47 protein-coding genes (1 of these 47 cut by a window edge) are annotated in these 57,671 nt (G+C 69.2%); 25 read left to right on the top strand and 22 right to left on the bottom strand.

Annotated elements, in window-relative coordinates:
* Positions 1–128: 128 nt before the first annotated feature.
* Complete coding sequence (locus ACTWPT_RS44990) at positions 129–908, top strand: hypothetical protein (protein WP_443183676.1); 780 nt, start codon at positions 129–131, stop codon at positions 906–908.
* Between the two features lie 338 nt (positions 909–1,246).
* On the opposite strand, the gene ACTWPT_RS44985 is transcribed toward ACTWPT_RS44990, so the two are convergent.
* Together ACTWPT_RS44985 and ACTWPT_RS44980 are read right to left on the bottom strand one after the other, a co-directional pair.
* Positions 1,247–1,867 (bottom strand): DUF6069 family protein, encoded by a 621-nt coding sequence (locus ACTWPT_RS44985; RefSeq protein ID WP_443183675.1) that lies wholly within the window; start codon positions 1,865–1,867, stop codon positions 1,247–1,249.
* A 110-nt stretch (positions 1,868–1,977) separates the two neighbouring features.
* A complete protein-coding gene (locus ACTWPT_RS44980) occupies positions 1,978–2,460 on the bottom strand; it encodes an ATP-binding protein (protein WP_443183674.1) in 483 nt (160 codons plus the stop codon).
* 461 nt (positions 2,461–2,921) lie between these two features.
* Here ACTWPT_RS44980 and ACTWPT_RS44975 point away from each other — a divergent pair, with 461 nt between their 5' ends.
* From ACTWPT_RS44975 to ACTWPT_RS44950, 6 genes are all read left to right on the top strand, one after another.
* Positions 2,922–5,429, top strand: a complete 2,508-nt coding sequence (locus tag ACTWPT_RS44975) for a glycoside hydrolase family 97 catalytic domain-containing protein (RefSeq protein ID WP_443183673.1) — start codon at positions 2,922–2,924, stop codon at positions 5,427–5,429.
* A gap of 96 nt (positions 5,430–5,525) precedes the next feature.
* Positions 5,526–8,120 (top strand): glycoside hydrolase family 97 catalytic domain-containing protein, encoded by a 2,595-nt coding sequence (locus ACTWPT_RS44970; protein ID WP_443183672.1) that lies wholly within the window; start codon positions 5,526–5,528, stop codon positions 8,118–8,120.
* Positions 8,121–8,164: 44 nt separating this feature from the next.
* Positions 8,165–9,421 carry an ABC transporter substrate-binding protein gene (locus ACTWPT_RS44965; RefSeq protein ID WP_443183671.1) on the top strand — a complete coding sequence of 419 codons (1,257 nt, stop codon included), beginning with the start codon at positions 8,165–8,167 and terminating at the stop codon, positions 9,419–9,421.
* Positions 9,418–10,347, top strand: coding sequence for a carbohydrate ABC transporter permease (locus ACTWPT_RS44960; RefSeq protein WP_443183670.1), 930 nt, complete (start codon positions 9,418–9,420; stop codon positions 10,345–10,347). The genes ACTWPT_RS44965 and ACTWPT_RS44960 overlap by 4 nt, the downstream gene beginning before the upstream one ends.
* On the top strand, positions 10,340–11,203 hold the full coding sequence (locus tag ACTWPT_RS44955; protein ID WP_443183669.1) for a carbohydrate ABC transporter permease: 864 nt from the start codon (positions 10,340–10,342) through the stop codon (positions 11,201–11,203). Before ACTWPT_RS44960 ends, ACTWPT_RS44955 begins: the two co-directional genes overlap by 8 nt.
* A gap of 31 nt (positions 11,204–11,234) precedes the next feature.
* Positions 11,235–13,382, top strand: a complete 2,148-nt coding sequence (locus ACTWPT_RS44950; RefSeq protein ID WP_443183668.1) for an alpha-galactosidase — start codon at positions 11,235–11,237, stop codon at positions 13,380–13,382.
* Between the two features lie 5 nt (positions 13,383–13,387).
* Here the strand turns inward: ACTWPT_RS44950 and ACTWPT_RS44945 are convergent, their stop codons facing one another.
* Complete coding sequence (locus ACTWPT_RS44945) at positions 13,388–14,251, bottom strand: helix-turn-helix domain-containing protein (protein WP_443183667.1); 864 nt, start codon at positions 14,249–14,251, stop codon at positions 13,388–13,390.
* A 193-nt stretch (positions 14,252–14,444) separates the two neighbouring features.
* Between ACTWPT_RS44945 and ACTWPT_RS44940 the strand changes: the two genes are divergently transcribed.
* From ACTWPT_RS44940 to ACTWPT_RS44930, 3 genes are read left to right on the top strand one after another with little or no spacing between them, the layout of a single operon-like run.
* The gene (locus tag ACTWPT_RS44940; RefSeq protein WP_443183666.1) at positions 14,445–15,176 is read left to right on the top strand and encodes an SDR family NAD(P)-dependent oxidoreductase; all 732 of its coding nucleotides are present in this window, start codon (positions 14,445–14,447) and stop codon (positions 15,174–15,176) included.
* Positions 15,177–15,204: 28 nt separating this feature from the next.
* A complete protein-coding gene (gene dgoD, locus ACTWPT_RS44935; RefSeq protein ID WP_443183665.1) occupies positions 15,205–16,353 on the top strand; it encodes a galactonate dehydratase in 1,149 nt (382 codons plus the stop codon).
* Positions 16,350–17,174: a hypothetical protein gene (locus ACTWPT_RS44930; protein WP_443183664.1), complete on the top strand. Its 825-nt coding sequence runs from the start codon at positions 16,350–16,352 to the stop codon at positions 17,172–17,174. The genes dgoD and ACTWPT_RS44930 overlap by 4 nt, the downstream gene beginning before the upstream one ends.
* A 296-nt stretch (positions 17,175–17,470) precedes the next feature.
* Here the strand turns inward: ACTWPT_RS44930 and ACTWPT_RS44925 are convergent, their stop codons facing one another.
* A complete protein-coding gene (locus ACTWPT_RS44925; RefSeq protein ID WP_443183663.1) occupies positions 17,471–18,187 on the bottom strand; it encodes a dihydrofolate reductase family protein in 717 nt (238 codons plus the stop codon).
* A gap of 331 nt (positions 18,188–18,518) precedes the next feature.
* On the opposite strand from ACTWPT_RS44925, the gene ACTWPT_RS44920 reads away from it, so the two are divergent.
* Positions 18,519–19,535: a helix-turn-helix transcriptional regulator gene (locus tag ACTWPT_RS44920; protein ID WP_443183662.1), complete on the top strand. Its 1,017-nt coding sequence runs from the start codon at positions 18,519–18,521 to the stop codon at positions 19,533–19,535.
* A 112-nt stretch (positions 19,536–19,647) separates the two neighbouring features.
* Here the strand turns inward: ACTWPT_RS44920 and ACTWPT_RS44915 are convergent, their stop codons facing one another.
* From ACTWPT_RS44915 to ACTWPT_RS44880, 8 genes are all read right to left on the bottom strand, one after another.
* The gene (locus ACTWPT_RS44915; RefSeq protein WP_443183661.1) at positions 19,648–20,574 is read right to left on the bottom strand and encodes an ABC transporter permease; all 927 of its coding nucleotides are present in this window, start codon (positions 20,572–20,574) and stop codon (positions 19,648–19,650) included.
* A complete protein-coding gene (locus ACTWPT_RS44910; RefSeq protein WP_443183660.1) occupies positions 20,567–21,757 on the bottom strand; it encodes a quaternary amine ABC transporter ATP-binding protein in 1,191 nt (396 codons plus the stop codon). The genes ACTWPT_RS44915 and ACTWPT_RS44910 overlap by 8 nt, the downstream gene beginning before the upstream one ends.
* Before the next feature lie 5 nt (positions 21,758–21,762).
* Complete coding sequence (locus ACTWPT_RS44905; RefSeq protein WP_443183659.1) at positions 21,763–22,728, bottom strand: ABC transporter substrate-binding protein; 966 nt, start codon at positions 22,726–22,728, stop codon at positions 21,763–21,765.
* A gap of 2 nt (positions 22,729–22,730) precedes the next feature.
* Complete coding sequence (locus tag ACTWPT_RS44900; protein ID WP_443183658.1) at positions 22,731–25,910, bottom strand: DUF3604 domain-containing protein; 3,180 nt, start codon at positions 25,908–25,910, stop codon at positions 22,731–22,733.
* Between the two features lie 216 nt (positions 25,911–26,126).
* Complete coding sequence (locus tag ACTWPT_RS44895; RefSeq protein ID WP_443183657.1) at positions 26,127–27,038, bottom strand: LysR family transcriptional regulator; 912 nt, start codon at positions 27,036–27,038, stop codon at positions 26,127–26,129.
* Between the two features lie 283 nt (positions 27,039–27,321).
* Positions 27,322–30,735, bottom strand: a complete 3,414-nt coding sequence (locus tag ACTWPT_RS44890; protein ID WP_443183656.1) for a serine/threonine-protein kinase — start codon at positions 30,733–30,735, stop codon at positions 27,322–27,324.
* A 119-nt stretch (positions 30,736–30,854) separates the two neighbouring features.
* Positions 30,855–31,571, bottom strand: a complete 717-nt coding sequence (locus tag ACTWPT_RS44885; protein WP_443183655.1) for a response regulator — start codon at positions 31,569–31,571, stop codon at positions 30,855–30,857.
* Entirely contained in the window at positions 31,556–32,902 is a 1,347-nt protein-coding gene (locus ACTWPT_RS44880; protein ID WP_443183654.1) for a histidine kinase, read from the bottom strand. Before ACTWPT_RS44880 ends, ACTWPT_RS44885 begins: the two co-directional genes overlap by 16 nt.
* Before the next feature lie 234 nt (positions 32,903–33,136).
* Between ACTWPT_RS44880 and ACTWPT_RS44875 the strand changes: the two genes are divergently transcribed.
* Positions 33,137–34,462: an alpha/beta hydrolase family protein gene (locus ACTWPT_RS44875; RefSeq protein WP_443183653.1), complete on the top strand. Its 1,326-nt coding sequence runs from the start codon at positions 33,137–33,139 to the stop codon at positions 34,460–34,462.
* A 122-nt stretch (positions 34,463–34,584) separates the two neighbouring features.
* Here the strand turns inward: ACTWPT_RS44875 and ACTWPT_RS44870 are convergent, their stop codons facing one another.
* Together ACTWPT_RS44870 and ACTWPT_RS44865 are read right to left on the bottom strand one after the other, a co-directional pair.
* Positions 34,585–34,803 (bottom strand): HIT family protein, encoded by a 219-nt coding sequence (locus ACTWPT_RS44870; protein ID WP_443183682.1) that lies wholly within the window; start codon positions 34,801–34,803, stop codon positions 34,585–34,587.
* A 344-nt stretch (positions 34,804–35,147) separates the two neighbouring features.
* On the bottom strand, positions 35,148–35,702 hold the full coding sequence (locus tag ACTWPT_RS44865) for a spondin domain-containing protein (RefSeq protein WP_443183652.1): 555 nt from the start codon (positions 35,700–35,702) through the stop codon (positions 35,148–35,150).
* Positions 35,703–36,006: 304 nt separating this feature from the next.
* Between ACTWPT_RS44865 and ACTWPT_RS44860 the strand changes: the two genes are divergently transcribed.
* The 8 genes from ACTWPT_RS44860 (at position 36,007) to ACTWPT_RS44825 (ending at position 43,070) form a co-directional block, all read left to right on the top strand.
* A complete protein-coding gene (locus tag ACTWPT_RS44860) occupies positions 36,007–36,285 on the top strand; it encodes a type II toxin-antitoxin system RelE family toxin (protein WP_443183651.1) in 279 nt (92 codons plus the stop codon).
* 63 nt (positions 36,286–36,348) lie between these two features.
* Positions 36,349–37,047 (top strand): DUF899 family protein, encoded by a 699-nt coding sequence (locus ACTWPT_RS44855; RefSeq protein WP_443183650.1) that lies wholly within the window; start codon positions 36,349–36,351, stop codon positions 37,045–37,047.
* 174 nt (positions 37,048–37,221) lie between these two features.
* Positions 37,222–38,010 carry a S1C family serine protease gene (locus tag ACTWPT_RS44850; RefSeq protein ID WP_443183649.1) on the top strand — a complete coding sequence of 263 codons (789 nt, stop codon included), beginning with the start codon at positions 37,222–37,224 and terminating at the stop codon, positions 38,008–38,010.
* 26 nt (positions 38,011–38,036) lie between these two features.
* Positions 38,037–39,026, top strand: a complete 990-nt coding sequence (locus ACTWPT_RS44845) for an AAA family ATPase (RefSeq protein WP_443183648.1) — start codon at positions 38,037–38,039, stop codon at positions 39,024–39,026.
* Between the two features lie 3 nt (positions 39,027–39,029).
* Positions 39,030–39,914: a DUF58 domain-containing protein gene (locus ACTWPT_RS44840; protein ID WP_443183647.1), complete on the top strand. Its 885-nt coding sequence runs from the start codon at positions 39,030–39,032 to the stop codon at positions 39,912–39,914.
* Between the two features lie 64 nt (positions 39,915–39,978).
* Complete coding sequence (locus ACTWPT_RS44835; RefSeq protein ID WP_443183646.1) at positions 39,979–40,929, top strand: VWA domain-containing protein; 951 nt, start codon at positions 39,979–39,981, stop codon at positions 40,927–40,929.
* Entirely contained in the window at positions 40,930–41,982 is a 1,053-nt protein-coding gene (locus ACTWPT_RS44830; RefSeq protein ID WP_443183645.1) for a VWA domain-containing protein, read from the top strand.
* Positions 41,983–42,425: 443 nt separating this feature from the next.
* Entirely contained in the window at positions 42,426–43,070 is a 645-nt protein-coding gene (locus tag ACTWPT_RS44825) for a DNA alkylation repair protein (RefSeq protein WP_443183681.1), read from the top strand.
* A 279-nt stretch (positions 43,071–43,349) separates the two neighbouring features.
* Here the strand turns inward: ACTWPT_RS44825 and ACTWPT_RS44820 are convergent, their stop codons facing one another.
* From ACTWPT_RS44820 to ACTWPT_RS44805, 4 genes are all read right to left on the bottom strand, one after another.
* Positions 43,350–43,601, bottom strand: a complete 252-nt coding sequence (locus tag ACTWPT_RS44820; protein ID WP_443183644.1) for a hypothetical protein — start codon at positions 43,599–43,601, stop codon at positions 43,350–43,352.
* Between the two features lie 304 nt (positions 43,602–43,905).
* Positions 43,906–45,102, bottom strand: a complete 1,197-nt coding sequence (locus ACTWPT_RS44815) for a sensor histidine kinase (protein ID WP_443183643.1) — start codon at positions 45,100–45,102, stop codon at positions 43,906–43,908.
* Positions 45,103–45,172: 70 nt separating this feature from the next.
* Entirely contained in the window at positions 45,173–45,847 is a 675-nt protein-coding gene (locus ACTWPT_RS44810) for a response regulator (RefSeq protein WP_443183642.1), read from the bottom strand.
* Between the two features lie 94 nt (positions 45,848–45,941).
* Positions 45,942–47,576, bottom strand: coding sequence for a carboxylesterase/lipase family protein (locus ACTWPT_RS44805; RefSeq protein WP_443183641.1), 1,635 nt, complete (start codon positions 47,574–47,576; stop codon positions 45,942–45,944).
* Positions 47,577–47,889: 313 nt separating this feature from the next.
* On the opposite strand from ACTWPT_RS44805, the gene ACTWPT_RS44800 reads away from it, so the two are divergent.
* Both ACTWPT_RS44800 and ACTWPT_RS44795 read left to right on the top strand, forming a co-directional pair.
* Positions 47,890–48,876 carry a hypothetical protein gene (locus tag ACTWPT_RS44800; RefSeq protein WP_443183640.1) on the top strand — a complete coding sequence of 329 codons (987 nt, stop codon included), beginning with the start codon at positions 47,890–47,892 and terminating at the stop codon, positions 48,874–48,876.
* Positions 48,873–49,799 carry a hypothetical protein gene (locus ACTWPT_RS44795; protein WP_443183639.1) on the top strand — a complete coding sequence of 309 codons (927 nt, stop codon included), beginning with the start codon at positions 48,873–48,875 and terminating at the stop codon, positions 49,797–49,799. The genes ACTWPT_RS44800 and ACTWPT_RS44795 overlap by 4 nt, the downstream gene beginning before the upstream one ends.
* 607 nt (positions 49,800–50,406) lie before the next feature.
* Here ACTWPT_RS44795 and ACTWPT_RS44790 read toward each other — a convergent pair.
* Positions 50,407–51,057, bottom strand: a complete 651-nt coding sequence (locus ACTWPT_RS44790; protein WP_443183638.1) for a TetR/AcrR family transcriptional regulator — start codon at positions 51,055–51,057, stop codon at positions 50,407–50,409.
* A gap of 101 nt (positions 51,058–51,158) precedes the next feature.
* On the opposite strand from ACTWPT_RS44790, the gene ACTWPT_RS44785 reads away from it, so the two are divergent.
* Together ACTWPT_RS44785 and ACTWPT_RS44780 are read left to right on the top strand one after the other, a co-directional pair.
* The gene (locus ACTWPT_RS44785) at positions 51,159–52,178 is read left to right on the top strand and encodes a hypothetical protein (RefSeq protein WP_443183637.1); all 1,020 of its coding nucleotides are present in this window, start codon (positions 51,159–51,161) and stop codon (positions 52,176–52,178) included.
* 30 nt (positions 52,179–52,208) lie between these two features.
* Complete coding sequence (locus tag ACTWPT_RS44780; protein ID WP_443183636.1) at positions 52,209–53,057, top strand: aldo/keto reductase; 849 nt, start codon at positions 52,209–52,211, stop codon at positions 53,055–53,057.
* 557 nt (positions 53,058–53,614) lie between these two features.
* Here the strand turns inward: ACTWPT_RS44780 and ACTWPT_RS44775 are convergent.
* A complete protein-coding gene (locus ACTWPT_RS44775) occupies positions 53,615–53,983 on the bottom strand; it encodes a nuclear transport factor 2 family protein (protein WP_246083276.1) in 369 nt (122 codons plus the stop codon).
* A 408-nt stretch (positions 53,984–54,391) separates the two neighbouring features.
* Positions 54,392–55,378, bottom strand: coding sequence for a GlxA family transcriptional regulator (locus ACTWPT_RS44770; RefSeq protein ID WP_443183635.1), 987 nt, complete (start codon positions 55,376–55,378; stop codon positions 54,392–54,394).
* Between the two features lie 122 nt (positions 55,379–55,500).
* Between ACTWPT_RS44770 and ACTWPT_RS44765 the strand changes: the two genes are divergently transcribed.
* Entirely contained in the window at positions 55,501–56,466 is a 966-nt protein-coding gene (locus ACTWPT_RS44765) for an NADP-dependent oxidoreductase (RefSeq protein WP_443183634.1), read from the top strand.
* Positions 56,467–56,750: 284 nt separating this feature from the next.
* Here ACTWPT_RS44765 and ACTWPT_RS44760 read toward each other — a convergent pair whose 3' ends face one another.
* Positions 56,751–57,671 carry the end of an AbfB domain-containing protein gene (locus tag ACTWPT_RS44760; protein WP_443183633.1) on the bottom strand. 1,020 nt of this gene lie beyond the right edge of the window, so the window shows 921 of its 1,941 coding nt (coding positions 1,021–1,941); its start codon lies beyond the right edge, outside the window; it ends in the stop codon at positions 56,751–56,753.

The following is a 57,671-nucleotide window of genomic DNA, read 5'->3' as shown; positions in this document are numbered from 1 at the left end:
AAAGCACGTCCGATCCGGACCCCGCAGGTCAGCCTGCGGCGACCGCCTGATGGCTGATCGACATGCCCGCGACATACCGCGATTCGGTAGGAATACCTTCAACGACGTGTGCTCGAAAGGCTGACACAATGCGCGACACGCTGCCCCCGTTGCTGGTCACTCCACCGTGGGAGCAGAAGACGCCACTGGTTCCCGGACTCCGGCCACCCACCGAAAGGGTCGTCGACTGGGAACCGGGTGAACGCGAGGAGTGGCAGCAGCGGCTCCCCGGTCGGCCCTATTTCACAGCCGCCCTCAGGGAGATCTATCGGCTGGAGGGGTGGGAGGGTGTCGTGCGGGCGTTCCTGGACGGCCAGATCACCCACGAGCCCGCCCTGTTCTCCCTGTTCGAGCTGGGCCCCGAGGAACTCGTCCGGCCGCTGCTGGCGGACTGGCACCCGACGCTCAGCCGTACGTCCGACTTCTCGATCCTGCGAGCCGTCGCGGTGCGTTTCGGGGCCGACGCCCACCACGTGGTGTTCCCCAATGCCAAGGCCCACCGCTCGGGCTGGGCACTGATGCCCTTCCTCGATGTCGAGGTGGCCCGGTTGATGGCCGCCTGGCTTGGAATGGCCTCGGCGCGCCGGCAGGCGGGTGAGTGGTTCGCCCGGCACGGGCTGGCGGCGGTGCCGTACCTGGTGCCGGACGCTCTCGACACGCGGCGCACGCTCCGTGACAAGGCGGCGGCGGCGCTGCTCCAAATAGCGTCCCGGAACGGCGATGCGGGGGTGGTGGAGACCGCCCGCCGGTACGGCGATCACGCCGCTTGCGCCGTCGCGCAGATCCTGGACAGCGACGCACCCGCGGACAGGCCGCGGAGGGGTCGTTGTGGAGAGCATAGAGATCACCGTCGGTCCACCAGCGGGTGAAGATCGCAGGGCTTGATGACCTGCCATTCTTCGTCGCTCATGTCAGTGGTGTAGCGGGGCGCCCGGATCGGATGATCGGCTCGGCGGCCGTACCGGCAGGCCACGCATGAGCAGGCAGTTTCTTCGTTACGGGAGACATCGATGGGAGGGGTGACGTACAACGGCGGCAGACCTTCCGGTTGGTGACGGGGCTGGGATAACCACCGTTACTACCGGAAGGTCGCTCTATGTCGCAGGAGATTCGCTCTACGTCTCAATTTCGCCCGATATCGGCCTCACGCAGCAAGCACAGGGATCAGTTTGTTCACGGGCACTAAGGGCGGGCCGGGCCGGCGCGCTCAGTCGTACGGGTCGTAGTCTCGGCGCTCGTGTCCGCGCTGCTCGTACCCGCGGGGCTGCTCGTACCCGCGGGGCTGCTCATACCCGCGGGGCTGCTCATACCCGCGGGGCTGCTCATACCCGCGGGGCTGCTCGTACCCGCGGGGCTGCTCATACGGATCCGGCGCCTCCTCAAGGGCCGTGCGCCCGATCGACGCCAGGAGCGAGACGATGGCGATACCGATGACGACATTGATGACGGCCGTGGCGATCTGCTCGATGAGGTCGGCGGGGTACATGAACGGCAGGATCGTGATGAGGACGGTGAAGAGCCCGGCGATCCAGCCGAAGAACTTGGCCGGCTCCGGTGTCGACAGCATGAGGACGTAGAGCAGCAACGTGGCGACAAGCGCGGCAGCGGCGGCCGAGATCGCATATCCCGTGGTCGCCGCACTGCCGTACGCGGAAGCCCCATCGGGGGTGAGGACGCGGATGCCCAGGAGTCTCTTGCTGATCATGACTCCGACCACCACGATCAGGGCGGCCACCACGGCGGCGGCCACGCCGCCTCCCCACACGCGCGCCGGGTTGACCGTCGGCCTGCCCGATCCCGGGCGGCGATCATGGGAGGGATAGGACATGCGAATCACCTCTGTCGCGAATGCTGATCAGGCACTTCGAGAACCTTACACGCACGGTCAAGAGGGTGAAGGGGTTGTGCGCGCCCGCGAGTGACGGGGAAGCACAGGGCTCAGGCGGCCGGCGCCAGAGCCGCCAGGGACTCGACCTCGACCTCGGCGTCGGCGAAGGCCGGAAGCTCGAACCACATGGCCTTGCCCCGAGCCGTGGGAACACCGCCCCAGCGGTTGGAGAGCATGTCGAGCAGGACCAATCCGCGCCCGCTCTCTGCATCCACATCAACGGAACGGATACGCGGCAGCTGCGGGTCCTCATCCTCGACCTCGCACCGCAGCAGCCCGTCCCGGGCGGAGAAGCTGAGCCGGACCTGCCCGTACGCGTGATCAACCGCGTTGCCGACCAGCTCGCTGACGAGCAGCTCCGCGACCTCCACCTGGTCCTCAAAACCCCAGGCGGCCAGCGTCTCACGGGTCAGCCCGCGCGCCGTGCGCACTGAGCTGAGGTCACTCGACAGCCACCACGAAGCCACCCGGCCCGCCGCCGAGTCACGGCCACCGGCCTCGACCAGGGCCCTGCTCCGCGAAGTTCCCGTCATTCTGCTCTTCCCCCGTTACCTTCGCTCCTTGCTCGCTTCCAGGAGCGTGGATTGCTCACAACACGAGAATGCCTCTGTGAGCTGCTGCGAGAACACGTGAGAACTCCCCATATACGTACCTATTCGGAGAACCTACGTACCTACGCGAACGCGTCCCCTCGGGCCGCCCGCCTTACGTCTCGCCGCAGATCCCTCGAGCCGCGGCAGCCCGTCGCCGAAACAGTCGGAATGTCCAGCCGATCCAACGGTTCCACCATTCCGGCCGCGCTCAGCGGGGTCCATAGTTTTGCCTCACCGACGCATATCTGTCTAGTGAAGCCAGCCCATCACGCCCAACCGGAGACGACATGTCACGAAGGACGAGAGAGCGACGCCCGGCCGTCTTGGTCGCCGTCGCTGTGCTCGGAATGTTCGTGTCCCTTCTCACAGCGCCCCCCGCGCTCGCACTCAGCACACGCAGCGTGAGCTCCCCCAACGGACAGATCGCCTTCACCGTCACCGAGCAGACAGCAGGCGCCCTGACGTTCGCGGTGACCGCGGGAACCACACAGGTCTTCGGCGACTCCCCCCTGGGCATCGCCACCTCGACGGTCGATCTTCGGTCCGGACTGAGCTATGTCAGCGAGGCGCGTACCACGATCGACACCTCCTATTCCTTGCCGGCCGGGACCAAGCCGTCATATCGCGATCATGCCAACGAGCTGACCCTGCGGTACGCGAAGAGCGGGCAGACGCTGGAGCTGGTGATTCGGGCCTACGACGACGGCATCGCCTACCGGTACCGGTTGCCGGGAAGCGGCCCGGTGTCGATCACGGACGAGACCAGCGGATTCCGCCTGCCCACGACGACCGGCGGCTGGGCGGCCCCGTGGAACGCGAACTACGAGCAGGACTACACCTATCGGAACGCCTCCCAGCTGAACTCCGGCACCGAGCTCACGATGCCGCTGCTGGCGTCGATCGACAACAACGCCTACTTCACGGTCATCACCGAGGCGCAGGTGGTGAACGCGAACGCCTCCTACGTGCCGTCCCTGCTGAAGGGCAGCGGGGCGAACGACGGGCTGCTGAACCTGAAGAGGACGCCGGATCAGGCCTTCCCGATCTCGGCGACGTATCCGTTCCAGACGCCCTGGCGCGCGGCCATCATCGCGGGGAACCTCGACACGCTCTACAACTCCGATCTGGTGCAGCACCTCAACCCCCCGGCGACGGTGAACACCTCCTGGGTGCGCCCGGGGCGTGCGGCGTGGTCCTGGTACGCGGACGGGGACAGCGCGAGCGATCTCGACAAGCAGAAGGAGTACGTCGACTTCGCCGAGGCCATGGGCTTCGAGTACGTGACCATGGACTGCTGCTACAACCGCACGACGGACCTGCCGGCGATCGCGGCCTACGCCAAGCAGCGCGGCGTGAAGATGTTCGCCTGGGTCAACGCCGAGCCGTTCGCCGACCCGGCCGACGCCGAGGCCCTGATGGCCGAGCACAAGGGCTACGGCATCGACGGGCTCAAGGTGGACTTCTTCCTCAGCGACTCGCAGACGGCGATGGGCTGGTACCAGTCGATCGGCCAGGCGGCGGCGAACCACCAGATGATGCTCAACTTCCACGGCAGCACCAAGCCAGGCGGTGAGAACCGCACCTGGCCGTGGGTGGTGACCTCGGAGGCGGTCGCCGGCACCGAGCATTACCTGTATCCGCCGCCCACGACGGCTCGCCAGGACGTGACGTACCCCTTCATCCGCAACATGCTCGGCGGGATGGACTACACGCCGACGATGATCTCGGAGAACGCGTCCATTCTCACCCAGGGTCACACTCTGGCCCAGGCGATCGTCTTCACCTCCGCGATGGTCAATTACGCCGACTCGGCCGCGGCCTACGAGCAGTGGGCCGGCCGTCACCTGATGCGGGCGATCCCGACGGTGTGGGACGAGACGAAGGTCGTCGAAGGGTTCCCCGGCGACCACATCACGGTCGCGCGCCGGTCCGGCGACGACTGGTTCGTCGCCGGGATGACGTCGCCGGCCAGGACCGCCTCGGTTCCGCTGTCGTTCCTCGGCTCCGGTGACCACACCGCGACGATCTTCTCCGACGACGCCTCGGGCCGGCTCACCACGTCGTCCCAGACCGTCACGAGCGCGACCACGCTCTCACTGCCGATGATCGCCACCGGAGGCGTCTCGGTGCGCATCTCGAAGAAGCCGCTCGCGATGATCGGCACCGGTGACAGCCGGTACGAGGCGGAGAGCGCCTCCAACACCCTGGGCGGCGCCGCCGGCATCCAGGCGTGCAAGGGTTGTTCGGGCGGCCAGAAGGTGGGCAACATCGGGTCCGGCGGCTCGGTGCGGTTCAACGACGTGACGGCCGCGACCGCGGGCACGCACAGGCTGACCTTCACCTACACCTCGGGCGACCCGCGATCGGTCGAGGTCCAGGTCAACGGCACCACCATCGCGACGGAGAACGTCAAGGACTCCGGCGGCTGGGAGCACGTGGGCAAGTGGTCGCTCGACGTGCCGCTCAACGCGGGCGCGAACACCGTCACGTTCCTGAACGCGGGCGCCTACTCGCCGGACATCGACGCGCTGACGATCTCGCGTACGGTCGAGGCCGAGGCGGCAGGCAACACGCGGGCGGGCGGCGCCGCCCTGGACGCATGCTCTGGATGCTCGGGCGGCAACGGGGTGTCCGGCCTGGCGGCCGGCTCCCTCTCGGTGCCGTTCCAGGCCACCTCGGCCGGCAACAAGACGGTGCGGATCCACTATGCGTCGTCCGCCGTCGCGTCGATCAAGGTCGCGGTCAACGGCGGCACGCCGGTCAGGGTCCCGCTGCACGCGACGGGCGGCAACGACGCGCCCGCCACCGCGACCGTCGGGCTCCCCCTGAACGCCGGCGCGAACACCATCCTGATCAAGGGCGCGTCCGGGGCGGGGGTGACGGTCGACTCGCTCGACGTGGTGATGTGAGCTCGGGGGCCGGGGCGGGTGCGCCCCGGCCCTGCTCCTAATCTCTCCCCCGACCCAGAAGTCCCGACAACCCGACCGCATCCGATGGAGAACGTGTTGAGCGACGATGTACGCCCCCGCCGGACGACGAGCGTGGGCACGGTGGACGCCTGGATCCACAGCACGGACGCGGGCGTGCATTTGACCGTGAGCCGCGACGACGAGGTGCTCCTCGACCGAGTTCCGCTCGGCTTCTCGATCGACGGCACCGACCTGGGCACGGGCGCGGAGCTCCTGCACGTCTCGGAGCGCACGGTGCGCGACCGGTTCACTTTGCGCTCCGGCAAATCGGCCGGCGACCACGACCACGAGCACCGCGAGATCGTGCACACGTTCCGCGCGGCCGGCGGAGTCGAGTGGCAGGTCATCCTGCGCGTCGGCCGCGACGGCGTGGCGATCCGCTACGCCCTGCCCGCGCTGGACGGCACCACCCGCGTCACGGATGATCGCACCGCCGTCACGCTTCCTGCCGGGTCCCGAAACTGGGTCCTCGACTACCAGACCTGGTACGAAACACCCCGGTTCGGCGTGGACACCGCCGAGCTGGTGAGCGGCGCGTACGGGCTGCCCTTCCTCACCCGCCTCGACGCGGAGACGCATCTTCTGATCACCGAATCGGGGATCGACGGCCGCTTCGCCGGCGCGCACGTACGAGCGGGCGAGCCGGAGCCGCACGGCGGCCGCACGCTCCGCTTCACGCTCGCCGACGACGCCGTCGAGGTCGCCCGAGGCGTCGTGACACCGTGGCGGGTCTTCCTCGTCGGAACCCTCGCCGAGCTCGTGTCCTCACTGTTCGTCGAGGAACTGGCGCCGGCCGTCGCACCCGAGCTGGCCGAGGCGACCTGGGTACGCCCCGGTCGCGCGGCCTGGTCGTGGTGGTCCGACTTCTACTCGGGCGCGCAATTGGCCAAGCAGCGGCACTTCGTGGACGTCGCCGCCGAGCTCGGCTGGGAGCACCTGCTCATCGACTGCGGCTGGGAGGAGACGTGGGTACCAGAGATCGTCGCCTACGCGAGCCGCCGCGGGATCCAGGTGCACCTGTGGACCATCTGGCGCGATCTCAACAGCCCCGAGGACCTGCGCAAGCTGGCGCTGTGGCGCTCCTGGGGCGTCGCCGGGATCAAGGTCGACTTCATGGAGTCGGAGTCGAAGGACCGTTATCGCTGGTACGACACGATCCTCACCGAATCCGCGCGGCTGGGCCTCATGGTCAACTTCCACGGCTCGGTCATCCCGCGCGGCTGGATGCGCACGTTCCCCCAGGTGATCGGGTACGAGGCGATCCGCGGCGCCGAGTACTACGTGTTCTTCGAGAACCAGGCGCTCACCGCGGCCCACAACGTCATCCAGCCGTTCACCCGCAACGTCGTCGGGGCGATGGACGCCACGCCGGTCGCCTTCGGCGCCGCCGGCCGTACCACCAGTGACGGCCATGAGCTGGGGCTCTCGGTGGCGTTCGAGTGCGGGATCACGCACTTCGCCGACCACGTCGACGCCTATGCGGCGCGGCCGCTCGCGGCCCGGTTCCTCGCGGAGCTGGCGCCGGTGTGGGAAGAGACGGTGCTGCTGGCGGGGGGCCCCGACACGCACGCGGTCATCGGCCGCCGCGCCGGCGACCGGTGGTTCCTGGGCGGCATCGCCACCGGTGACGCGCGCCTGATCCACGTGCCGCTGGACCGGCTCAGAGTGGGGCCGGACGCCCAGGTGTGGATCGTCGGCGACGCCGCACCGGCCCGCGGCGGGGTGACGACTCCCAGCGCGAAGCCTGCCCCCGGGGGAGAGCCGTCGCCCGGCGAGGTGACAGCGACCGGCGGGGTGACGGCGACCGGCCTCGCGGAGACGACCACGACCGCCACCGACGCCATCGAGGTCGCCGTGGCCCGCGACGGAGGTTTCGCCGCCATCGTGGCGCCGGCGGGCGCGGACCTCTTCCGCGCCGCATCCCGGCCGCACCATCCCGCCCCCGCGGTGCACCCGCCCATCGCCGAGACCGGCGCGGACGGGACCGCGACGATCACCACGGACGCCGACGCCCGGTTGCGCCTGCCGGCGGGCTGGACCGCCGACCGTGCCGGCGAGACCGGCTGGGCCGTTCGCCCAGGACCGGGGCTGCGCCCGGGGCGGCTCGGTGTCGTGACGGTCGAACGAGACGGCGGCGACGGCGCGGTTCCCGTCGTCGCGCACGCGCGCGTCGTGCGCCCCCTGACGCCCGGCCAGTACGCGCTGTCGGACCTGCCGATGATCGCGTTCATCAACGAGGACGGCCCCGTCGAGCGCGACCAGTCGAACGGCGGGGGCAACCCCGGCGACGGCGGCCCGATGCGAGTGGCCGGGCAGGAGTTCGAGCGCGGCCTCGGCACCGCGCCGTTCTCCGAGGCCCGCTTCCACCTGGGCGGACGCGCCGAGCTGTTGACCGGGGCCGTCGGCGTCGACGACGAGTCCACCGGCTGTGCCAGGGTCAGCGTCCTCGCCGACGACCGCGAGATCTTCGCCGCCGTCGTCGCGGCGGGCGAGCCCGTCACCTCCTTCGACCTGAAGATCCAGGGGGTCCGTACGCTGTGCCTGCGCAGCGAAGCCGCCGGACCCCACGACCTCGGCGTCCACGTCGACTGGGTCGAGACCACCGTCCACGTCACATCCGTCAGCCGCTAACCCCCCGGTCGACGAGGACCGGCGCACAAGTGCAGAGGAAGATCATGAAGCGCAAATGGACGGCCGCCATGGCCATGGCCATGGCGGCGACGCTCCTCTCCGCCTGCTCCGGCGGATCCGGCAGCACGTCGAACGAGAAGGTCACCCTCACGTACGCGAACTGGAGCGAGGACCAGACTCCCGCGATGGAGCAGATCGCCGCCGAGTTCCAGAAGCAGAACCCGAACATCACCGTCAAGATCCAGACGCTGCCGTGGACCGAGTACTGGTCGACGCTCCAAGTGGGCGTCGCCGGCGGCACCGCGCCGGACGCGTTCTGGATGCTCGCCGACCACTTCCGCGAGTACGCCAAGGGCGGCGCGCTCGTCGACCTGTCCGACACGGTGAAGTCCACGGGGATCGATATGGGCGCCTATCCCAAGGCGGTGTCCGATTCCTACACGTACGAGGGCAAGATCTTCGCGCTGCCGAAGGACTTCGACACCAACGGCGTCTGGTACAACAAGGCCCTCTTCGACGCCGCGGGTGTCAAGTACCCCGATGACACGTGGGGCTGGCAGGAGGTGCAGGACGCGGCCAAGAAGCTGACCGACAAGGGCAAGGGCGTGTGGGGCATCGCCGCGCCGATCGACCCGCAGGGCGGCTACTACAACACGATCCTGCAGGCCGGCGGCACCATCATCAAGCCGGGCGGCACAGCCTCCGACTTCGCGGGACCGGCGGCGGTGGCCGGTCTGAAGTTCTGGACCGACCTCCAGTCGGCCGGTTCGTCGCCGACGCTGAAGCAGTTGTCGGACACCGAGGCGGTCGCGATGTTCGAGAACCAGAAGGTCGCGATGTACTTCTCCGGCGCGTACTGGGCGCTGCGGTTCCACAAGAACGCCGACCTGAAGGGCAAGATCGACGTCGCCCCGCTGCCGAAGGGCGTCAAGCGCGCCACCGTCACCAGCGGCATCGGCAACGCCGGGTACGCCGGCAGCAAGCACCCGGAGGAGCTCAAGAAGTTCCTCGCCTTCCTCGGCGGTACCAAGGCCGCCGAGATCCAGGCGGCCACAGGAACGGTGCTCCCCGCGTACAAGGGGACGCAGGAGCCGTGGCTCAAGTCGATGCCGGAGTTCAACCTCCAGGTCTTCATCGACGCCATCGAGTACAGCGTTCCGCTCCCGGTCGCGGGGAACACGGCCGAATGGCAGGGTCTCTCGGCGCAGTATCTCTCACCGGCCTGGGAGGGTGCCAAGCCCGTTGAGGCCGCGGCGAAGGAGTATCAGGACGCCGTCGACAAGGTGCTCGCCAAGCAATGACGAACATGGCAACCAAGCCCGTGCGGCGGCCGGCCGGCCGCCGCACGGGCGGCAGTCAACCCAGCGGGTGGTGGGCGCTCGTGTTCATCGCCCCGGCCACGATCGGCCTGGTCGCGCTCTATCTGTGGCCGTTCCTGTCCACACTGCTCAAGAGCTTCCAGGACGTCCCGGCGTTCGGACCGGCCAGCTTCGTGGGGGTCGACAACTACGTCACTCTGCTCGGCGACGGCGAGGTCTGGAAGGCGTTCGCGAACTCCGCGCTCTACACCCTGATCGTCCTGCTCGGTATCCCCCTGGCGGTCGTGCTGGCCGCGCTGATCGAGCAGGCCGGCCGGGGACGCACGATCTACCGGGTGCTCTTTTTCCTGCCGGTCGTCACCCTGCCCGTCGCCGTCGGCATGGTCTGGCGGTTCATCTACAACGGCGACTTCGGGCTGCTCAACTACGTGCTGTCGTGGTTCGGCATCGACGGCCAGTACTGGGTGGCCGACCCCCGGTTCACGATCTACGCGTTCGGCGTCGTCGGCATCTGGATGGGCCTCGGCATCAACCTGATCATCCTCGGCGCCGGCCTGCAGGCGATCCCGAAGACCGTCTACGAGGCGTCCGCCCTCGACGGCGCCGGCCGCGTCCGGCAGTTCTTCCACATCACCGTGCCCCTGCTCAGCCCGAGCATCTTCTTCGTCACGATCCTCACCGTGATCGCCGCCCTGCAGATGTTCGACCTGATCTTCATCATGCTGCGCAGCGTGAACAACACCGCCCTCGGCGACTCGAAGACGATCGTCTACCTGTTCTACGAGAAGGCGTTCGTGCAGTTCGACCAGGGCTACGGCGCCGCGATCGCGATCGTGCTGCTCATCGTGATCATGATCGCGACGGCTCTGCAGTTCCGTCTTCAGAAATCCTGGGTCTTCTATGGCTGAGTCCGCCGTCCGCCGCCCGCCACGCAGCCGGCGGCGCGAGAAACCGACCTCCACCTGGCTGATCCACGTGGTGCTGATCATCGCGTCCGTCGTCATGGTGGTGCCGTTCGTCTGGCAGATCCTCACCGTCTTCAAGACGACCACCGAGGTGAGCAAGGTCCCGCCGACGGTGCTGCCGGCCGAGTTCAGCCTGCACTCGTTCGAGACGTTCTTCTCGACCGTGCCGTTCTGGTCGATGTTCGCGGTCTCCACCGGTGCGCTGGTGCTGCGGGTCGCCGGGCAGGTCGCGGTCGCGGCGCTGGCCGGCTACGCCTTCGCACGCATACCGTTTCGCGGCAGTGGCGCGCTGTTCGGCCTGTTCGTCGCCATGCTGATGGTGCCCAGCCAGCTGTTCCTGATCGGCCAGTACGGGCTGATCCGCGACCTGGGGCTGCTGGACACCCTGCCGGCTCTGGCCATCCCCGGCCTGTTCTCGGCGTTCGGCACCTTCCTGATGCGACAGGCGTTCCTCAACATGCCGAAGGACTACGAGGAGGCGGCACGGCTCGACGGCGCCAACCCGTTCCAGGTGTTCTGGCACGTCATGCTGCCCATGGCCAGGCCGATGCTGGCCGCGCTGACCGTGCTGACCGGGCTCTACTCGTGGAACGACCTGCTCTGGCCGCTCATCGTGTCGCCCTCCGGAGAGAACCGGCCGCTTCCGGTGGGCCTTGCCGGGCTGCAAGGACAATTCGGCACGGACTACCCCACCCTGATGGCGGGCGCGCTCGTGTGCTCGATACCTCTCGTGATCGTCTTCCTGCTGCTGCAGCGCCAGTTCTTCGCGGGCATCGCGAACAGCGGGCTCAAGGGATGACGGGACACCCACAACGGGATTGCGACTGACAATGAATGACCTGCACACACCCCTCCACCTGCGCGCCGGAGGCACCAGCCTCGTCATCGCCGTCGACGACGGACGGCTGCCGCGCATCCTGCACTGGGGGCCGGATCTCGGCGAACTCGGTGCCGACGCCCTGGCGGACCTCCAGCGGGCCGCGCTGCCCGCCATCGGCGACAGCACGGTCACCTACCCCCAGCCCGTCCCGGTGCTTGCCCAGCTCACGGAGGGCTGGCTCGGCCGTCCGGGGCTGGTCGGGGACAGTGACGGCCGACGCTGGGCGCCCTACTTCCGCGAGGCGACGCACAAGGCCGGCGACACGGCCGACGGGCCCGTGCTGCGCAGCAGTGCGCGCGACCCCGAGTACGGCCTCGCGATCGACATCGAGATCCAGGTGCTCTCAAGCAGCGGACTCGTCCGCCAGCGGGCCCGGCTCAGGAACGACACGGCGGCGCCGTACCGTGTCACCTCGCTCGAACTGGCTCTGCCCGTGCCGTCGGACGCCACGGAGCTCCTCGACCTGACCGGACGCTGGTCGCTGGAACGGGTGCCCCAGCGGCGCCCGTTCCAGGCGGGCGAGTGGGTGCGGGCCTCGCGTGGCGGCAAGCCGGGACTGGAGCACACGCTGCTGCTGGTCGCCGGTGAGCAGGGGTTCGGGTTCCGGCACGGGACGGTGTGGGCCACCCACCTCGCGTGGAGCGGCAATCAGGTGCTCGCCGCCGAGCAGACTCCGGCGGGCACGCGGCACCTGGCCGCGGGAGAGCTGCTGCTGCCTGGCGAGGTGGTGCTCGAGCGGGGCGATGAGTTCCAGAGCCGCTGGCAGTACGGGTCCTGGGGAGTGGGGCTGGACGAACTCGCCGCGCGATTCCACCGCCACATGAGGTCCCGGCCGCGGCACCCTCGCTCGCCCCGGCCCGTGGTGCTGAACACGTGGGAAGCGGTCTATTTCCAGCACGACCTCGACACCCTGCTCGAGCTCGCCGAACGAGGCGCGGAGATGGGCGCCGAGCGGTTCGTGCTGGACGACGGATGGTTCGTGGGCCGCCGCGACGACACCAGTTCGCTCGGCGACTGGACGGTCGACCCCGCCGTCTGGCCGAAGGGCCTCCGACCGCTCGCCGACCGGGTACGCGAACTCGGGATGGACTTCGGGCTGTGGTTCGAACCGGAGATGGTCAACCTGGACTCCGACCTGGCCCGCCGCCACCCGGAGTGGATCTTCGACGCGGGGCACGGCCCCGGCCTGCCCTCCCGCCACCAGCATGTGCTCGACCTCGGCCATCCCGGCGCGTACGCGTACCTGTTCGACCGGATGGACGAGCTCGTCGGCTCGCTCGGCATCGCCTACATCAAGTGGGACCACAATCGGTACCTGCTCGACGCCGGCCACGTCCCCGACGGCCGGCCGGGGGTGCGTACCCAGGTCCTGCAGGCGTACCGGCTGATGGAGCACCTCAAAGCCGCCCACCCGGGACTGGAGATCGAGTCGTGCGCCAGCGGAGGCGGACGCATCGACCTCGGCGTCCTGGAGTTCACCGACCGGGTGTGGCCGAGTGACTGCAACGACCCGCACGAGCGGCTGGAGATCCAGCGCTGGACGGGGCTGCTGGTCCCGCCGGAGATGCAGGGGACGCACATCGGGGCCGAGGAGTCGCACACCACCCACCGGACCCATCCGCTCGACTATCGGGCGGAGAAGGCGCTGTGGGGGCACCTGGGAGTCGAGACCAATCTGCTCACGGCGGACGACGAGACCCGGGCGGCGCTGGCGCGGTGGGTCGCCTTCCACAAGGAGCACCGGGCCCTGCTGCACTCGGGCCAGGTCGTCCACGCCGATCTCGCCGACGCGGCGTACCGGCTGGAGGGGGTCGTGTCGGGCGACCGCGCCGAGGGGCTGTTCGCGTTCAGCGTCGTCGAGCGTCCGGCGACCTGGCCGCCAGGGCGGATCCGCTTCCCGGGGCTGGACGACACGCGCCACTACTCGGTCGAAGCGGTCTACCCGGGATCCGCGCCCGCGACCGGGGTCGTGCTCCCGCCGTGGCAGCGCGCCGGAGTCACCCTGCCCGGGCGGGCGCTGCGGCTCGTCGGCGTCGAAGCGCCGTCCCTGGACGTGGACCGATCGGTGCTGCTGCGGGTGGTGAGCACTGCGTCATAGCCCGCTCAGCCCTTCGCGCGGTTGCGGTATTCAGTGGGGCTGGCCTCGTGCATCCGCCTGAAGTGACGGGAAAAGTAGAACGGGTCGGGATAGCCGACCTCGCGGGCGATGTCGGCGATGGTCGCGTCCGTGGTGTCGAGGAGGTTGCGCGCCTGCGCCATCCGGAGGGCCGTGTGGTGCGCGAGCACCCCTCCTCCGGTGGCACGGCGGAACAGCGCGCTCAGATGGGAGGGCGAGACACCGACCAGCGCGGCCAGGTCGGCGACGCGTACGGGGCTGTCCAGGCGCTCGGCAAGGTAGGCCATCGCGCGCTGCAACGGGTCGCCCGGCGCCGGCATGGCGCGGTCGACCACGATCTGGGTGAGCAGCTTCCAGGCGGCACCCGCGGCGCCCATCATGCTGGCCGGTGAATGATCCCGTTCCAGGATGGTCACGATCTCGTCCAGCAGGGCGACGGCCCGATCGAGCCGCCGGATGGCGACCACCGGCCTGGACGGGCCCGCGCCCATGGCATCGATCAGCTCTGGCAGGTCGGTGCCGCGTAGGTGGCACCACCAGATCGTCCAGGGGCTGTCCGCGGACGCGCCGTACGCGTGCGGGATGCCACGCGGGATCATCAGGGCCGCGTTCGATCCCACGCGGTACTGGACTCCCCCGATGTTCGCCCATCCCACACCGGCCGCGCACAGGATGAGGATGGCCTCCTCGATGCCGACTGGCCGTCTCATCAGGTGATCCGCGGCAACCGGATAATAACCGGTGTCCGTGACCATGAGCCGCCGGGTCACAGGGCGAGAGTGCGCCTCGGCCACCACCCGGCGCGGCACGACGGTCAGCCGCTGGTTGCGGAACCCCTCCTGGATCGGCATCGGGCAAGTATGCCATATGCATCGGATCGTCCAGGTGATCGCTTGCATCGAACATTCCCAGTGACCCAGGTGCGCGTGTTGACTGGCGACGACGACAACGCTGCCTCTTCTCGTGAAGTGCCGTCACTCAGGCACCCCGCCGATCAGCGGCTAGTCGGAAGCGTGACTCGACGGAGCGACAAGAGTGGAGATCATGGGACGAGGATTGTTGTCGGGCAAGGTCGCCGTGGTGACCGGCGCGGCCTCCGGCATCGGCGCCGCGGTGGTGGAGCGCTTTCTGCACGAGGGCGCCCGCGTGATCGCGGTGGACCTGGCCGACCAGAGCCCCGACCGGCCGGACCTGCTGGCGTTCAGGGGTGACGTCGCCGCCGCCGACACCTGGTCGCAGGTCGCGGACACGGCGCGAGCCGAGTTCGGGCGGCTGGACGTGCTCCACAGCAACGCCAGCACGGTGGTGCGGGCTCCGGCGCACGAGCTGTCGGAGGGCGACTGGGACCGGCAGCTCTCGGTCAACCTGAAGGCCACATACCTGGCGGTCAACGCCTGCGCCGGGCTGCTGAGGGAGAGCCGGGGCTCCATCGTGCTGACCTCCTCGGTGCACGCCCTGGTGGGCATTCCCGGGCACCCCGCGTACGCCGCCGCCAAGGGCGGGCTCGTGTCGCTCGGCCGTCAGCTCGCCGTGGAGTACGGCCCCGAGGTGCGGGTCAACACCGTGGTTCCCGGGCCGATCCTGACTCCCGTCTGGGACGGCATCGGCGAGGAGGACCGTCGGCGCAGCGTGGCGGCCACCGCCGCCGGGCGGTTCGGCCGTCCCGACGAAGTGGCCGCCGCGGTGACCTTCCTGTCCTGCGCCGAGAGCTCGTACATCACCGGCGCGTCCCTCCTGGTCGACGGCGGCTGGACGGCGATGAAGGACTCGGCGTGACGGCACGGGGCATGGGCATTCGGAGGCCATGGTGAAGATCGTCGGGATCGAGACGTTCCTCGTACCGCCGCGGTGGCTGTTCTGCCGGGTGGCGACCGACGAAGGCGTGGTCGGCTGGGGGGAGCCGATCGTGGAGGGTCGCGCCGAGCCCGTGCGCGCCGCCGTCCACGTGCTGGCGGAGTACCTGATCGAGAAGGACCCCCTGCGCATCGAGGATCACTGGCAGGTCATGGCGAACGGCGGGTTCTACCGGGGCGGCCCGGTGCTCTCCAGCGCCTTGGCGGGCCTCGACCAGGCGCTGTGGGACATCGCGGGCAAGACGTACGGTGTCCCGGTGCACGCGCTGCTCGGGGGTCCCGTACGGGACCGGGTCCGGGTGTACTCCTGGGTCGGCGGTGACGAGCCTGCCGAACTCGCCGAAGGCATCGGCGCCAGGATCGAAGCCGGGTTCACCGCGGTCAAGATGAACGCCTCCGGCCGCATGCCCGTCCTCGCCACCGCCGCCGACATCGCGGGCGTGGTGGACCGGGTCGCGCTGGCCAGGGAGATCCTCGGCCCGGCCCGTGACGTGGCGGTGGATTTCCACGGCCGGGTCAGCGCGGCGGACGCCCGGCGGATCCTGCCGCTCATCGCGGAGTTCCACCCCATGTTCGCCGAGGAACCAGTGCTGCCCGACCGCCCGCACCTGCTGCCGGGCGTCGTGGCCGCCAGCAGTGTCCCGGTCGCCACCGGGGAGCGGCTGTACTCGCGCTGGGACTTCCGGCCCGTGCTGGAGGCGGGGGTGGCCGTGGTGCAGCCCGACCTGTCCCACGCGGGCGGCATCTCGGAGACCCGGCGGATCGCCGCGCTCGCCGAGGTGTGGGACGCCAAGCTCGCCCCGCACTGCCCGCTCGGCCCGCTCGCCCTCGCGGCCAGCCTCCAGGTCGCGTTCGCCACGCCGAACTTCCTGATCCAGGAGCAGTCCATCGGCCTGCACTACAACGACGGCGCCGACCTCCTCGACTACGTGGCCGACCCCGCCGTGTTCCGCTTCACCGAGGGGTACGTCGCGCGTCCGGAGGCGCCCGGACTCGGGGTGGAGATCGACGAGGCCGCGGTCAGGCGCGCCGACCAGGCGGGACACGCGTGGCGCAACCCGGTCTGGAGACACGACGACGGCGGAGTGGCCGAGTGGTGACGACGAGGATTCCCCTGTCGGCGCGCTTCGATCTCGCCAGGGGAGGCCGGTGGACGTCGTTGTCCGGAGGCGGCCGCGAATGGTTGTGGTCACGGCACGATGCCGCCAGGTCCGCGGTCGTCCCGGGGGCGGCGTTCGTCGACGCCGGCGGTCTCGAGGAGTGCGTGCCCACGGTCCGCGGGCTGCCCGACCACGGTGACGCGTGGAGCCGCCCGTGGACGGGCGCCCCGGCACGGAGCACGGTGAGCTGTGACGGATTCGAGCTGACCCGCGCGATCGGCGACGAGGCCGGGGCGGTCGTGGCGACCTACCGGCTGTCCGCCGACCCGGGGTTCAGGTTCCTGTGGGCCGCTCACGCCCTGCTCGACCTCAGCGAGAAGGCGCGGCTCGTCGCTGCCGACGAAACCCCGGTGCGGATCTTCCCGGAGGCGGCACCGTTGCTGGATTCCGCCTGGCCGGACGGCGCCGCCCACCTGGACGGGCACTGGCCCGCCCCGCTCGGGCTGGAACTCGACCGGTTCGGCCCCGATGACGGCACGGCCGTGGGCGCCGTGCTGCGGTGCGCCGCCGTACGGGTGGAGGACCAGGCCGACGTCCTCGACCTGCGGCTGGAGGCACCACCAGGAGTTCCCGTCGGTACCGCCCTGTGGCGCAATCTCGGCGGGTTTCCCGAAATAGGGCCGTATCGCAGCGTCGGGGTGGAACCCATGCTCGGCGCCGTGTTCGACCTGGCCGAAGCCGGCCCCGGCGAGGCGGCGGTCGTCCCGCCGTCTGGTGAGCTGACCTGGCGGCTCGTGGTGGCCGCGGAACGGATGCATTGACGACCGGACAGAACTCGTTTCGTAGCCGTGGACCGCTGCTGTTCTCCAGCCGTAACGAGCACGATGGCACAGTTCGCTGGTACACCCCCGGCGGCGGACTCCCCCCTTCGAGAAGCGGAGCATCACCGGCCACCGCTGGTGGACGGCCCAAGAGCTGGCCGAAACCACCGATCTCCTGCGCCCCGCCGGGCTGCCGCGATTGCTCGCCTCCCTTCTCACCGACGGTACGCCCCGCCACCCGGTCCTCGTCGACGGCTGACCGAACAGCCACGGACTGGGGTGTTCCAGCGTGCACGCTACGCGTCGTCCCCACCCACAGGTATCGGCTCACCCGTGCCGCTGCCGCGGTCGTCGAGCACGAGCGCCGCGCGGCCGTTGACGGTGTAACGCAGGTGCGTGACGTTCGGGGTGTCCACAACCCGGGTCGCCGTCAGTTCAATGGCCTCCTTGTCGGCGAGGTGGAGATCGGTGTCGAGCAGCCGCATACCCGTGCCCAGCACGACCGGGACGATGTGGAGTTCCAGCTCGTCCAGCAGTCCGGCTTTGAGCACCTGGCGCACCAGGCTGCCGCCCCCGGCGACGGCGACATTCTTACCGTTCGCCGCCGCGCGGGCCTGCTCGATGGCGCTGGCTATGCCGTCGGTGACGTACGTGAAGCTAGTGCCGCCGCGGCGCATCAGGACCTGGCGAGGGCGGTGCGTCACGACGAAGACCGGCGCGCGGAAGGGCGGTTCCTCCCCCCAGGGGACCTCGCCGCCGTCGGCCATGCGCCGGCCCATGACGTACGCGCCGGCCGCCTCGAACGTCTCGGCGACGATGTCGGAGTTCGTGTCCTGCTCACCGCCGGCAAAGCCCTGCCGCTCGCGCCACGCCCTGGCGTCGATCACCCAGCGGGTGATCCGGAAGAACCCCGCAGCCTCTGCCGAGTCCATCCAGTTGCCGTCGCCGCTGTGCCGCGCACCGGCATAGTAGCCGTCCAATGACACCGACATCTGTGCCGTCACCTTGGTCATCTTGCTTCGCCTCCTCCTCTGGCGGCGCCCCGGAACGGGCCCGCTCACCAGGGGGTCGAAGCTGCCGGCCATTTCTCTACAGCCGCGCGGGCGTCACCTCGGAAGTTCAGATGGGTCACAGCGCTAACGGACATGATCGGCTCCTTGCCTCTCGATTCTGGGCGGTTTCACGCGTCGACGACCACAGGGCCGGTTCGCTGCGACAGCGGGAGCTTGGGATCCCCGCCGCCGATGACGATCACGAGGACCGCCATGCTTGGCCCTGCTCGGTGACCACAGTCGCAGCGGAAGCGGCCAGGAAGTGGCCGCTTCTCAGGGCAACATGGGAATCATGCCGAAGACTTCAGCGCGACTCCTGGCGTTGCTCTCGCTGCTCCAAGCACGCCGTGACTGGCCGGGGATGCTGCTGGCCGAGCGGCTGGACGTCAGCCCGCGCACCGTGCGCCGTGATGTCGACCGCCTGCGCGAGCTCGGCTATCCCATCGTGGCATTCAAGGGGCCCGACGGCGGGTACCGGCTCGAGGCCGGCACGGAGCTGCCCCCGTTGCTGTTCGACGACGAGCAGGCCGTCGCTCTGGCCGTCGCACTCCAGAGCGCCACCACCACTGGTGCCGGCATCGAGGAAGCCGCGGCCCGGGCGCTGACCACCGTCCGGCAGGTCATGCCCGCACGGCTGCGCCACCGCATCGACACCCTCCACGTCACCGCCGTCGAGCAGCCCGCGACCCGGCCCGGTCCACAGGTCGACAGCAGCGTGCTCATGGCACTCAGCGCCGCCGTCCACGCCCGCGAAGTGCTGCGCTTCGACTACACCCCCGCGTCCCCACCAGAGGCGGACGACAACGGCGTGCAGACCCCGCCCCGCCGGGTGCAGCCTCACCACCTCGTCACCTGGGGCGGGCGCTGGTACCTCATCGCCTGGGACCTCGACCGCGAGGACTGGCGCACCTTCCGCGCCGACCGGATCACCCCGCGCACCCCCAACGGGCCTCGCTTCACCCCCCGCGAGCTACCCGGAGGCGACGTGGCCGCCTTCGTGACGAGCAAGTTCCAGGGCTCGGACGGCTCCGGCGACTGGCCCTGCCGCGGCGAGGTGATCCTCGACCTCCCTGCCGCCGCCGTGTCCCGCTACACCCGCGACGGAGTGGTCGAGGAACTCGGCCCGGACCGCTGCCGGCTCGTCCTGGGCTCATGGTCATGGCCTGGCCTGGCCGCCACCATCGGCAGGTTCGACGCCGACATCGAGGTCGTCGGCCCGGCCGAGCTCAAGGACGCCTTCGCGCACCTGGCCCGCCGCTACGCCAAAGCCGCGACAGACGCACCCGCCACGCCGCCCCCGATCCGATGAGCCAAGCGCACCACGATTCGAGGCGTACTCTCCCACCTCCTCCGACAAGCCTGTGGGCTCGCAGTCCGTTTTGCTCAACTCTGTCCAATGCAGGCCGGCAGACCGCACGCCGTTACTCTGGAGCTGGGGTCGCGCTCGAGCGTAGGGGGTTGTTTCTTGCTTCGAGCGTCGCGACGGAGCTACGGAGTGGACGCGTTCGCCGGCGAAGGCCTCTGACCCGTCGGTCACTGAACGCAGCGGACACCCGATCCAGGTAGATCGCGAGGATCACGACGGAGAGCCCGCCTTCGAAACCGCGCCCGATGTCGAGTTGGGTGACCGCCTCGACGACCACCGCGCCAAGACCGCCGCCGCCGACCATGCCGGCGATCACGACCATGGACAGCGCCATCATGATGACCTGGTTGACCCCGGCCATGATCGTGGGCATCGCAAGCGGCAGCTGGACGTCACGGAGGATCTGCCGGGACCGCGATCCGAAGGCGTGCGCGGCCTCGATGACCTCGGCATCCACCTGGCGGATGCCGAGCTCGGTGAGTCGTACCGCGGGCGGGATCGCGAAGACGGTGGTCGCGACGACGCCCGGCACGACGCCGATCCCGAAGAAGAAGACGGCTGGGAGCAGGTAGACGAAGACCGGTAGCGTCTGCATGAAATCGAGGACTGGGCGCACACCGGCGCTCACCCGTGTGCTGCTCGCCGCGGCGACGCCGAGCGGGATGCCGACGGCGACCGCCACCACGGCGGCGACGATGACGACCGCGAGGGTCTGCATGGTCGCGGTCCACATCGCCATCGACTGGATGAGCAGGAAGGCGAGGCACGCGACGAGCGGGGGTTGCCACCGGCGCGTCGCCAGCCACGCGAGCGCGATGAAGAAGCCCAGCAGCACGAGTGGATGCGGGCGGATCAGCAGGAAGTACGTAGCGTCGACGAGCTGCAGGATCAGTGTCGAGGTCACGTCGAATACGCCGGAGAAATTGTCCAGCAGGAATTGGACTCCGCGCTCCACCCACGCGTCCACGGGCAGGTCAGGCATCGGCCGTCACCTTCTTCGGGCTTGCCAGGGACGAGAGGATCGCGGCGCGCGGCACCACGCCGACCAGCCGGCCGTGTACGTCGACCGCGGCGATCGGGACCGTGTGCCGGCCGGCGAGATGACAGAACTCGACCAGCGGCCGGTCCACCGGCACGGCGTCGTACTCCTGCGTCAGGCAGTTCCGCAGATCTCCCTCGCCGTTCCGCAAGGCGTTCGCCAGCAGGTCGTCCCGGGCGACGCCGAGGATGCAGCGCAGCTCGTCGAGGACGAAGACGCCGTTCATCTCGGCTGCTTCCAGGCGCCGCAGTACCTCGCCGGGGCGGTCCGGGAGCCGTGCGGTCAACAACGGCGGACGCAGCACCGCGGCGGCGGTGAGCACGCGTGAGCGGTCGACGTCGGCGACGAAATCGCTGACGTAGTCGTCGGCGGGCGAGGACAGGAGATCCGGCCCGGTGCCGCACTGCACGACGCGGCCGTCCTTCATCACCATGATGCGGTGCCCGATCCGCATCGCCTCGTTGAGGTCGTGCGTGACGAAGACGATCGTCCGCTGATCTTCGGCCTGCAGCGCCAGCAGTAACTCCTGCATCTCCCGCTTGATCAGCGGATCGAGGGCGCTGAACGGTTCGTCCATGAGCAGGATGCCGGCGTCTGTCGCGAGCGCGCGGGCGAGACCGACGCGTTGTTTCATCCCGCCGGACAACGCGTCCGGACGGGTGTCGCCGCGGTCCCCGAGGCCCACGCGCCGCAGCGCCCAGTCGGCTCGCTCAAGCCGCTCCCTGACGGGGACGCCGCGTACCTTCAGACCGTAAGCGGCGTTCTCACGGATCGTGCGGTGCGGGAATAGCGCGAAGTGCTGGAATACCATGCTGATCCGGCTATTGCGGAGTTCGCGCAGGTCATCCTCCGCCATGGCCAGCACGTCCCGCCCGTCGATGACCAGACGTCCGTCCGTCGGTTCGACCAGCCGGTTGACCATGCGGAGCACGGTCGACTTTCCCGAGCCGGACAGGCCCATGATGACGAACAGCTCCCCCCGCTGGACCGTGAAACTCACGTCGTCGGCGCCCAGGAACCCGCCGGCCTGTCGTACGGCCTCGTGTCGCCGATCATCCGTCAACAGCGGCAGCGCGCGGTGTGGCGGCAGCCCGTACACCTTGCTGAGGTGACTGGCCTCGATCATCTGGGTCACCCCTTTCCGAGGACCACGTCGGCCGCGGGCTTGCCGTCGACGCTGGTGACCCCGTTGAGCCACGTCCGCACCACGCCGGGGTTGTCGCGGATCCAGTCCGCAGCCACGGATTCGGCCGGCTTCTTCTGCTTGTCCAGACTCGAGATCCACTGCGATGCGGTGTCGGGGTCGACACGGATCTGCGACAGGAACCGGTGCAGGTTCGGATCTTCGGCGGCGAGGCCGTGGCGGGTGAGCACCCGGATCTCACCGGCCCCCGGCCACACGTGCTTGGGGTCGTCGAGGAAATGGAGCTTGAACTCCGGTGTCATCCAATGCGGGCTCCACCCGAGGAACACGACCGGTTGCTGCTTCGCCGCGTGACGCGTCACCTCGGCGAGCATGGCCTCCGTGCTGCTCTGCACCAGCTTCCAGTCGCCGAGCCCGTAGGCGTCCTTGGCGATCGCATCGCTGATGATCTTGTTGCCGGGTGTGCCCGGTTCGATCCCGAGAATCTGCCTACCGAACTCGTCCGCGTGCTTGTCCAGATCGGCGAGCGAACGCACCCCTAGTTTCTCGGTGACGTATCCGGGCACCGCGGGCGCGTACTCCGTGCCGGTGAGCAGAGTCCCGGCGACGGCTACCTTCTTGTCGTCCAGCAGCTTGCCGAACACCGACTGCTGACTCGGCCACCAATTGCCGAGGTAGGCGTCCGCTTGCCCGGTCGACAAGGCCTGCCCCGCCAGCGGCACCGACACCTCCTGGGCACTGGTCTGATAGCCGAGCCGATCGAGCACCTGGGTCGCGATCCGCGTCTCCACGACGAGGTCGGCCCACGGTTGTTGCACGAACCGCGCGACATGCTTGCCGCCGGAGGCGTTGGCGAACCCTTCGGTATCCGCACCACTGCACCCGGCGAGCAACACGGTGAGCACCGCGAGCATGATCGGGCCGAACGATTTCCTCGACGATTTTCTCGACATCACTAAGACCTCTCTTCCACAGGAGTGCCGACCCAGATCGGCGAGGACCATGCCATCTCGCCGTCGGTCTGGTAGACACGCACGTAGTACCAAGCTGGCGCGCCTGGCACGTGCTGATTTGTGCCCGAGCCCGGCACGTGCCGATTTGTGCCCGAGCCCGGCACGTCGGTCCATCGCAGCCGCCACTCGCGACCGCCGAGGCCGGTCAGCCCGCCCACGCCCGGCTGTAGCCGCAGCCGCCCCGGCCCTTTGACCGGTACATCGACCACGCCGCCCTCGAGCGTGCCCAGGGTGGTGGTGACCTCTCCCCGTAACGTCTTCACGATCACCGTGGCCGCGGCCGGTCCGATCAACGTGAACTCGACCCCGCCGCGCTGTGCGCCGTACGGTTCGCCGAAGCTCTTGGTCGTGTTCGCCCAGCAGACGCGCCGGAGGTCCACCTCGGTGATCTCCGGGCTCCAGTACGGCGTCTGCAGCAGCTCGCCACCGAGGATGCTGACGCAGCCGCTCCAATCCGTGGTCACCGGGCTCATGCCCCACTCGACCCGCACCGGGACGGCGATCCAGTGCGGTGGCAGGCCGAGGTCCGGGAGCACGGTGTGGACGACCGCGCCGTTGCGCACGATCTCGATGCGGGCCAGCTCGCCGTACCCGCGGGCATACGCGTCCAGTTCCACCGGGCCGTCGAGCCCGGCCTCGCCGCCCATGAAGACCTGGCCGATTCGCGTGTCGACGACGATGCCACGCTGCGTGGCCGCGAACACACGCCGGTTGTAGAGCGCGTCGAACACCGACGCACGGTCGAGCCGTTCGGCGTAGGCGCCGACGTAGCTGGCGCCGTGCCCGTGGTCGGAGGACGCGATGAGCCCGAACCGCTGCCCGCGACGGAGGCCGTCGAGGACGAACGTACCGGGCAGCGTGCCGTCGGCGTACTGCCGGAAACAGCCGTCGTCCTCGTAGTTGCCGCGGCAGGCCTGGAAGACCTCCACGACACGCAGGAACTGCGGGTCGTGGTAGTCCCAGTCGAACGGCACCATCGCGGAGCCGGGATGGTGCGGAATGGTGATCGCTGGGAACTCCGGGTGCCGGCGAAGAGCGTCCCACAACTCCGCGGGCGTTTCCGATCCCTTCGCGTAGGCCGAGAAGATCGGCGCGCCACGCGGCACGTCCCCGTAGATGACGTTCTGGTGACCCATGAGCCCCGTCCACTCGAAGCCGTACAAGGGGACGAAACGCCCGTCGACCCGGAACAGGTCGGCCATCTTCTGGATCGACCACCACTGATAGTCGGTGCTGTTCTCGGAGTGGTCGGTGACCGCCCAGAAGTCGTACTCGCACACGTCCCACGAGTAGCGGTAGAAGTCCTCCAGGGAGGGCTCATCGCCGGAGGTGCAGCGGCTGATGAGGGAGTGACGGTGCAGGTCACCCCAGTACAGCGCATACTCCGTGCCGTCCACGGTCGTCCGGTATCGGGTCTGGTCGGCATCGGCCCAACCGCGTGCCTCGCGTCGCTCGTCGCTGTGTACGACGTCGAGCCTGCGCGTGGCGATCGCCCGCCCCGTCGCGGTCAGCATCGCCGCCCTGATGGCACCGGTCCCATGCATCCCGTGCCAGATGACCTCGCCATGGTGCTCCAGCAGGAACGGGCACTCCCGGCCGCCGAACCCCTCGGTCCAGGCGAGTGCGCGTTCCAGCCGGTTGTCGGTCTGCCACGCCACGAGGGCGCCGCCCGGCAGCGGAGCGACCGCCGGTTCCTCGAGCGTGCCGTCGCTGGCGGCGAGCGTCGTCGGCGCTGACCAGCCGTCCGGGCCGAGCGTCTGAGTGGCGACCTCCCAGTAGTAGGTCATCAGGGGCAGCCGCCGGTGGATCCGGTAGGCGACGGTCAAGCCGCCTCCGGGGTCGGCGACGAGGCGCGGCAGCCCACTCGGCACGACGTCGAGACCGGGCGCGAGCCGGCCTTCTGGTTCGTACAGTCCGTCGTTGCCGAGGCGTACGACGCGAATCGAGGCGGAGATCTCCGGTAGCAACTCCGGCGGGATGAATTCCCCGCTCTCCCGCATCCCCACGATGCGCGGCGCGCCCGGGAGCTGGTCGGCCGACCGGAGCCGGGTAGGACCGGAGCCGCCGTGGCCGGCAACGGTGATGACGTCGAAGCCGCACCAGACGGCGCCGTCCGCGGTGACCGCAAGGCTGGGGTGCAGCGCGTAGTCGCTCCCACTGGTCACCGGACGCGGGTCCGCGAGTGTGCCGGCGGGGTCGACGTGGCGGACCACGATGCGGTAGGAGCCATGGCGGTACTCGCACCAGGCATAGACGGTGCCGCCCCCCGGTGCCGCAACCACCGCGGGATCCCAGACGTTCGCGTCGACCTCGTCTGGGGCGACCCCGTCCGCATCGACCCCGGCGCTCACGAGTCGCGGCTCTGACCACGCGCCGTCACGCCAGCGGCGGGCATAGATGCCGAACTGTCTGCCCCGCGGACCCTGCCAGCAGACCTCGACGCCACCGTCGACGTGCGCGATCGCTTCCTGGTTGAACGACGGGTGATCGGTCGTACTGACCAGTTCTTCACTGGTCCAGCCGTCCTGTTCGTGGCGGCGGCAGAAGACCGACATGACGCCTTCTTGCGCGCGAGCGTAGAAGACCCACGGGCGGCCATCGGCGTCGAACAGCGCGGTGGGGCGAAAGCAGTCGGCGGGCTCGCCGGAGAGCACGATCGGGTCACCTTCCACCTCTGCGTCGCCAAGGAGCCCGCCGAGGAGCAGCGCCATCACGCGATCGCCGGTGTCCTTTTCCCACTCGATCCATGTGTGGAGGACACGACCGTCCGGTGTGGTCGCGACGCTGGGACGGGTCGCGGTTCCCGACGCCCGGACGCTTCCGCCGGCCGACCGGCGATGCCCATCGAGACGTGGCGCCGAGGAGAGCACCGCTTCGGCCCGCTCAAGGAACTCGGTCAACCGGCCGCCGCCCTCGTCGACCCACATGTAGCGCAAGGGGTCCGGATCGAGCAGCGCCTCCACGCCGGACACGTCGCGGCAGTCCTCGATCGCCGTCGCCATCCGCCGGTTGAACGCGAGCACACGCTCCAGATCCGAGCGCTGCTCCTCGGTGTACTCCCCGGTGTGGTGGTCGACCCCGCAGCATCCGTGGCTGCGATGTCCGCCGTGCTGTCCGCCCACGCCACGCCCTTTCCGAAAACTCGGGTCGCCCACCGTCGTGCACCCGGGCATGCGTAATTGAAATGCCCGAGAAATGCCAACGAAACAAACGACCGCCAACCCGAGCGGGATTTCGTAACCCGCCGATTGATAAATCGTTCTTCGCGCCGGTCGCGGCAGTCAACAAAATTGGGCGGGCAAGCCAGACCGCCTTTTAACGGCTGCCATAGAGAATCTCTATGGCTGTACGGCGGACCCGCCGACGCGGCCTGACGTGCTCTCTCGCGTCACCATCTCGACGAATGCCCGTCCCGCGTGCGACAGCGGATCGGGACGCCACAGCAACCGAACACGGCGTACGACGGGCGGATCGACCGCCCCGATGCGGGCGCCTTGACGTGCCGCGTCCTCCGCCATCGGACGCGGAAGCAGTGCCACACCCGCGCCGGCGAGGACCAACGGGACGATCGCCGCGCGATGCGGCGTCTCCACTGCGATGCGCAGGGGGACGCCCGCCCCCGCGAGTGACTGCTCGAGCAGTGTCCGCGTCGTCGTGCCCGGCTGAGTCGTGATCAGGTCCATAGCGGCGACCTCGGCCATCTTCAGCGCCCGGCCTGTTGATATTTCGGCATCCGGCGGGAGGACCGCAAGAATCTCTTGCTCCCGGAGCTCCAAAGCACGCAACCCCACCGACGGCACGGAGAAATCCGCGAGACCTAGCTCGCATTCGCCGACCCGTACCATTTCCGCGACTGCCGCCGCATGCTCTGGGTCCTCGATTCGGATATCGACTCCCGGATAGGCGCGGCGGAACGTGCCGACGAGACCGGCCAGCGGGTCCACCGCCAACGTGGTCTCTGCGACTATGTCGAGCCGCCCCGCCTGCAGCCACGTAACCTGCTGAACCGACGACAGCGCGGACGTGAAAGCGCGCAGCACCTGCTGCGCGGAACCCACGAGCGCCTGCCCCTCGGGCGTGAGCCTGACCCCGCGACCAAGCCGGTGGAACAGCGGGGTGCCGAGTTCGCGCTCCAGCGCCCGAATGGTGTACGACAGCGACGGCTGCGCGACCCGCAGGGCGGACGCGGCGCTCGTGAAGCTGCCATGAGACGCCACCGCGAGAAAGTACTCGAGCTGCCGGCGATCCACCCGAGCCTCCGATCCATCATCGCCGCCCACCTCGCCGTAGGGTCTGCGAACGGGATTCCGCTCGGTTTAGGAGGGATGCGATCAGCCCAGTTCGTAGCTGAGCTGGTAGGAGTCGAGATTATAGGAATGGACGCCACCGACCACCAGGCCTGTCCCTCGCCGCGTATGTCGTGTAGTTCGCCCGTCTCAAGTCCTGCGGCCTGCTCGATGCAGGCATACACCGTCGAACAAGTCGCGGAGATGATGAGCATCGGACGTGACACGGTCGACCAGTGACGCCACCTCAAGGGCTACCGCACACGTCCTCGTAACGCGTGTCGGGGAGGGAGGGGCGCCGGGTCTGTGTGGGTGAGCCGGCGCGGGCCCGCGCGCACACGGCCGTGATCAGGCGGTCCGGGTCGAGCGGGAGCGCGCGCAGGAAGTCGTCGCCCAGTAGGAGCAGTCGCCCGTTGATCGGCATCCCGCGACTCGTGGACGACATGGGAACGCGGCCGATGGGGCGGCCGGTCGCGGTGTCCCACAGGCTGAAGACGGAGCCGTCGGAGATGACGGCGGTGGAGCCGTCGAGTTCAACGGTGTGAACGTCCTGTGGGGTGTCGTCCAGGACGAGCGTCCGCGGGCCGGCGGCGCCGGGCGGCCACACCCAGAGGCGGTTGGCGTCCTCCTGGCGGGCGTAGAAGGCGCCCGAGGCGCTGAAGCCCAGGTGACTGGCACCAGGACCGAACAGATGGCCGACGTCCACGGTCGTGCCGGTGGCCGCGTCGACCAGGACGATGCCCGCGGGGCCGCTGACAGCGATCGTCCGGCCGTCGGGGGTGAAGCGCAGGTTGTCGACTTCCGCGCTCTGCGACCACGTCCGGAGCCGGCGGGCCGTGCGGAGTTCCCACAGGCCGAGCTTGACCCGTGATTCGCCGTCCGCCGCCGAGTACTGCGCGGCCACGACCAGCCGTGTGCCATCGGGGCTGAAGGCCATGTCGCGGGACGTGGTGGCCTCGTCCTCGTTCAGCGTGGTCGTGCGCCGCCCGGTGCGGGTGTCGTGGACGGTGATGCGCCCGTTGTCGTCGCGGACGGCGAGCAGGCCGCCGTCGTCGCTGAGGATGGTCAGCTCGACGTCATCGGTCCCCAGGTCGATGGACGGTCCGGCCGGCTTGCCCGTGGCGGTGTTCCAGAGCCGCACCCGCGTCTCCTCTTCGGTGGCAAGGATGCTGCCGTCGGGGCTGAGCCAACTGTCCGCGGTGACGGGCACGATCGAGGCGGGCGGGCTGGCGGCCTGGCCGGCGTCGTAGGAGACCACGGTGTCGTCGTCCAGGACACGCAGCGTGCGGCCGTCGGGGTCGAAGGCGGGCGTCCCACCGCCGCCGAGGTCGATCACCGGCTCCAAAGGGTCTTCGCCACCGAGGCGCCACACCTTGCGGCCGTCGGTGAGCAGCCGCCCGTCGTGGCTGAGGACGGGTGGGCCGTCCGCCCAGTCACTGGGCGTCGCCCCTTCGCGCTCCCGGCCGGTGACGGCGTCGATCATGACGGGGTCCGGGTCGTCGGTGATGATCAGGGTGCGGTCGTCCGGGGTGAGCGCCATCGCGCACGGCAGTAGGCAGTCGTCTCTGAGCCGCTTGGTCTTTCCCCCGAGGAACGGCTTGCGGTAGATCCTGTTGGTGAACGCGTAGAACACGGTCGTGCCGTCCTTGGAGGTGGTCACGTCGCCGCCGAGGGTCGGGACCTGGACCCGCCGCCCGGTCCGCACGTCCCAGGCGGTCGCGCCCTGCCCCTGGGAGACGATCACGATGTCCTCGGCCCCTCCGTAATCCAAGGCCAGGTCGAAGTCCTCGGCGTCCGGAGCCAGCGGGTAGCGGGTCCCGTACGGCCGCCCGGTGCGGACGTCCCAGACCTGGATGCCGCGCTCAGTGCCGACGGCCAGCCCCTTTGCGCCGGGGCTGAGGGCCGCCAGGACGATCCGGTCATTGCCGATGGGAAAGCGGCCGGTACGGGCACCGGTGCGGACGTCCCACACCCTCGCCTCACCATCGCCCACGCTGACCAGCGTGCGGCCGTCGCGGCTCAGCAGCCGCCGGGCATCGGGCGCGGGGTCGCGGAAGGCGGCGACTTCCAGTCCGGTGAGCGAACCCATCAGGGCCGCCCGTGCTTCGGGCACCGGCGCCAGCCGCCAGGCGGCCACGCTCAACAGCATGGCCCGGTTCGGGTCGATCGCGCGCAGATCCTCGGCCACTCCGGCGAGGCGGCGGGCCTCGGCCTCGTCCCGCTGGACGGCGATCTGGCTGCCCTGCCAGACCGCCAGGCCACCGCCGATGAGCGCGGCCACCAGCAGCGCCGCCATCGACACCGTCACCAGCCTGCCGCGCCGCACCCTGCGCCTGGCCAGCGCCGCACCCGCCGCCAGGAAGTCCCGTTCCACCGGGGTGAGGGTGATGTCGCGGCGGTCGGTGGCCGCCCACCGCAGCACGCCGTCCAGGTCGTTGCCCTGCAGCAGGTCGCCGTCTTTCCGGCCTCGGCCGTTCCAGCGCCGCGCCGCGGTGGCGATGTGCCGATGTACCGCCAGGCCGTCCCGGTTGGCGGCGATCCAGCCGCGGAGCCGGGGCCAGGCCTGCGGGAGCGCGGGCCGCGCCAGCGCGATCTCCTCCCCCGTGGTCAGCAGGTAGGCGAACGCCTCCAGTACCTGCCCGGCGTCCTCCTCCAACTCCTCCCGGGGCACGCGGCGGGGCAACAACTCGCCGTTCTCTCCCACGGTGACCAGCCGTAAGAACACCTGCCGCGCCGCCTCGCGCCCACCCGGGCTCAACGCCGAGTAGCAGTCTTCGGCCAGTGTCCCCAGCGCCGGGTCGTCTCTCATTCCGGAGGCGATCGCGCCTGCCCGGCGAGTGCCCGCGGCCAGCAGCCGGGCCAGGTCGAGGCGCTGGCCGTCCCCGCTGATCAGAGCGGGCAGCAGCTCACCTGCCGTGGGCCGGGCCGCCGGATCCTTGGCCAGCGCCGCCTCCACCAGGCCCCGCAGTGAATCGGGCAGCACGCTCAGGTCGGGCTCGGCGGACAGCACCCGGTGCATCACCGCGCCCAGCCCGTCGGCCTGGAACGGATCCGCGCCTGTGGCCGCGAACAGCACCACCGCGCCCCAGGCGAAGATGTCGGCGGGCATGCCCGCCCGCTCGCCGGTGAACACCTCCGGCGCCATGTAGGTGGGCGTGCCCGCGGCGATCCCGCTGGCGGTCAGCGTCATGTCCTCGGTCCGGGCCACCCCGAAGTCGATCACCCGCGGCCCGTCAGGGCCGAGCAGCACGTTGCCCGGCTTGAGGTCCCGGTGCACGACCCCGGCGTCGTGGATCGCCGCCACCGCCGTGGCGATGGCGGTCGCCAGCCGGTGCAGTTCGTCCCCGGCGAACTCGCGGCCGGCCGCGACCGCCTCGCGCAGGCTCGGCCCCGGCACGTACTCGGTCACGATGTACGGCCGGTCGGCCTCCAGGTCGGCGGCCAGCACCCGCGCCGTGCAGAACGAGGCCACCCGCTGCGCCGCGGACACCTCCCGCCGCACCTGCCCGGCCGCGTCCCCGTGCAGCAGCTTGACCGCCACCCGCGTCCCGTCGCCGTCGTACGCCTCGTACACCACCCCCTGACCGCCCGCGCCCAGCCGGCTCGCCAGCCAGTAGCCGCCCACGCGCTGCGGATCCCCATCGACAAGCGTTCGCCTCATGTGCTGATCCCCGTTCGGTACGTCCCCTTGAGGCATTGGACGCCACCGACCCGGGCGGGGTTCTCACACCACCGGGCCGCCGTAGTACTGGCCGAAACCGGGCGGATAGGGCTCGGCGGCTACAAGGGCCCACGACTATTCCCTGGCGGCTGGTCGGCGGGCGAGCCCGGGGCGATCAACCCGGTCTCGTAGGCGAGGACGACCGCCTGAACCCGGTCCCTGAGGCCGAGCTTGGACAGGATGCGCGCGACATGAGTCTTCACCGTCGTCGGGCTGAGGCTCAGCCGGTCCGCGAGCTCGGCATTGCTCAGTCCGGTGGCGAGCAGGCGCAGCACCTCCAGTTCCCGGGGCGTCAGCTCCGACAGATCCCGGTGGACGGCTGCTTTGGCCTCATCACGGCGGGCGAACCGCTCCACCAGGCGACGAGTGATCGTCGGTGCGAGCAGGGCGTCACCGGCGCGCACCAGACGCACCGCGGCCACCAGGTGTTCGGGCGTGACGTCCTTGAGCAGGAACCCACTCGCCCCCGCGGTGAGTGCGGCGTAGACGTAGTGGTCGAGGTCGTACGTGGTCAAAATGAGGACGCGGGTCTCGTCCGCGGCTGTTGCCATGATCTGCCGAGTGGCTTCGAGCCCGTCCATCTGCGGCATCCGGATGTCCATGAGCACGACGTCGGGTCTAGTACGCCGGACGGCGGCGACGGCGTCGACTCCGTTGGCCGCCTCAGCCGCCACGTCGATGCCATCGGCGGCGAGGATCATCCCGAACCCGCTGCGTACCAGCGCTTGGTCGTCGGCGATGACCACGCGCAGAGGCCCGTTCACGTCGTGGTCCACGGAATCCGCGCCTTGATCTGGTAGCCGCCGCCGCTCTGCGGCCCGGCCTGCAAGGTGCCGCCGTAGAGCGCGAGCCGCTCCCGCAGCCCGATCAGCCCGCGGCCCTGGCCGTCTCCGGCGCGTGCCGTCTGCCCACCGCCGGAGTCGCTGACCTCGATCTCCAGCCAGTCGTCGCAATGGCCGATCGTGACGGACGCCGCCGCGCCGGCCGCATGCTTGATCGTGTTGGTCAGCGCCTCCTGAACGACGCGGTAAGCGGCCAGGTCCACCCCTGGTGGCAGCGGGCCGTGCGGCGGAGAGATCTCGATGCTGACCGGCAGTCCGGCTGCGCGGACCCGTTCGATCAAGGAGTCGAGTTGGTCGAGCCCCGGTTGCGGTTCGAGCCCGTCGGCGCTGCTGTCCGCACGTTCGCTCTCCGGACCGGCGAGCAGGCCCATGACGTGGCGTAGTTCGGCCATGGCGGCCCGGCCGCTGGCTTCGACCGCCAGCATGGCCTGCTTCGACCGGGAAGGGGCCGTGTCCATCACTTTGCGCGCCGCTCCGGCCTGGATCACCATCACGTTCACATTGTGGGTGACGACATCGTGGAGTTCGCCGGCGATGCGGGAGCGCTCTTCCTGGACGGCCTTGCGCATGGCCTCCTCCTGTTCGCGCTGCAGTTCAGCGAATCGACGGCGGCCGGAGTCGAGCTGTTGCCGCCACGAGCGGACGAAACTGGCGGCGACTCCGGCACTCAGCAGTACCACGAACGGCCCCAGCCAGCTCGGCAACGCTGGGACGGAATCCCGGAAAGCGATGCCTGCCAGCACGGTGGCGAGGACGAGTCCGGCGATAGCCGGCACCCGGTGACGACTATGGGCCACGGCGCCATAGGCGGCGATGGCGAACGTCAGCACGGTGATCCACGTCGCGTGGTCGTGGGTGGCCAACGCCGCGGCCAGCACGACTGAGAAGGTGATCAGTGGGTACAGCCGCCGCACCGCCAACGGCAGCGCCGTCAGAACCACCAGCAGCGGAAGCGGGCCCGAACCCCTCTGGTCGTCAGCTGGGAGGATCGGCCGTACCAGGCCGTCGGGCGGGGCGTCGCTGCTTGGTGGCTGGGGAAGCGGCCGCAGTTGCAAGGGCTCCAGCACAGAGGGCGGCTGCCCGTCGACGCGGTGGGGATCGTCTGTGGTGCCTGCCGTCGCGGCCACTGCGACAACGGTCAAGACGATCGCGAGCAGCAGGTCGGCAAGGAGTGCCCGGCGCGAGGGCCGGGCGGGTTTCCACCCGGGGCGCAGCGCATCCAGACCGAACCGCCACCATCCACGTCCTCTGCTCACTGTCGTCACGGGTGCATTGTCCCGACTGCACGGTACGTCCCGCGTCAGCACCGGTGACGGGACCCGACCTCCGCCAGGAGTACATCGCAGGGATGACACGCCGGAGGGCTCCTCCCCGAGAGGGGGTCGATATCGGCGTCACAGCCGACGCGGACGGATCTCGCCGGCCCCTAACGTCGTTTCCGCCACCGGCCGCCCGCGAAAGCTCGTCGAGGCGGCCGCCCCCATCAGGAAGGACAGTTCATGGGTCATGCGATTGAGCGGGAAACAATGCCCAGCCCGGCCTCAGGACGCGGCGCCGGCGCAGGCAGACCGATACCGCTCCGCCGGATCCGCCGAGGCGCCACCGCCGTCGCGGCCCTGCTCGCCTTCGTGGCCGCCACCTCGTGCGCCTCCGCGTCCACAGCCAATTCGGCCGTCTCCGACACCCCCTCGCGCAATCCCTCGCCCGGCTCCAGCTCATCTGTCCTGCCCGATCCGTCGCCCACCCCGATAGGCACGCCGTACCTCCCCAAACCGACCGGATCCCAGCCGGCCGGCACCACGACTTCCTTGTACCTCAAGGACACCTCACGCGCCGACCCCTGGGTTCCCAGCGTGAAGGCGAGGGAACTCATGGTGTCCCTGTGGTACCCGGCGAAATCCCGCACCGGAAAGCGGGCCCCGTACATGACACCCAAGGAATCAGAGCTCACCCTGAAAGACGGGGAAATAACAAACCTGCCGTTCGACCTGCTCAGCAAGACACGGACCAACGCCATCAGCGACGCCAAACCCGCCGGTCGCCGGCACGGCCTGCCGCTGGTGGTGCTCTCCCCTGGCTTCACCAAGCCCCGGAGCTCACTCACTGCCCTGGCCGAGGACCTGGCGAGCCGAGGCTACGTTGTGGCCGTCATCGGCCACACGTACGAGAACATCGCCACCAGCTTCCCCGACGGACGGGTCACCACCTGTGTGGCCTGCGAGGTCCAGCAGAAGGACCAGGCATTCTGGGACAAGGTGGGAGCAACCAGAGCGGCCGACGTCTCCTTCGTGCTCGACGAACTAACGCGCGCACACCCCGAATGGAAGGGCGCCAAGCTGATCAACCCCTCCAGGATCGCGATGGCCGGTCACTCAGCAGGCGGCGCGAGCGCCGTGCAGGCCATGCTCAAGGACCGCAGGGTACGCGCCGGGATCAACATCGACGGCACCGCGTTCGTCCCCGTGCCGGAGAGCGGGCTGTCGCGGCCGTTCCTCTTCCTGGGCACGCAGGCGACACACAGCCCAGGTGGCAAGGACGCCTCGTGGGAGCAAGCCTGGCAGAACCTGACGGGGTGGAAGCGCTGGCTCGTGGTGGCGGGGGCCGAGCACGCCTCGTTCACCGACATATCGGTGCTGGCCGAACAGATCGGCATCTACCGCAACACCGACCTGCCCCCCGTCCGTTCCGTGGAGATCACCCGCGCATACGTGGCGGCCTTCTTCGACCTGCATCTTCGCGGCAAGCCGCAGCCCCTTCTCCAGGAGCGGTCGACACGTTACCCCGAGGTCAAACTGTGTGACGTCGAGCAGAAGACCTGCGCTTAGATCACCTGGATCGCTGGTCACGGAGTCGGCCGGAAGCCGGACGCTCGTCGAGGCGTTCTCATGACGCTGAACACGGGATCCCGCCCGATCCAGACGATCGGACGGGATCCCGTCGACTTCCCTCAGGCTGTTTCAAGAACTGCCCTTATGGCGTGACCTGGCAGGAGCGGAACCACATGCACGTGAATGTGGAAGACATCTTGGCCGGCAGCCTCGCCTGTGTTGTGCTTCACGTTCACCCCCTCGGGAGCAAGGGCCGTCTTCAGCAGAGCGGTGACTCGATGCACCATGTCGGCGACCTTGCCGTGAGAGACCTCGGAGATCTCCCACACGTCGCGCACATGCAACGCGGAACCACCAACGTGTGGCCGGAGAGGCAGGTCTGATGTTCAAGAACGCCAGGGTGTGCTCGTCCTCGAGGACACGATAGGACGACAACCGACCGGTCACGATCTTGCAGAAGGTGCAGTTGCTCACCCACTCAATGATCGCATCCGGCCGACCTCTGCGACTATGAACGTGCTCGCAGGCGTGTGACGGTGGTCTTGCCGGCCGGGAAGTTGCCGGCGGCCGGGGACGAGGAGGGTCAGGGCGGCCAGGACGAGGAAGGCGGTTCGCCGGTCCCTTCACCCGGGCAAGCCACAACCCTCCTACTCGATTCAGGAGTTCGGTTGGCGCTGGCTCGTCAACGCGCGAAGGTCAGCTTGGCGACCGGGCCGCTCCAGCCGTAGGTCTCGCGGTCCAGGTCACCGCAGGCCATGATCCCCTTGTGCTTGCTGATCGGCCTCTTCTCGGGCGCACGCACCATCGGGCTGCCGCAGCATGGGCCGGGGATGGTGGCCTTGGTCTCGAGGTTCTTCTCGCTGCCCGCGTCATAGGCCATGGTCCGGATCGAGCCCGGCCGGAGTTGCAACGCGTCCACGCCGGTGAAGCCGTCGTTGGTGTTGACGAGCATGCTCACGATGCTGACTCGCTCACCTGGCCGTACCTTGATCTGGAATGTCGCGGTCTTGCCCGGCGCGATCGGAGCGTTCGCCGCGGCGAACGCCTCACGCACGCCGGGCCGCTTGGAGACCTCCTTGATCAGTCTCGGGGCGTCGCCGTCCTCGGCCACTGCGGCGACGCCACGGCTGGCGAACCGGCCGACCTGCCAGACATGGACGCTGGATGAGTGGACGACGACAACAGGTGGTGACAGCGGCTGGGATCCCGACGGCGTCAGATTTTGGATCTTCACCATCCACGTTGTCATGGGCTTCGCCTGTGCGGCGGAAGGCAGCGCGACCATGGCGGCGCAAAAGGCGGTCAGTCCTGCGAACAGCTGGACAGGGCACATTGCGTGTGTGCTCCTTCGGGTGGGACGTGACCCACTGGACGTTATGGCCAGATCCGCCCTAAAGATCTTACGCATGGCTTACCTGATGGTTACGGGCCATTACGGCCGCATGCCGCTTCATCCGCCCATCGTTCACACGCGGTATGGAAGGGTCGGTCTCGCTCGAAGAGATGGCCGATTTGCTCCGCGCCCACCCGAGCTGACTTCCATGGGATACGTCACGCGCTTCACGACGCATATTCACTGGGACATGCTCAAGATCCCGCGTCCGGATGCGCTACGCATACTGTTCCGCCTTACCGAGCTGCAAAGGGCGATGGACGCAGGGGAAACTGCGGCGTTCGACATCAAGGCCCTTCAAGGGCACAGCGCACGTTGGCGGCTCAGGAGCGGCGACTATCGCGTCGTCTACACCGTAGAGGACGGTCAGTTGATCGTGTGGGTCCTGGCCGTCGGCAATCACCGCGACGTCTACCGCCACGTCTGAATCCCCAGAGTCGAGTGCGCGGAGTCCGCCACGTTCGCTCGCCAGCTCGAAGACCCGGGTCACATGGCCGGGATAGATGATCTTCCTTCGGGGTACGGCAGCTCCGACGCTGCGGGGCGACGGCTGCCCATGACCGAGGTGGACCCGTCGGCCCTGCTCGTCGGAGGCAAGGGGCACGTCCCCCTGATCGACGTCTTCGAGGGCCGCACCCAGCTGTTCGTGTCGTATCACATGTGGCACGACGGCCGCCCCGCCGCCGACCAGTGCGAGGGCTGCACCTTCTTCACCGGCCAGGTCCGCGAACTGTCCTATCTGCACCAGCGTGACGTCACCTTCGCCGTCTTCTGCCAGGGCCCCTACGAGGAATCCGACCGCTACCGCCGCTTCATGGGCTGGGACATGCCCTGGTACTCCGTACCCGCCGAGTCACACGAACGGCTCGTCGCCGGCCGCCATTTCGGGATGAAGGCGAGCTACCTCCGCGATGGGGACCGCGTCTACGAGACGTACTGGACCACCGGCCGCGGCGTGGAGCCCATGGCGCCGTCCTACGGCATCCTCGACATGACCGTCTACGGACGGCAGGAAACCTGGGAGGACTCCCCGTCCGGCTGGCCGCAGCCGTACGAGACGCTCGGCCAGCAGTTCCGCAAGGACGGACGGCCGACCGCGCAATGGGCACGGATCGCCGCCGGCCACGACGACGACCTCCACAGCGGACAGCCCAGCACCGGCACGGGCAGCTCAGGCTGCTGCTCGTGAACCCAAGCCCGACGGCCGTCGCGGGCACGCCGCAAGCTCCACCGGCTCAGACAGGGCAGTGGGCGCCGCCATCCTCGTCTCCGTGCTGCGCGCGTTGGGCTGCGGGGACCGGTTCTCATGGAGTTCTTAAGCAGGCTTTATAGCACTTTTAGCTGAGCTTTATAAATTGGAGACATGGAGCGCGTACCGCAGGAGGCTGGTGCGGCCGAGGCTCAGGGAGCTGTGGCCGGGAGGGCTCGGCGGTTTGTCGTCGGGGGCGGCGCGCTTGTCGTCGTGGCGCTGCTGGCGTACTGGCTGGGAAGCAGCGGCGGGAACGGCGAAGAGGCCGCGCCCGGGCCGAGCGCGACGCCGACGCCCAGTGCGGTGCTCACGGTGGCCGAGGTCTTCAAGAGGGTCGGGCCGTCGGTGGTGGTCATCCGGGCCGGGCGGTCGCTCGGAACCGGGGTGATCGCGGCCGAGGACGGGACGATTCTGACGGCGCACCACGTCGTCAAAGGCACCGAGGACGTCACCTTGACGTTCGCTGACGGCACCAAGACCAAGGCCGTGGTCGCGTCGTCGAATCCCAAGCGCGACGTCGCGACCCTCAAGCCCGCGGAGCTGCCGGAGATCGTCGTCCCGGCGACGCTCGGCGGCGCCGTGGCCGTGGGCGCACCCGTCGTGGCGATCGGAAATCCGCTGGGCCTGACCTACAGTGTCTCCACCGGCGTCGTGTCGGGCCTGAACAGGAGCGCCGAAGACGGCGACCTGAGCGGGCTCATCCAGTTCGACGCCTCTGTCAACCCGGGCAGCTCCGGCGGTCCCCTCCTGGACGCTCGCGGCCTGGTCATCGGGATCGTCGTCTCGATCGCCGACCCGGGAGGCGACGAGGCGTTCGCCGGCATCGCGTTCGCGGTGCCGATCGGCGCGGCCCTGGGTGGTAGCGAAGGCGACGGCCCGCCGGGTGACGGGCCTCTGATCTGACCGAAGCGTCACGAGAATGGAACACCATGACCTCGACCAAGTCCCCCGAGTCGGCCCATCCGCTCGAACATGTGCTGTTCGAGGTCAAACGCACGATCGTCGGGCAGGACGTCCTGCTGGAGCGCATGGCCGTCGCGCTGATCGCCGACGGCCACCTGCTCGTCGAGGGCGTGCCGGGCCTGGCCAAGACGCTCGCGGTGAGGTCGCTGGCCGCCGCGATCGCCGGGAGTTTCCAGCGCGTCCAGTTCACCCCCGACCTGGTGCCCGCCGACCTCGTGGGTACGCGGGTCTACCACCAGCACTCCGGGGAGTTCAAAACCGAGCTCGGCCCGGTGTTCGCGAACCTGCTGCTGGCCGACGAGATCAACCGCGCCCCCGCCAAGGTGCAGAGCGCCCTGCTGGAAGTGATGCAGGAGCATCAGGTGACGATCGGCCGTGAGACGTTCCAGGTGCCCGAGCCGTTCCTGGTCATGGCGACGGAGAACCCGATCGAGTCGGAGGGCACCTACCCGCTGCCCGAAGCGCAGGTCGATCGTTTCATGATGAAGGTGGTCGTCGACTATCCGACGCAGGCCGAAGAGCAGGCGATCGTCGGCCGGGCGCTGCGTCCGCCGGAGGCGCCGCAGCCGATGGTGACGGCCGGGGACCTGATCGAGATGCGGGCCCGCGCTCAGAAGGTGTACGTCGATCCGGCGATCGTCGACTACGCGGTACGGCTGGTCGCCGTGACGCGTTCCCCCGCGACGGCCGGGCTCGGCGAGCTGGAACGGTACGTCACCTATGGGGCGAGCCCGCGGGCGTCCATCGCGCTCGTCACGGGCGCCAGGGCGCTGGCGTTCCTGCGCGGCCGCGACTACGTCCTGCCGCACGACCTGTCCGAGCTCGCGCTCGACGTGCTGCGCCACCGCCTCGTACTGTCCTACGAGGCCCTCGCGGACGATGTCGACGCCGACACGATCATCACCAGGGTGCTCGGGGCTGTCCGGGCGCCCGACGTCGTCCTGCAGAACCGCTGAGCCATGGCCACCGCCCCCGAGAGGCTCCTGCTCCGCCTGGAGTGGAAGGTCGTCCGCAGGCTGGACGGCCGGCTCCAGGGCATGCACCGCACCGCGCACCGCGGCTCCGGGATCGACTTCACCGGGCTGCGCCCCTACAGCGACGGCGACGATGCCCGGCACATCGACTGGAACGTGACCGCACGGCTGGACGAGCCGCACCTGCGAGTGTTCACCGAGGACCGAGAGCTGACGGTGTGGCTCGTGCTCGACCGGTCGGCCTCGATGGCGGCCGGCCGGCCGAGGCGCGGCAAGCACGATGTGCTCGCCGAGCTCGCGCTCGTCCTCGCTCGGCTGTTCGGCCGGGGCGGCAACCGCGTCGGCGCCCTGCTGTTCGACGCCGGGATGGTGCGCGTCGTGCCGCCCGGCACCTCCAGGCGGCACGCGCTGCGGATCGGCGCCGAGCTGGAACGCACCTCCGAGGCGAGCGGTGGCGCCACCACCGACCTGGCGGAGATGCTCGATGCGGCCGGACGGCTCGCGCGCCGCCGCGCACTCATCGTCGTGCTGTCGGACTTCATCGGCGAGGGCGACTGGGAGCGCTCGCTCCAGCGCCTGGTCCGGCGGCATGAGGTGGTCGCCCTGCGGATCGTGGACACGGCCGACGATGTGCTGCCCGAAGCCGGGCTGATCGTGGTCGAGGACGCCGAGACCGGCGAGCAGCTCGTCGTCGACTCCGCCGACCCGCTGTTGCGGGTCCGCTTCCGCGCCGCCGTCGACGCCCGCGACGCCCGGCTCGCGGCGGGCATGCGCCGGGCCGGGGTGCCTGTCCACCGCATCGACACCGACCGCGATCTGGCCGAGGCGCTCGTCGAGGTCGTCGCCCGAACCCGGGACCGGTCGTCATGACTGAGCTTGTCGAGGTCATCAATAGACACAGCGCCTTGGTCATGAGGCCGACGAAGGAGGCCTCATGACCCTGTCTTCCCCGCTGCTGCTGGCCGTCGGAGTGCTTGTCACGGCGGCGCTCGCCTGGGCGAGCGTCGTCTCGGCGCGCCGACGGACGGCCGCGCTCGCGGCGGCCGGCGTCGCTGTGCCGGGCGGCCGCCGGGCGTACCTCGGAGTCGGCCTGACGATCGCCGGCGTCGGGGTACTCGCGATCGCCACCGCCGGACCGGCGGCCATGGTGCCGGTCCCGCGGACCGCGGGCACCGTCATCCTTGCCATCGACGTCTCCAACAGCATGGGTGCCGACGACGTCGCGCCCACCCGGCTGGCGGCCGCGCAGCGGGCGGCTCGCGCGTTCGTGGCGGCGCAGCCCGACAGCGTCGACATCGGAGTCGTCGCGTTCGAACGGGGCGCGCTCACCACCGCACGGCCCGACGCCGACCACTCCATCGCGCTCAAGGCCATCGACCGGCTGAAGATCACCGGCGGCACCTCACTGGGGACGGCCATCACGGCCTCGCTGACGGCGATCACCGGCAAGCAGGTGGCCATCGGCCGCGACGGCGCCGCGCCCGACATCGGCTACTGGCCGTCGGCGACGATCGTGATTTTCTCCGACGGCCAGAACCAGGGCGCGGACGTCGAACGAGCCGCCACCGTGGCCCAGCAGGCGGGCGTACACATCCACACCGTCGGCGTCGGCACCACGGCCGGGGCGACGGTGAAGGTCGACGGCTACCACCTGCAGACCTCGCTCGAGGAGGACACCCTCACCTTGATCGCGCAGACCACCGGCGGCGGCTACCACCCCGCCTCCGACACGGCGCGGCTCGACGGGATCGCCGACACGATCGATCTGCGGCTCACCGTCTCCGACGAGCCGCTGCCCCTCGCCGGCGGGCTGATCGGGCTCGCCCTCGCGCTGCTCACCGCTGGAGCGGCGCTCACCGTGCTCCGGTCTGGACGGGTGATTTGAATGGTGTTCTCATGGCCGTGGGCGCTGCTGTCAGTCCTGATCATCCCGCTGATCTTCGCCATCCGCGAGTGGGTGCGGCGCCGCCGCCGGCGGGCCGCCGTGCGCGTCACCTCGATCGCGCTCGTACGCAGCGCCCTGCCCGGCCGTACGCGCTGGACACGGAAGATCCCCCCGGCACTGTTCATAACCGGACTCGCGCTGCTCGCGGTCGGCGCCGCGCGGCCGCAGGCGTCGGTGCCGGTGCCGACGACGTCGGCGACGATCCTGCTCGCGCTCGACACCTCCGGCTCCATGTGCTCCACGGACGTCGACCCCAACCGCATCACCGCCGCGAAGAAGGCCGCCGCGGAGTTCATCGAGTCGCAGCGAGGCGGGCCGCGCATCGGCCTGGTCACCTTCGCGGGCACCGCGGGTCTGCTCGTCCCTCCCACCGACGACACCGAGTCGCTGATCGAGGCGCTGGACAACCTCACCGTGGCCCGCGGCACCGCGATCGGGCAGGCCATGCTCACCTCGATCGACGCGATCGCGGAGGTCGACCCGTCGGTTGCCCCCACCGGAGCCAACCCCGGCGGCGGGGAAGGCTACGCCAGTGCCGCGATCATCGTGCTCACCGACGGCGCCAACACCCAGGGCGTCAACCCGCAGACCGCCGCCCAGGAAGCAGCCCTGCGCCGCGTCCGTGTCTTCACCATCGGCTTCGGCACCACGAACCCGGCCCCGATGGTCTGCGACAACTCACAGTTCGACGGCGGCTTCGGCGGCTGGGGCGGCGGCTCCGGCGGCCGCGGCAGATTCGACAGCGGCCGCAACATCCGCGTGATCGACGAGCCCGCGCTCAAACAGATAGCCCAGACCACCGGCGGTTCCTACCACCGCGCTGAGAACGCCGACCAGCTCCAAAGTGCCCTCGACGCTCTCCCTGGCAGCTTCACCGTCATCCACCAACGGGTCGACACAGCCGCCGCCTTCGCGGCCGGCGGCGCCCTCCTCATCACCGCGGCCCTGTCCCTCTCCCTCTGGTGGAACCGCCCCCGGACCCCGACCCGCTGACGGCAGCCTGTAGCCGAAACGCCTCAGCGGTCACCGCCGGTTCGCGGCCGTCCATGTCCGCTGGTGGTGCCTGGACCACACGACCGTTCTGGCGACCGCCACAGCCAAGCGTCCAGCGCCGATGCTGGAGCTCGTACAACGAGCCGATCATCGCTCCAGGCATCGTTGAGGGCGACGAACTGAACGACGTCAGGTACCTCACCTCGACTGCCGACCCGTCCAGCGATGCCGCATCGCACACGGTGAGTAGGTCCCGGAGGCGAGGGTCAGTGCCGAGAACTGCTGCAAATTTGTGAGGACGCGGGATTTCGCGTCGGTGACTGCCGCCGAACCGGCGTGTACGACAGCAGGTCGACTTCCGTCGTAGGCTGCATCTCGCACGTGATGGACAGGAGGCTGAGGTGGCCGAGACGCCGTTGACCGGGACGATGGTGGCCGAGGTGATGGCCGAGCTGGCCGAGCTCGAGGACCCGAAGATGCGCGAGGTGAATGAGAAGCACGGTGACGATCACGGTGTGAACCTCAGCAAGCTGCGCGCGCTCGCGAAGCGGCTGAAGACGCAGCAGGAACTCGCGCGTCGGCTCTGGGAGACGGATGACACCGCGGCGAGACTGCTGGCGCTCCTGATCTGCCGCCCGAAGGTGTTCGAGCGTGACGAGTTGGACGTCATGTTGCGCGAGGCGCGCACACCTAAGGTGCACGACTGGCTCGTGAACTACGTGGTGAAGAAGAACCCGCACTCCGAAGAGCTGCGCCTGGCCTGGTCCGCCGATCCGGATCCAGTGGTCGCGAGTGCCGGCTGGGCGTTGACCACCGAACGTGTGGCGAAGAAGCCCGAAGGCCTCGACCTCGCAGGACTGCTCGATGTCATCGAGGCCGAGATGAAAGACGCCCCGGCTCGCCTGCAGTGGGCGATGAACCACTGCCTGGCTCAGATCGGGATCGAGCACGCCGAGCACCGCGCCCGTGCAATCGACATCGGTGAGCGCCTGGAGGTGCTCAAGGACTACCCGACTCCCCCGGGCTGCACGTCTCCGTTTGCGCCCATCTGGATCACCGAGATGGTGCGCCGACAGCACGATAAGTAGGAAGGTTCGCGCTCACGCTCGTGCCGCTACTCCCTCAGAAGGGGACGAGACTCGCCCGCTGCAACGCGAGATGACGATTATCCGGCGGCTACCGCGGCTCCACCACCGTGAGACGACGATGGAGATCCTCCGCCACATGCCGTGGGGCGGGCCGGAAGCAGGCGCAAGAATCCCCGCGCGCCATGCATGACTAATAGCCGGTCCCGGGTCCCGGTGCGGGTCCGCGCTATCGCCGCGCTAACCGCGCGCCAATGCCCACCCCGATAATCGCCGCAATCGTCAGTAGGTAGGGGATATGAGGAGGCAGGACGTGAGAGTGCTCATCGACAGGGCTCTGGCGCTGGTGGTCCCGGAAGTGAGGGCGTCGGCGGTGTGCGGATACCAGTACAGGTGCTTCTCGGGCGGCTGGTACAGGAGGCTGTGCTGCTCGTCTTCCGGCGACAACTGCGGGCCCTGGCAGCGGGTCAGCCTCGGCTGCCCGTAGGGAGAAGGCCCGCCCACGGGCCGTACCGTCAGAGGTGGGAAAGCCATCGCCGCGCTGCCGATCCCGGACGCGCCGGTGGTCCGATCTGTCGGTTCTTGATCGCTGACGGGCCGGGCTCCGGGGAGCAGGTGCCCGGCCCGTCAGCTGCCACGGGGTTTGGCAGGCAGGTCCGTTGTCACCGCGTTGAGTGATGCAGTCGTGTGAGGACTGCTGCAGGCGAGGCGATGGTGACGTCGCTGTTGGCAAGGCTGGCGCGAGCCGAGGAAGCCGCACGCCAGCGTTGGGCTGAGCTGTCCGGGCAACTGGAGAAGCTGCAGCAGCAGGTGGCCGCCGCGCAGCAGCCAGGGGGCACTAGGCGTTCCTTCTGGCGGAGGTGGGGATGCTTGCGGTGACCGTGAAGCCTCCTTCGTCGCCTCTCGCGCTGAAGGTGCCGCCGAGCAGGGTCACCCTGCGCTTGAGTCCGGTCAGGCCCATTCCGGAGCCGGCGCTGGTCAGCATGGGGTCGGCGGCGCGCCGGGGCGGTGCGTTGCGTACCTCGACGTCGGCCCGGTCGCCGGGGTAGGCGATGGTGACGGTGACCGGCGCGCCGGGGGCGTGCTTGCGGGCGTTGGTCAGGGACTCCTGTACCACCCGGTAGACGGCACGGGCCACGACCGCGGGCACAGTACCGGGATCGCCCTGGACGTTCAGGGTCGCATCGTCGGCCGCCGCCAGCGCGGCCAGGTCGCCGCCGGTGTCGTCGTCGGGACGCTCGGCGGGCGCCGGCCTGACCCCCGTCGTGACCACGCGCATGAGGTCGCGCAGTTCGGTCAGGGTACGCGTACCGGCCTGCCGGATCTGCTCCGCCGCAACGCGGGTGTCGTCATCGCGCGTGGTGACGCGCAGCGCGTCAGCATGCAGGACGATCTCGGTGACGTGGTGGGTGACGATGTCGTGCATCTCGGCCGCCAGGCGCTGCCGTTCAGCGGTCTCCGCCCGCTCGGCGAGCAGGCGGCGCTCGGAGTCGGCCAGCTCGGCCCGCCTGCGCAACGCCCGGACCAACTCGATCCTGGCCTTCAGATAGAGGGCGACCAGCGCGGGCAGTGCAGTGGCCGACAGCGCGACGTACAGCCTCTCCCAGGTGGGAGACCAGATCGGGATCGCCGGCAGTGCCAGGACCGCGGCGAAGGCGAACGCCTGCCGCCAGGGCAGCAGGTAGACCAGGAACGACACCACGATCGCGGCCGCCAGCGGCGTCACGGTCGGGTCGACCCGCGGCGTCACAACGCCCGGCGCGAGGCTGACACCGAGGGCGGAGATCGTCGTGACGACGACGGCCAGCCCTCCCACCGTCCGCGGGAAGCGGACCACCAGCGGCAAGGACGCGTCGAGCAGGAGGTTCAGGGCCAGCTCGGAGAGGGAGCCGGCATCGCGAGTGTGCTCGTTGCCGAGGTACAGGACGATCTGGGCGACGGCGCACAGCGCGGCCGCGCCGGTGGCGGCCATGAAGAGCGTCCTTCGATCGCGGATGCTCAGCTCCGGCCTGGACAGACGTGCTGGTGTACGCACAGCGGGCACCTCAAAAAGGCCGCCGCGAGGTCGGGAAGACGCAGGTGGCGGCCGGTTGTCGTGGGTCGTGCTAACTGGACTCGTCAAGGAGTCCAGCCTGGTGGGCAAGCAGGGCGGCCTGCGTGCGGTGGGTGAGGTCGAGCTTGACCAGGAGCCGGGAGACGTAGCTTCTGACGGTCGTCTCCGACAGGAACAGCCGCCCCGCGATCTCGGGGTTGGTGAGCCCCTCACCGAGACAGACCAGCACCTCGCGTTCGCGCTCGGCCAGCTTCGCCACCTGTGCCCGCGCGAGGTCGCGCCGCTCGTCGCCTCTGGCCGACTGGGCGACCAGTCTTCGCGTCGCGCTCGGCGACATCACCACATGGCCATCGGCCGCCACTTTGACCAGATTGAGCAGGTCCTCGGCCGGGGTGGTCTTCACCAGGAAGCCCCCTGCTCCGGCCTCCAGCGCGCGGAGCACGTGCTCGTCGGAGTCGAAGGTCGTGAGCGCGATGACCGTGGGCGGCGCGGCCAACGCCGCGATCTCCCTCGTCGCAGTGATCCCGTCCACGCCCGGCATCCGCAGATCCATCAGCACCACGTCGGGCCGGTTTCGCAGGACCTCTTCGACCGCTTCTGCCCCGTCTCGCGCCTCGCCGACGACCTCGACGTCCGTACTGGAACCGAGGATCGTCCTCAGATGCCGGCGGACCATCGGGTCGTCGTCGGCGAGCAGAACCCTGATCACGCCTTCATAGTCTGTCACAGCGCCCGTCCACCATAGTTCGGCAGTGACGCCTGGCCCGCGCCGGGGCCAGGCGTCATAGCGTGATCAGCATGGGGTAATCAGTATGGCGTGATCAGTCGGCGAGTCCGCTCCAGAAGCCGCAGCGATGCTCGCCGCGGTAGTCGGCCGGGCCGATGCCGCCTTGCCCCGCGGGCTTCAGGCTGAGGACGGTCTGGCCGGACGGGGTGAACGCGGGCCAGGCGGGTGCGCCCGCGGCCCGAGGCCGTCCGGTGTGGGCAAAGGAGGTCCAATAGCCGATCATCTGGTCCGCCAGCCGCCACTGGTCGGGCGTGAGGCCGTGCCACGGCCTGCCGCCCAGGTCGAACAGGTACGGCAGCTCGCTGGCGTGCTGGGCACCCAGTGGGAAGTCGGAGGAGATGTTACTGATGTTGGGCGCCTTGTCGTCGGCGAACTCGTAGGCGTACACCGTGGTGCGGGCGGCCATCGCCGTCTCTCCCTCCAGGGTCGGGCAGGCCCAGGCGCGGTCGTTGGCCACCGTCGCCCAGGCCAGGCCCGGGGAGGCGAAGTCCGTCAGCGGATATTCCCGCGTCACCGTGTCGGCGTGCTCGCCGAACGCGCCCTGCATCAGCTGCGGGTAGTTCTCGGCAGTCACCGGGTAGCCGGCCTGCGCGGCGCCAGCGATGAAGCCGTTGCCCTCGTCCTTGGTGCCGCCGGACATCACCGGCACCCGAGCGAACCTGCCCTTGCGCAGAGCCTGCGGCGGGTCGAGCGGCAGCAGTGGCGTGCCGTACGCGAGATTGCTGGCGAAGCTGTCGTTGACCTTCATCAGCTCGGAGACCGGCTTGGCCCGCAGGCACTCCAGCTCCTTGCCCGCCGCGCAGCCGAGCTTCTTCGCGGCGGCCAGGCCAGTGCCCTGGCTCGCCTTCAGCGAGCTGTACGGCGTGAACGACGGCATGCCCGGGATCGGGACATAGGTGCCGCTCACCCAATCGAGCATGCACGACCCCGACTGGATGACAGCCTTGTCGATCAGGCCGCGCGTGGCCGGAGAGGTCAGCAGCGCGCAGCTACTCATCCCACCGGCGGACTGGCCGAACAGCGTCACGTTGCCCGGGTCGCCGCCGAAGGCCGCGGCATTGCGCTGGACCCATTTCAGGGCTTCGAGCTGGTCAGCCAGCCCGAACGTGCCCGAGCCGACCAGTCCCGGCAGCGCGAGGTAGCCGAACGCCCCGAGCCGGTAGTTGGGCGTCACCACCACCACCACCTCGCCCTGGTCGACCAGCCGCCGGGAGTCGTAGGCGGAACCGGCGCCAGTGGTGTAACCGCCGCCGTACAGCCACACCATCACCGGCAGCGGCTTGCGCGACGGCTTGGCCGGAGCGGTGACGTCGAGGTACAGGCAGTCCTCCCCGCCGATCTGCTTGCCCGCCTCCATCTGCGTGCACTGCCGGCCGGGCTTGGTGGCCTCGGCCACGCCCTTCCACGGTGTGACCCGCACCGGGTCCTTCCACCGCAGCGCGCCCACGGGCGGCTGCGCGAAGGGGATCCCGGAGTAGGTCCTGACCGTGCCGTCATCAAGACCGCGGATCCGGCCCGAGTCCAGCTTCACGATCGACGGCTGCGGTTTCGGCGCCACCTGCACCTGCGCCTGGGGCTGGGGCTGGGCGGCGGACTGCGTGGCGCACGCGGCAATGGTGAGACAGCCTGCGGCGATCAGGGCGAGCAGCCGCCGAAACGACACCCCCATCATGACTCCTTCCCCCTCGCCAGAGCTTGACATGGCAAAAAGCGATCTCTTACCGAGCATGCGACCAGCTTCGTGTCGGCTCCGCGCTCGCCGCGACGTGTGAACGTTGCAACCTTGCGACCTGTTGTTGCAAACCCGGCGCGCCCAGCTGCAGCAGCCCTTCGCGTGGTGCACCCCGAGGGTCGGTTCTGTGGGAGCCCCGGGCTGAGACGCCCGGGGCGACCCGACCGGCCGCCCTACTCTGCGCCCGTATCCGCCACCTGATATACCCGCGACATACCGGTGGGCGCTACCGTCTCGCATCATGCGCGCGATGATCGCCATGCTCCTGTGGCTCAACCCGCTGCACGCACCGGCGGCGCAACCGAGGTTCCCCGTACCGATCGACCTGTGCGCGCTGGTGGACGCAAGCCTGGTCAAGCAGCTCGTACCAGGCGCCAAGGCGAATCACGACAGATACGAGTGCGCCTGGACGGGCCAGGGCGTGGGCCTAACGGCCGAGTCGATCACGGAAGACCCCGAGCGGGAGCCGTGGGGCTCGACCAACGCGCAGGCCCACGAGCTCTACCGGAAGCGCCTGGCCAACGACCTCGCTCCCTCCTTGCTGACCATCTGGGAGTGGCCCGCCATCGGCGTACCCACCGAGAAGCGGCGCAGTGTCACCACGACGGTGGCGCGGACGGTGGCAGGCGTGGGCGACGAGGCCCACACCGTCGATCACCGCAGGCCGCGCACGAAAGAGCTGGAGCGCGTCTACGTCACCTTCCGCGCCGGCAACCTCCTGTTCAAGGTCGCCTACACCGCGATCGACGGCCGGGTGAGCGCCAAGCGCCTGCGCCAAGGCGCGCTGTCGGTGAGCAGCAGCATGGCCGCCACGCTCGACAGGATGAGCCCGCCGGAGCCCGCGCCCACGTCGGCGCCCGGCATCTACGCGGAGACGCCGATCGCGTGCGCCATGTTCACCCCGGCACAGCTCAAGGATCTGGGCGTGGAGGTCGGCGGCAGGGCGGGGCTCAGTGCCGAGAGCTGCACGTGGTCCTGGCGGACTTTCCAGAAACGCTTGTTCCTGGATTTCCACGCGCCTCAGCGGGGTCCGGCGGGCGACGCCGTCGCCCAGGCGAAGGAGATGTTCGCCGGATGGAAGTCCCCGGAGTCGACTTCCGTGGACATCGGGGACGAGGCGCTCGTCATCGGCTCCGGGGTGGTCTTCAGGAAATCCAACCTGATCGGCAGCCTCACGGCGCGAACCCCGGCCCAAGCGCAGCAGGCCGCCCGGTGGCTGGTGGAGGATCTGTCGTGACCAGGATCCTCGCGGTACTTCTGGTGCTGCTGGCCACGGCGTGCTCGGCGGATCTCGCGCCGGCAAGACCCTCCCCGACGGCCAGTACGCCGCAGGCGGGACCCACCCGGTACACCCGTCTCCCTGATCCGTGCTCCCTGCTCACCATCGAGCAGGCGCAGCACCTGGTCCCGCTCGGCCGGTCGCACTACTCCGAAACGGGGTGCTTGTGGTCGCTCCCGGGCCCTATCCGCCTGCCGGCGTCCTCGGTCTACACGCTCCTGGTCGACGTTCACGTGGCCGCGGACGTCACGGCGGCACGCACGTATTTCAAGCAGCCGGTCACATCCCCGGCCAGGGCTCCGTGGGAGCAGCTCCGGGTTATGGCCGAACGCCCCTCCAGCCCGGCTCCGGGGGTGGGTGACGAGTCGGCCGTCCATCAGGTGACCGCGACCACGTACATGATCTACCGGCTCAGCAATGCGGTGATCGCTCTCCGGTACACCACGGCCGAGGAGGCCGCCGACCCGCGGCAGCGCGACAACCTGCGGAAGGCCGCCCTGTGGGTGGCGGAAGTCATGGACAGGCCCGCGCCCGCCGCCAACGCGAACGCGGCGGACGGGCGCTTCGCCGCGGCTCCGTACGCGTGCTCACTGCTGGCGGACGGCTCTCCCGGCCCGGCGACCGCCTGCCGTCGCGAAGGTGCGTCCCTGACGGTACGGCACGCGCCACCGTGGAACGGCAAGAGCGGGCTCGAGGTGGCCAAGGAGATGTTCGCCTACTACAGGAAGCGGCCGGCCAAGACCGTGAAGGGCCTGGGGGACGAGGCCTTTCGGCTGAAGGGCACGCTGTGGGTCCGGGTGAGCAACCTCGTGCTGGAGGTCCGAAGCAACGACGCCACCGCGGTCGTCCGCCAGATCCTGGACCGCCTGCCACATGGATAAGAGAAGACTGGCGCGTCGCCCAGACCATCCTGGTCGCGTTGCTCGTCACCGTCGCCAACGACCACTTCCTCGACCAGTGGCGCCACACCCACCAGCCCCAGACGAGTTCGACACCATCCGCCGACATCCTCGAGATCCCAGCAGAGCGCCTCGACCGCTCGCCGCTCGCGGGCCGGAGCAGGCCACCACCCGCTCCATAATTGGCAATTCAGATCACCTTGTCGCGCACGCAGCCCGGAGCCGGCATTGCCATGCCCAGCGACGCGAACTCGGGCCTCCACCAGCGCCTTGACATCACCGGGCCTTCCCGGACACCTGCTCCGCAGCTCCCAAACCATGACGAACCCGATTCGGAAACCTCCTGAAACGACAAGATCCCGTCTGATCTCGATGATCAGACGGGATCCCGTCAACTTCAGTCCAGCCGTTTCAAGAACGGCCCTGGGTGGGGTGTTCACGAGTGGGTTTGGCTTGGAGCGGAGAGACGGCGTAAAAGATCGCTTCCTGCACGACGAGTGATCGTTTCCCGACACTGGCTTCGTGGGGCCCTTCATGCTGGAGACGGTTGTGTTGTTTGCATTCGGCTTCACCGGGGGCGCTTTCCGAGTCACTGAGGCGAGTGTTGTTGTGCTCGTTGTTCGGCCGTGTCGAGTGCCGGTGCGAGTGGTGCGAGTGCGGTGCGGAGCAGGTCGGGTAGCGAGCCGGATGGCACGACGAGCCCGCTGGTCGTGGGAGACGCGGTCCTCGGCTGGACCCAATGGTGGAGTGCGACCCGAATCGCGGCGGCCACGCTCGCCGCGAGCACACGGGGGGTGTGCGGGTCGGTGTCGCCGAGGCGTTGGGCGATCACGCCGGCGAGGGGGTGTTCGACCGCGCCGGCGGTGTCGACGAACGCGTCGCGCAGTGCGGGGCGGGCGATGATCAGCAGCAGCGCATCGCGATGGTTCTCTCCCGGGTCGGTGTACTGCTCCACGATCGCCTCAACCACGGCGTCGGCGAGGCCGACGGCGGGCCGGGCAGCGACCGCCGCCGCGACTCGTGCCTCTCGTTCGGCGGTGACGGCGGCGACAATTGCCTGTTCGCGGCTGGAGAAGTAGTTGTTGTAGGTCCTCGGCGAGACTCCGGCTGCCTCGGCGATGTCGTCGACACGCACGTTCTCCAGTCCACGCTCCAGGGCCAGCCGCAGGGCCGCCTCGCGCAAAGCCTCCCTGGTGGCCTGCTTCTTCTGCTCGCGCAGCCCCGTCCGTCGTGTCGTCACCGTCCAAGCATGCCAGTCAAAGTGCGTACACGCAAACTTGCGCGCACGCACTTTACGTTCTAGTGTCGGGCCGTCGGATCCCGGCAGGAAGGACCAAACCCATGCGTGCCAAGGGCATCGCGTACGACACCGGCTTTGTTCGTAACGGCGTGATCTCTCGTGAGCGCTTCGATCTCGACGTGGTCAGGCGGGAGCTGGCCATCATCCGTGATGACCTGCACTGCAATGCCGTTCACGTCGTCGGTGGCGATCCGGAGCGGCTGGAACTGACTGCCCGCTGCGCCGCCGAGCTCGGGCTGGAGGTCTGGTTCTCGCCCTATCCGCTGGAACTGACGACCACGGAGATCCTGTCGCTGTTCGCCGACTGCGCGCAGCGGGCGGAGCGGGTCCGTAAGGCGGGAGCCGACGTCGTGTTCGTTACCGGTGTCGAGTTGAGCATCATGAACCGGGGGTTCTTTCCCGCTGACAACATAGAAGAGCGGCTCGGTCTGCTGTTGAGCCAGCCCGATGGCCGGGCCGAGCGGCTCGCCGAGGCGAGTGCCCGCCTCAACGACTTTCTCGGCGAGGCCGTCACGACGGTACGCGAGTGTTTTCGGGGGAAGATCACCTATGCCTGCATACCGTTCGAGCGCATCGACTGGACCCTCTTCGACATCATGTCGGTCGAACTCATCCGGTCTGCCGAGGTGGCCAACCGATTCCGGGAAGGCGTGCGCAACCTTGTCGCGCAGGGAAAGCCGGTCGCGATCACCGGTTTCGGCACGGCTACCTGGCGGGGCGCCGGCGACGTCGCACCGCGCAGTATGGAGATCGTCGAGTATGACAAGACCGGTCGCCCGGTTGGGCTGAATGGGGACTACGTCCGCGACGAGGCCGGCCAGGCCACCTACCTGCGCGAGTTGCTGGAGATCTTTGAGGCCGAAGGCGTTGACAGCACCTTTGTGTATCTCTTCGCGCTCGACAACTTCCCGCACCGCCCCGACGACCCTCGCCACGACCTCGACCTGGCCAGTCTCGGCATCGTCAAGGTTCTCGAAGACCGCAACGGCGCCACGTATCCGGACATGCCGTGGGAACCCAAGGCCGCCTTCACCGCGCTGGCCGACTACTACCGCGGCTGACCAGACCGGGTCAGCACGACACGAAGGAGCATGAACGTGAACATGATCGCGGCCAATACCTTCCTGCTGGGTGGCGACCTGCGGGTCAACCGGCTGGGCTTCGGCGCGATGCGGCTCGCCCTCGGCGGCTCCATTCGCGATCCCGAGGCGGCCGTTGCGGTGCTGCGCCGTGCCGTGGAGCTCGGGGTGAACCACATCGACACCGCGGGCACCTACGGGTTCGGTGACCTCCATGCGCACGAGCTGATCCGGCAAGCGTTGTCGCCGTATCCGAAAGACCTGGTGATCGCCACCAAAGTTAGCTCCCCTGGCGAGGCCGCCGCCGCTCAACTGCGCGGTCTGGTCGAACAGGACCTGCGCCGCCTCGGCCTGGACCACCTCGACCTGGTCTACCTGCGCGTGGGCGGCATGGACACCGCCGGCGGCGAATCACTCGGCGAACGCTTCACGGTCCTCGCGGACCTGCGCCACGAGGGACTGATCCGGCACCTCGGCGTCAGCCACATCGACGAGACCCAGCTCGCCGAGGCACGGTCCATCGCCCCGGTCGCCGCGGTGCAAAACCAGTTCCACATTTACAACCGAAGCGACGCCGAGGTTCTCGCACGGTGCGAACAGGACGGCATCGCCTACGTGCCGTACTCTCCACTCGGCGGCGGCAGAGCCCGGCTCGACACGGCCCGCATCACAAGCGTCGCCGCCCGCCACCAGGCCACGCCCGCACAGGTCGCCCTGGCCTGGCTACTCGCGACGTCACCGGTGACACTGGCCATCCCCGGCACCAGCTCGCTCGACCACCTGACTGGCAACATCGCCGCAGACGGACTTCGCCTCACCATTGACGATCTGGCCGAACTTTCCGAACAACACGTCGCATGACCCCTCGAACCCAATCGTGTTTCTTATGGAGGCAGAGCCGACGCCTTCGGTATCAGGGCGTTCACGAGTACGGCTGAGCTGCACAGATCCGACGGTTCGCTGATCGCTTCCCGGACACACAATGATCGCTTCCCGAAGGGAACATGATCGTTTCCCGCACACGCCGCGCTAGTCTTGCCCCGAAGGAGATCTAGTTGCACCCCGCCCTCCAGCCACAACGCGGTCATGCGAAGGATGGGGCGGAAGGCCTGATCCCTTGGATCAGTCAGTCTTCTTCATCCTGAAGTGGCGGCTCATAGCGGATGGACTGGTGAAGGGGGATGGCGGACGAGCAAGGCCCGTGTCCGTTCCGGGTGGACTTGTCGGTAACGACGCCCGCCGAGCTGCGGTCCGACAAGTACGTGTGCACGCTGGCGGTCCCGGTCGTTCACCTCGACGTGGCAGATTCCAGGTCCTGTGGGGAAGTCTGGTCGCGAAGGCCGTGGCACTCCAGATGCCGGGCGGCCCAGGGGCATTGTCGTCGCCGAGCCGGGCCGCCCGTGAACGAGCTCCTCCAGTCAGCGGTAGTCGTTCTCCTTTAGCTCGATGACCCAGGCACGACGCTCAGCGATCTTGCCGTCGCGCATGACGAACACCTCCGCCATGGACATGCGCATCTCGCCGCCCGCGACTCGCTTCACCGTCCCGGTGAGTTCCGCCATGACGACATCGCCCTGCTCGACCATGCGCACGACCTCCAGGTGGGGAGGGTCGATGAGTTCGGGCGGGCCGTCGATGGCCCTGTCGTAGGCGTCTTTGCCGGTCAGGTGGAAGGCGCCGAAGACGGTCCACTCGATGTCGTCAGTCAGGCAGGACAGGATCTGCTCGTGATCGTTCTTACGGAAACCGTCCAGGTAGGTGTTGACGGTCTCAATGTTCCGTGACATGTCTGCTCCTTCGAATCGGGTGTCGTCCATGAGGCGCCGCTGTGCGAACCGGCGGTTCCCTCGGTAGGAAGGTCGGAGCGGCCAGAGCGTTCTTGACATCACTTCGACAACTGACCCTAAATTCCGGCACCCGTGACCACCGTGATCATCTCCCACGAGCTGATTTGGGAGATCACCGAACAGCTCATCGCACGCGGAACACTCGCGCGCCCCAAGGCGAAGATCTGACCGGTCTGCTGTTCCTCCTGGCGAACCGGAGCTCGTGATCGAGTAGCACGGCGAGACCGGGCCGGCCCCGCACGCCCACTGGCCAGTCCTCACGCGCTCGCAGCGGCCCACCCCCGCCACCACGTGCCAGTGCAGCGGCAACACTTCGATCAATGTCCGGGCCAGGCGTGTCCCCATGCGTCAGACCTCGGCGTGCTCGGGTGGCGATTCGTGCGTGTGGAAGGTGCGCCGATAGGCCATCGGCGAGACGCCGATCGCCGCGTGCAGGTGGTGACGGAGCGAGGACGTCGTGCCGAAGCCGGTCTGGCGGGCGATGAGGTCGACGGGCAGGTCGCTCGCTTCCAGCAGATGACGAGCCCTGTCCACGCGCTGCCGGATCAGCCACTGCCCCGGCGGCATGCCGACCTCCTCGCGGAAGCGGCGGATGAACGTGCGTACGCTCATCCGCGCATGCGCGGCCAACTCCGGCAGCGGCAGCGACTCGTGCAGGCGTTCCAGGGCCCAGGCGCGGGTGTGCGCGGTACTGGCCGTCGACGGCGCCGGCACGGGCCGTTCGATGTACTGGGCCTGGCCGCCCTCGCGCCATGGCGGGACGACACAGCCACGAGCCACCTGGTTCGTCACCTCGCTGCCGTGGTCGCGGCGGACGAGGTGCAGGCACAGGTCCACCCCGGCCGCCGCGCCCGCCGAAGTCAGCACATCGCCATCGTCGACGAACAGCACATCCGGATCCACCCGTACACCGGGGAAGAGCCGCTGGAAGTGTTCAGCATGGCCCCAGTGTGTGGTCGCCGGCCGACCGTCGAGCAAACCCATCGCCGCCAGCACGTACGACCCGACGCAGATCGACACCATGCGAGTGCTCGGCCGCACGGTCGCGAGCGCGGCGTGGAGCGGGTCCGGCAGCCGTCCCAGCTCGTGGATCATCTCGGAACCGTAGGCGGCGGGGATGATCAGGGTGTCCGCGGTGGCGAGGGCCTCCGCTCCATGCTCGACGGCGATGGTGAAGTCCGCCGTGGTCCGCACGGGGCGGCCGTCGACGGTGCAGGTGATGACTTCGTACAGCGGTTCGCCGTTCGGGCCCACGGCGGTGCCGAAGACGCGGGACGGGATGCTCAGCTCGAACGGGATCACGCCGTCGAGGGCGAGTACGACGACGCGATGCATGGCGTTATCCTTGCGCACAATGGCAATCATGCCACTTCTTCCGGGCCCGTCCATCGCGGAGGCTGGTCACCGGCGCCGCAGTCGCGGCGCACTCATCCCGGCTTTGAAGGAGCGTTCTTCCCATGAGCGAAGACACGACGGCGGCGGCACGGATGCGCGCGATCATCCAGGAGTCTGCGGGCGGCCCCGAAGTGCTGACCCTGGCCGAGGTGGACCGTCCTGAGCCGATGCCGACGGAGGTCCTGGTCCGGGTGCACGCGGCCGGCGTCAACCCGACGGACTGGAAGTCACGGACGCATGGCAGGCTGCTGAGCGATCCGCCCGCCATCCTCGGCTGGGACGTGTCCGGGGTGGTCGAGGCGGTAGGTCTCGGGGTCACCCGCTTCCGGCCGGGTGACGAGGTCTTCGGCATGCCGCGCTTCCCGCACAAGGCGGGCGGCTACGCGGAGTACGTGACCGCCCCGTCACGACACTTCACTCGTAAGCCGGCCGGCCTCGACCACGTGCACGCCGCGGCGCTGCCATTGGCGGCGCTCACCGCGTGGCAGGTCCTATACGACACCGCGAACGTGCAGCCGGGCCAGCGCGTGTTGATCCATGCCGCGGCCGGCGGGGTCGGCCATCTGGCCGTGCGGCTCGCCAAGTATCTCGGCGCGTACGTGATCGGTACCGCTCGTACGCCCAAGCACGCCTTCGTACGTGAGCTGGGCGCCGACGACGTGATCGACTACACCGAGAGGGACTTCGCCGAGACGGTCCGCGACGTCGACCTGGTCATCGACAGCATCGGTGGTGACTATGGGGTGCGTTCCCTGCGGACGCTGCGCAACGGTGGCACCCTTGTCCGACTCGCATCGGAGCCTGACGAGGACCTCCTTCGGCAGGCCGGGGAGCGCGACATCTGGGCGGGCTCCGTCCTCGTCGAGCCGGATAACGCCGCGATGGCAACGATCGCCGAGCTCGTCGAGACAGGGCGGCTGCGCGTCGAGGTCGACACCGTCCTGCCGTTCGAGCAGGCGGCCAAGGCTCACGAGCTCGGCGAGACCGGCCGTACCGCCGGAAAGATCGTGCTCACTGTCGCCGGATGACCTGCGGCGCCGGGCCAGGAACGCCTGGTGCGCTTGGATCGATTCCTCGGGATAGATCGCCTTATAGCCCATCGTGACGTTGATGTCGCGGTGCCCGGCGATGACTTGGGCGATATGCGGTGGCAGGCCATTGAGGATGGCGTCGGTGATGAACAGCCTGCGGAAGTCGTGGGGCCGTGTAGTTGAGCAGCCCGCCATTGACCGGGTCGGTCAGACCGGTGTCAGTGAGGGCTGCCTGGATCATCTTGCGGATCGTGCCGTGGGTGACGGCCGGACGCCGTGGGTCATCCGAGAGGCAGGACCGGCTGGAAGGAGCTTGCGGTCCGGAAGGCGGCGGTCCCTTGCCGGGCAGCGAGCCATAGCTGACGGTCGCGGTGGAGGATGACCCGGCCCGGGTAGTTCAGCGACTCCAGCGTCACCGATCCGGTGATCGAGCCCGGACGGGTGTAAAAGGTCGCGTCCTTCTTGAACAGGGAACTGCCGTCACTGCGGTCGAAACGCAGCCGGAAGTGCTTGTGCCGCAGGTAACGGCCGTCGAGGCCGATGAAGGAGTATCCCTTGGGATCGGCAAGGCCTGGCACGATGCGCAAGCCGGCGCCCTGCCGGGATGCGGCCGGGTCGGTGTCGCGGCTGGTGACAAGCCGGGCTTGGCCGCGCAGGTCCTGGATGAACGCGTCAGGAGTGCCGACCGACCGGAAGGACCGTGTCACGCCCGTAGGCAGTCCGGCGGCCTCCGACGGCGGGAATGTCGGTGATGGCGACGCCGTGGTTGTTCGACTGGGCGTGGTGGTGGGGGATGGCACAGGGGTGGCGGAGGGCGCCGCATCCGCGATCCGCTTGACCAACTTGATCGTGGGATTTCCCGCGGGCACGAAGCTCGCCCAGGCTGACGTGTCGCCGGTGTAGTAGATGATCAGCTTGGCCGGGTCGGCTCCCGCGAACGCGGCCGAGTCCTGGACCGGTGGCTTCTGGCCGAGGTACAGCGCCCGCAGCTGGGGATCACGCGCGAAGACGCGCGGACCGAGCCTGCTCAGGCTCGGCGCGTAGACCGAGGTGAGGCTCGCGTTGTCGGAGATCGAGTCATGCCAGGCGGTGGTCAGCGCGGGCGCGTACAGCTCCTTGAGCGAGGCGAGGCGGACGATGGCGTTCTTGTCCAGCGTCTGCACGCTCGGCAGCCGCAGCACCTTGATCCCTGTCCCGGCGGC

This window comes from Nonomuraea sp. 3N208, assembly GCF_052245935.1.
Taxonomy (GTDB): domain Bacteria; phylum Actinomycetota; class Actinomycetes; order Streptosporangiales; family Streptosporangiaceae; genus Nonomuraea.
The sequence above is the reverse complement of the archived record's forward strand: the minus strand, read 5'-3'. Positions and strand labels throughout refer to the sequence as shown.

What these genes read in the sequence shown, in the direction of transcription:
- ACTWPT_RS44925 (WP_443183663.1), bottom strand. Translation starts at nt 18,187, where the DNA reads ATGACCAAGGTGACGGCACAGATGTCGGTGTCATTGGACGGCTACTAT.
- ACTWPT_RS44835 (WP_443183646.1), top strand. Translation starts at nt 39,979, where the DNA reads ATGACCCTGTCTTCCCCGCTGCTGCTGGCCGTCGGAGTGCTTGTCACG.
- ACTWPT_RS44780 (WP_443183636.1), top strand. Translation starts at nt 52,209, where the DNA reads ATGAACGTGAACATGATCGCGGCCAATACCTTCCTGCTGGGTGGCGAC.
- ACTWPT_RS44960 (WP_443183670.1), top strand. Translation starts at nt 9,418, where the DNA reads ATGACGAACATGGCAACCAAGCCCGTGCGGCGGCCGGCCGGCCGCCGC.
- ACTWPT_RS44940 (WP_443183666.1), top strand. Translation starts at nt 14,445, where the DNA reads ATGGGACGAGGATTGTTGTCGGGCAAGGTCGCCGTGGTGACCGGCGCG.
- ACTWPT_RS44905 (WP_443183659.1), bottom strand. Translation starts at nt 22,728, where the DNA reads ATGTCGAGAAAATCGTCGAGGAAATCGTTCGGCCCGATCATGCTCGCG.
- ACTWPT_RS44805 (WP_443183641.1), bottom strand. Translation starts at nt 47,576, where the DNA reads ATGGGGGTGTCGTTTCGGCGGCTGCTCGCCCTGATCGCCGCAGGCTGT.
- ACTWPT_RS44915 (WP_443183661.1), bottom strand. Translation starts at nt 20,574, where the DNA reads ATGCCTGACCTGCCCGTGGACGCGTGGGTGGAGCGCGGAGTCCAATTC.
- ACTWPT_RS44990 (WP_443183676.1), top strand. Translation starts at nt 129, where the DNA reads ATGCGCGACACGCTGCCCCCGTTGCTGGTCACTCCACCGTGGGAGCAG.
- ACTWPT_RS44855 (WP_443183650.1), top strand. Translation starts at nt 36,349, where the DNA reads ATGGCCGGGATAGATGATCTTCCTTCGGGGTACGGCAGCTCCGACGCT.
- ACTWPT_RS44875 (WP_443183653.1), top strand. Translation starts at nt 33,137, where the DNA reads ATGGGTCATGCGATTGAGCGGGAAACAATGCCCAGCCCGGCCTCAGGA.
- ACTWPT_RS44840 (WP_443183647.1), top strand. Translation starts at nt 39,030, where the DNA reads ATGGCCACCGCCCCCGAGAGGCTCCTGCTCCGCCTGGAGTGGAAGGTC.
- ACTWPT_RS44785 (WP_443183637.1), top strand. Translation starts at nt 51,159, where the DNA reads ATGCGTGCCAAGGGCATCGCGTACGACACCGGCTTTGTTCGTAACGGC.
- ACTWPT_RS44775 (WP_246083276.1), bottom strand. Translation starts at nt 53,983, where the DNA reads ATGTCACGGAACATTGAGACCGTCAACACCTACCTGGACGGTTTCCGT.
- ACTWPT_RS44765 (WP_443183634.1), top strand. Translation starts at nt 55,501, where the DNA reads ATGAGCGAAGACACGACGGCGGCGGCACGGATGCGCGCGATCATCCAG.
- ACTWPT_RS44985 (WP_443183675.1), bottom strand. Translation starts at nt 1,867, where the DNA reads ATGTCCTATCCCTCCCATGATCGCCGCCCGGGATCGGGCAGGCCGACG.
- ACTWPT_RS44865 (WP_443183652.1), bottom strand. Translation starts at nt 35,702, where the DNA reads ATGGTGAAGATCCAAAATCTGACGCCGTCGGGATCCCAGCCGCTGTCA.
- ACTWPT_RS44800 (WP_443183640.1), top strand. Translation starts at nt 47,890, where the DNA reads ATGATCGCCATGCTCCTGTGGCTCAACCCGCTGCACGCACCGGCGGCG.
- ACTWPT_RS44830 (WP_443183645.1), top strand. Translation starts at nt 40,930, where the DNA reads ATGGTGTTCTCATGGCCGTGGGCGCTGCTGTCAGTCCTGATCATCCCG.
- dgoD (WP_443183665.1), top strand. Translation starts at nt 15,205, where the DNA reads ATGGTGAAGATCGTCGGGATCGAGACGTTCCTCGTACCGCCGCGGTGG.
- ACTWPT_RS44820 (WP_443183644.1), bottom strand. Translation starts at nt 43,601, where the DNA reads ATGGCTTTCCCACCTCTGACGGTACGGCCCGTGGGCGGGCCTTCTCCC.
- ACTWPT_RS44850 (WP_443183649.1), top strand. Translation starts at nt 37,222, where the DNA reads ATGGAGCGCGTACCGCAGGAGGCTGGTGCGGCCGAGGCTCAGGGAGCT.
- ACTWPT_RS44955 (WP_443183669.1), top strand. Translation starts at nt 10,340, where the DNA reads ATGGCTGAGTCCGCCGTCCGCCGCCCGCCACGCAGCCGGCGGCGCGAG.
- ACTWPT_RS44860 (WP_443183651.1), top strand. Translation starts at nt 36,007, where the DNA reads ATGGGATACGTCACGCGCTTCACGACGCATATTCACTGGGACATGCTC.
- ACTWPT_RS44980 (WP_443183674.1), bottom strand. Translation starts at nt 2,460, where the DNA reads ATGACGGGAACTTCGCGGAGCAGGGCCCTGGTCGAGGCCGGTGGCCGT.
- ACTWPT_RS44945 (WP_443183667.1), bottom strand. Translation starts at nt 14,251, where the DNA reads ATGCCGATCCAGGAGGGGTTCCGCAACCAGCGGCTGACCGTCGTGCCG.
- ACTWPT_RS44890 (WP_443183656.1), bottom strand. Translation starts at nt 30,735, where the DNA reads ATGAGGCGAACGCTTGTCGATGGGGATCCGCAGCGCGTGGGCGGCTAC.
- ACTWPT_RS44950 (WP_443183668.1), top strand. Translation starts at nt 11,235, where the DNA reads ATGAATGACCTGCACACACCCCTCCACCTGCGCGCCGGAGGCACCAGC.
- ACTWPT_RS44770 (WP_443183635.1), bottom strand. Translation starts at nt 55,378, where the DNA reads ATGCATCGCGTCGTCGTACTCGCCCTCGACGGCGTGATCCCGTTCGAG.
- ACTWPT_RS44965 (WP_443183671.1), top strand. Translation starts at nt 8,165, where the DNA reads ATGAAGCGCAAATGGACGGCCGCCATGGCCATGGCCATGGCGGCGACG.
- ACTWPT_RS44910 (WP_443183660.1), bottom strand. Translation starts at nt 21,757, where the DNA reads ATGATCGAGGCCAGTCACCTCAGCAAGGTGTACGGGCTGCCGCCACAC.
- ACTWPT_RS44825 (WP_443183681.1), top strand. Translation starts at nt 42,426, where the DNA reads ATGGCCGAGCTGGCCGAGCTCGAGGACCCGAAGATGCGCGAGGTGAAT.
- ACTWPT_RS44845 (WP_443183648.1), top strand. Translation starts at nt 38,037, where the DNA reads ATGACCTCGACCAAGTCCCCCGAGTCGGCCCATCCGCTCGAACATGTG.
- ACTWPT_RS44920 (WP_443183662.1), top strand. Translation starts at nt 18,519, where the DNA reads ATGCCGAAGACTTCAGCGCGACTCCTGGCGTTGCTCTCGCTGCTCCAA.